The organism is Arsukibacterium sp. UBA3155 (genome assembly GCA_002364615.1).
Lineage (GTDB): Bacteria > Pseudomonadota > Gammaproteobacteria > Enterobacterales > Alteromonadaceae > Alishewanella.
Map to the genome: position 1 here is coordinate 57672 of DEYP01000013.1, position 57671 is coordinate 115342.

The 57671-nt window shown below is 48.2% G+C and carries 54 protein-coding genes (2 of these 54 cut by a window edge); 19 read left to right on the plus strand and 35 right to left on the minus strand.

The genetic code is table 11. From position 1 onward, the window contains the following. The 5 genes from gmtZ to B2X65_RS04285 all read right to left on the minus strand — a co-directional run. Positions 1–541, minus strand: partial view of a gamma-mobile-trio integrase GmtZ gene (gene gmtZ, locus B2X65_RS04265; protein ID WP_290610879.1) — the 5' end (the start) only. It extends 2126 nt beyond the left edge of the window; 541 of the gene's 2667 nt are visible here — the first part of the coding sequence; the start codon lies at positions 539–541; its stop codon lies off the left edge, out of view. Next, a complete protein-coding gene (gene gmtY / locus B2X65_RS04270) occupies positions 541–1998 on the minus strand; it encodes a gamma-mobile-trio recombinase GmtY (protein WP_290610880.1) in 1458 nt (485 codons plus the stop codon). Before gmtY ends, gmtZ begins: the two co-directional genes overlap by 1 nt. Before the next feature lie 140 nt (positions 1999–2138). Further along, entirely contained in the window at positions 2139–3821 is a 1683-nt protein-coding gene (locus B2X65_RS04275; RefSeq protein ID WP_290610881.1) for an FAD-binding oxidoreductase, read from the minus strand. Further along, positions 3818–4684, minus strand: coding sequence for a PEP-CTERM/exosortase system-associated acyltransferase (locus B2X65_RS04280; RefSeq protein ID WP_290610882.1), 867 nt, complete (start codon positions 4682–4684; stop codon positions 3818–3820). Before B2X65_RS04280 ends, B2X65_RS04275 begins: the two co-directional genes overlap by 4 nt. Before the next feature lie 167 nt (positions 4685–4851). Beyond that, positions 4852–5679 carry a patatin-like phospholipase family protein gene (locus B2X65_RS04285; protein WP_290610883.1) on the minus strand — a complete coding sequence of 276 codons (828 nt, stop codon included), beginning with the start codon at positions 5677–5679 and terminating at the stop codon, positions 4852–4854. Between the two features lie 140 nt (positions 5680–5819). Between B2X65_RS04285 and B2X65_RS04290 the strand changes: the two genes are divergently transcribed. Genes B2X65_RS04290 through prsR form a run of 3 tightly spaced genes read left to right on the plus strand, consistent with a single transcriptional unit; the run spans position 5820 to position 10019 of the window. Then, the gene (locus tag B2X65_RS04290) at positions 5820–6572 is read left to right on the plus strand and encodes a S1 family peptidase (RefSeq protein WP_290610884.1); all 753 of its coding nucleotides are present in this window, start codon (positions 5820–5822) and stop codon (positions 6570–6572) included. Positions 6573–6586: 14 nt separating this feature from the next. Continuing rightward, positions 6587–8659: an XrtA/PEP-CTERM system histidine kinase PrsK gene (gene prsK / locus B2X65_RS04295; RefSeq protein ID WP_290610885.1), complete on the plus strand. Its 2073-nt coding sequence runs from the start codon at positions 6587–6589 to the stop codon at positions 8657–8659. A 1-nt stretch (position 8660) separates the two neighbouring features. Continuing rightward, positions 8661–10019: a PEP-CTERM-box response regulator transcription factor gene (gene prsR, locus B2X65_RS04300; protein WP_290610887.1), complete on the plus strand. Its 1359-nt coding sequence runs from the start codon at positions 8661–8663 to the stop codon at positions 10017–10019. Between the two features lie 90 nt (positions 10020–10109). On the opposite strand, the gene B2X65_RS04305 is transcribed toward prsR, so the two are convergent. The 10 genes from B2X65_RS04305 to tkt all read right to left on the minus strand — a co-directional run bounded on the left by B2X65_RS04305 (position 10110) and on the right by tkt (position 20782). After that, positions 10110–11375, minus strand: coding sequence for a tetratricopeptide repeat protein (locus B2X65_RS04305; protein WP_290610888.1), 1266 nt, complete (start codon positions 11373–11375; stop codon positions 10110–10112). A 2-nt stretch (positions 11376–11377) separates the two neighbouring features. Next, positions 11378–11992 (minus strand): energy transducer TonB, encoded by a 615-nt coding sequence (locus B2X65_RS04310; RefSeq protein WP_290610889.1) that lies wholly within the window; start codon positions 11990–11992, stop codon positions 11378–11380. Between the two features lie 2 nt (positions 11993–11994). Continuing rightward, positions 11995–12399 carry an ExbD/TolR family protein gene (locus B2X65_RS04315; protein ID WP_290610890.1) on the minus strand — a complete coding sequence of 135 codons (405 nt, stop codon included), beginning with the start codon at positions 12397–12399 and terminating at the stop codon, positions 11995–11997. An 11-nt stretch (positions 12400–12410) separates the two neighbouring features. Next, positions 12411–12938 (minus strand): MotA/TolQ/ExbB proton channel family protein, encoded by a 528-nt coding sequence (locus B2X65_RS04320; RefSeq protein ID WP_290610891.1) that lies wholly within the window; start codon positions 12936–12938, stop codon positions 12411–12413. Then, a complete protein-coding gene (locus B2X65_RS04325; protein ID WP_290610893.1) occupies positions 12938–14305 on the minus strand; it encodes a MotA/TolQ/ExbB proton channel family protein in 1368 nt (455 codons plus the stop codon). The genes B2X65_RS04320 and B2X65_RS04325 overlap by 1 nt, the downstream gene beginning before the upstream one ends. Positions 14306–14311: 6 nt before the next feature. Further along, positions 14312–15082, minus strand: a complete 771-nt coding sequence (locus B2X65_RS04330; RefSeq protein ID WP_290610894.1) for a DUF3450 domain-containing protein — start codon at positions 15080–15082, stop codon at positions 14312–14314. A gap of 262 nt (positions 15083–15344) precedes the next feature. Then, positions 15345–16409, minus strand: coding sequence for a class II fructose-bisphosphate aldolase (gene fba, locus B2X65_RS04335; RefSeq protein ID WP_290610895.1), 1065 nt, complete (start codon positions 16407–16409; stop codon positions 15345–15347). Positions 16410–16509: 100 nt separating this feature from the next. Continuing rightward, a complete protein-coding gene (locus B2X65_RS04340) occupies positions 16510–17694 on the minus strand; it encodes a phosphoglycerate kinase (protein WP_290610896.1) in 1185 nt (394 codons plus the stop codon). Positions 17695–17710: 16 nt separating this feature from the next. Further along, the gene (gene epd, locus B2X65_RS04345) at positions 17711–18724 is read right to left on the minus strand and encodes an erythrose-4-phosphate dehydrogenase (protein ID WP_290610897.1); all 1014 of its coding nucleotides are present in this window, start codon (positions 18722–18724) and stop codon (positions 17711–17713) included. Between the two features lie 57 nt (positions 18725–18781). Then, positions 18782–20782 (minus strand): transketolase, encoded by a 2001-nt coding sequence (tkt, locus tag B2X65_RS04350; protein WP_290610898.1) that lies wholly within the window; start codon positions 20780–20782, stop codon positions 18782–18784. Positions 20783–21111: 329 nt separating this feature from the next. Between tkt and metK the strand changes: the two genes are divergently transcribed. From metK to B2X65_RS04405, 11 genes are all read left to right on the plus strand, one after another. Next, the gene (gene metK, locus B2X65_RS04355; protein WP_290610899.1) at positions 21112–22260 is read left to right on the plus strand and encodes a methionine adenosyltransferase; all 1149 of its coding nucleotides are present in this window, start codon (positions 21112–21114) and stop codon (positions 22258–22260) included. Between the two features lie 204 nt (positions 22261–22464). After that, positions 22465–24054 (plus strand): AbgT family transporter, encoded by a 1590-nt coding sequence (locus B2X65_RS04360; RefSeq protein ID WP_290610900.1) that lies wholly within the window; start codon positions 22465–22467, stop codon positions 24052–24054. Between the two features lie 111 nt (positions 24055–24165). Next, the gene (gene rsmE, locus B2X65_RS04365) at positions 24166–24894 is read left to right on the plus strand and encodes a 16S rRNA (uracil(1498)-N(3))-methyltransferase (protein ID WP_290610901.1); all 729 of its coding nucleotides are present in this window, start codon (positions 24166–24168) and stop codon (positions 24892–24894) included. Between the two features lie 7 nt (positions 24895–24901). Beyond that, positions 24902–25858: a glutathione synthase gene (gene gshB / locus B2X65_RS04370; protein ID WP_290610903.1), complete on the plus strand. Its 957-nt coding sequence runs from the start codon at positions 24902–24904 to the stop codon at positions 25856–25858. A 42-nt stretch (positions 25859–25900) separates the two neighbouring features. Further along, positions 25901–26458, plus strand: a complete 558-nt coding sequence (locus B2X65_RS04375) for a YqgE/AlgH family protein (RefSeq protein ID WP_290610904.1) — start codon at positions 25901–25903, stop codon at positions 26456–26458. Next, a complete protein-coding gene (gene ruvX / locus B2X65_RS04380; protein WP_290610906.1) occupies positions 26458–26880 on the plus strand; it encodes a Holliday junction resolvase RuvX in 423 nt (140 codons plus the stop codon). The genes B2X65_RS04375 and ruvX overlap by 1 nt, the downstream gene beginning before the upstream one ends. Next, complete coding sequence (locus B2X65_RS04385; protein WP_290610907.1) at positions 26864–27160, plus strand: DUF1653 domain-containing protein; 297 nt, start codon at positions 26864–26866, stop codon at positions 27158–27160. Before ruvX ends, B2X65_RS04385 begins: the two co-directional genes overlap by 17 nt. Positions 27161–27463: 303 nt before the next feature. Beyond that, the gene (locus B2X65_RS04390) at positions 27464–28159 is read left to right on the plus strand and encodes a YIP1 family protein (RefSeq protein WP_290610908.1); all 696 of its coding nucleotides are present in this window, start codon (positions 27464–27466) and stop codon (positions 28157–28159) included. Between the two features lie 22 nt (positions 28160–28181). Beyond that, on the plus strand, positions 28182–29342 hold the full coding sequence (locus B2X65_RS04395) for an efflux RND transporter periplasmic adaptor subunit (RefSeq protein ID WP_290610909.1): 1161 nt from the start codon (positions 28182–28184) through the stop codon (positions 29340–29342). Between the two features lies 1 nt (position 29343). Continuing rightward, the gene (locus B2X65_RS04400) at positions 29344–30054 is read left to right on the plus strand and encodes an ABC transporter ATP-binding protein (protein ID WP_290610910.1); all 711 of its coding nucleotides are present in this window, start codon (positions 29344–29346) and stop codon (positions 30052–30054) included. Then, positions 30047–31285, plus strand: a complete 1239-nt coding sequence (locus B2X65_RS04405; protein ID WP_290610911.1) for an ABC transporter permease — start codon at positions 30047–30049, stop codon at positions 31283–31285. The genes B2X65_RS04400 and B2X65_RS04405 overlap by 8 nt, the downstream gene beginning before the upstream one ends. Before the next feature lie 66 nt (positions 31286–31351). Here B2X65_RS04405 and B2X65_RS04410 read toward each other — a convergent pair whose 3' ends face one another. Continuing rightward, a complete protein-coding gene (locus B2X65_RS04410) occupies positions 31352–32254 on the minus strand; it encodes a tRNA/rRNA methyltransferase (RefSeq protein ID WP_290610912.1) in 903 nt (300 codons plus the stop codon). Between the two features lie 130 nt (positions 32255–32384). Between B2X65_RS04410 and B2X65_RS04415 the strand changes: the two genes are divergently transcribed. Together B2X65_RS04415 and B2X65_RS04420 are read left to right on the plus strand one after the other, a co-directional pair. After that, positions 32385–33266 carry a 23S rRNA (adenine(2030)-N(6))-methyltransferase RlmJ gene (locus tag B2X65_RS04415; RefSeq protein ID WP_290610913.1) on the plus strand — a complete coding sequence of 294 codons (882 nt, stop codon included), beginning with the start codon at positions 32385–32387 and terminating at the stop codon, positions 33264–33266. Between the two features lie 3 nt (positions 33267–33269). Further along, entirely contained in the window at positions 33270–34073 is an 804-nt protein-coding gene (locus B2X65_RS04420) for a S1/P1 nuclease (protein WP_290610915.1), read from the plus strand. A gap of 4 nt (positions 34074–34077) precedes the next feature. Here the strand turns inward: B2X65_RS04420 and B2X65_RS04425 are convergent, their stop codons facing one another. The 5 genes from B2X65_RS04425 to B2X65_RS04445 all read right to left on the minus strand — a co-directional run bounded on the left by B2X65_RS04425 (position 34078) and on the right by B2X65_RS04445 (position 37144). Next, a complete protein-coding gene (locus tag B2X65_RS04425) occupies positions 34078–34623 on the minus strand; it encodes a hydrolase (protein WP_290610916.1) in 546 nt (181 codons plus the stop codon). A gap of 70 nt (positions 34624–34693) precedes the next feature. After that, positions 34694–35401, minus strand: coding sequence for a hypothetical protein (locus tag B2X65_RS04430; protein WP_290610917.1), 708 nt, complete (start codon positions 35399–35401; stop codon positions 34694–34696). Further along, positions 35394–35984: a sigma-70 family RNA polymerase sigma factor gene (locus B2X65_RS04435; protein WP_290610918.1), complete on the minus strand. Its 591-nt coding sequence runs from the start codon at positions 35982–35984 to the stop codon at positions 35394–35396. Before B2X65_RS04435 ends, B2X65_RS04430 begins: the two co-directional genes overlap by 8 nt. A 48-nt stretch (positions 35985–36032) precedes the next feature. Beyond that, the gene (locus B2X65_RS04440) at positions 36033–36659 is read right to left on the minus strand and encodes an energy transducer TonB (RefSeq protein WP_290610919.1); all 627 of its coding nucleotides are present in this window, start codon (positions 36657–36659) and stop codon (positions 36033–36035) included. Positions 36660–36820: 161 nt separating this feature from the next. Further along, positions 36821–37144: a DUF440 family protein gene (locus B2X65_RS04445; RefSeq protein WP_290610920.1), complete on the minus strand. Its 324-nt coding sequence runs from the start codon at positions 37142–37144 to the stop codon at positions 36821–36823. Positions 37145–37264: 120 nt separating this feature from the next. Here B2X65_RS04445 and rlmA point away from each other — a divergent pair, with 120 nt between their 5' ends. Continuing rightward, the gene (gene rlmA / locus B2X65_RS04450) at positions 37265–38074 is read left to right on the plus strand and encodes a 23S rRNA (guanine(745)-N(1))-methyltransferase (protein WP_290610921.1); all 810 of its coding nucleotides are present in this window, start codon (positions 37265–37267) and stop codon (positions 38072–38074) included. Positions 38075–38079: 5 nt separating this feature from the next. Here rlmA and B2X65_RS04455 read toward each other — a convergent pair whose 3' ends face one another. From B2X65_RS04455 to B2X65_RS04465, 3 genes are all read right to left on the minus strand, one after another. After that, entirely contained in the window at positions 38080–39324 is a 1245-nt protein-coding gene (locus tag B2X65_RS04455) for a serine hydrolase domain-containing protein (RefSeq protein WP_290610922.1), read from the minus strand. Positions 39325–39331: 7 nt separating this feature from the next. Further along, the gene (locus tag B2X65_RS04460) at positions 39332–42034 is read right to left on the minus strand and encodes a S8 family peptidase (RefSeq protein WP_290610924.1); all 2703 of its coding nucleotides are present in this window, start codon (positions 42032–42034) and stop codon (positions 39332–39334) included. A gap of 141 nt (positions 42035–42175) precedes the next feature. Continuing rightward, positions 42176–42592: an MAPEG family protein gene (locus tag B2X65_RS04465; protein ID WP_290610925.1), complete on the minus strand. Its 417-nt coding sequence runs from the start codon at positions 42590–42592 to the stop codon at positions 42176–42178. A gap of 168 nt (positions 42593–42760) precedes the next feature. Between B2X65_RS04465 and B2X65_RS04470 the strand changes: the two genes are divergently transcribed. Both B2X65_RS04470 and B2X65_RS04475 read left to right on the plus strand, forming a co-directional pair. Beyond that, the gene (locus B2X65_RS04470) at positions 42761–43345 is read left to right on the plus strand and encodes a thymidine kinase (protein ID WP_290610926.1); all 585 of its coding nucleotides are present in this window, start codon (positions 42761–42763) and stop codon (positions 43343–43345) included. Positions 43346–43417: 72 nt separating this feature from the next. Next, on the plus strand, positions 43418–44956 hold the full coding sequence (locus B2X65_RS04475; RefSeq protein ID WP_290610927.1) for a diguanylate cyclase domain-containing protein: 1539 nt from the start codon (positions 43418–43420) through the stop codon (positions 44954–44956). A 35-nt stretch (positions 44957–44991) separates the two neighbouring features. Here the strand turns inward: B2X65_RS04475 and B2X65_RS04480 are convergent, their stop codons facing one another. The 11 genes from B2X65_RS04480 to cysD form a co-directional block, all read right to left on the minus strand. Continuing rightward, positions 44992–47106: a YjbH domain-containing protein gene (locus B2X65_RS04480; RefSeq protein ID WP_290610928.1), complete on the minus strand. Its 2115-nt coding sequence runs from the start codon at positions 47104–47106 to the stop codon at positions 44992–44994. After that, positions 47103–47891 carry a capsule biosynthesis GfcC family protein gene (locus tag B2X65_RS04485; RefSeq protein ID WP_290610929.1) on the minus strand — a complete coding sequence of 263 codons (789 nt, stop codon included), beginning with the start codon at positions 47889–47891 and terminating at the stop codon, positions 47103–47105. Before B2X65_RS04485 ends, B2X65_RS04480 begins: the two co-directional genes overlap by 4 nt. Continuing rightward, positions 47888–48607, minus strand: a complete 720-nt coding sequence (locus B2X65_RS04490; protein ID WP_290610931.1) for a YjbF family lipoprotein — start codon at positions 48605–48607, stop codon at positions 47888–47890. The genes B2X65_RS04485 and B2X65_RS04490 overlap by 4 nt, the downstream gene beginning before the upstream one ends. Positions 48608–48678: 71 nt before the next feature. Next, positions 48679–49065 (minus strand): hypothetical protein, encoded by a 387-nt coding sequence (locus B2X65_RS04495; protein WP_290610932.1) that lies wholly within the window; start codon positions 49063–49065, stop codon positions 48679–48681. 90 nt (positions 49066–49155) lie between these two features. Continuing rightward, entirely contained in the window at positions 49156–51135 is a 1980-nt protein-coding gene (locus B2X65_RS04500) for a polysaccharide biosynthesis protein (RefSeq protein WP_290610933.1), read from the minus strand. Between the two features lie 175 nt (positions 51136–51310). Further along, complete coding sequence (gene galU / locus B2X65_RS04505) at positions 51311–52210, minus strand: UTP--glucose-1-phosphate uridylyltransferase GalU (RefSeq protein WP_290610934.1); 900 nt, start codon at positions 52208–52210, stop codon at positions 51311–51313. Continuing rightward, a complete protein-coding gene (locus B2X65_RS04510; protein WP_290610935.1) occupies positions 52207–53550 on the minus strand; it encodes a UDP-glucose dehydrogenase family protein in 1344 nt (447 codons plus the stop codon). The genes galU and B2X65_RS04510 overlap by 4 nt, the downstream gene beginning before the upstream one ends. A gap of 128 nt (positions 53551–53678) precedes the next feature. Next, positions 53679–54275 carry an adenylyl-sulfate kinase gene (gene cysC / locus B2X65_RS04515; RefSeq protein ID WP_290610936.1) on the minus strand — a complete coding sequence of 199 codons (597 nt, stop codon included), beginning with the start codon at positions 54273–54275 and terminating at the stop codon, positions 53679–53681. Between the two features lie 96 nt (positions 54276–54371). After that, positions 54372–56099, minus strand: a complete 1728-nt coding sequence (locus B2X65_RS04520; protein WP_290610938.1) for an SLC13 family permease — start codon at positions 56097–56099, stop codon at positions 54372–54374. Beyond that, entirely contained in the window at positions 56096–57517 is a 1422-nt protein-coding gene (gene cysN, locus B2X65_RS04525) for a sulfate adenylyltransferase subunit CysN (protein WP_290610939.1), read from the minus strand. The genes B2X65_RS04520 and cysN overlap by 4 nt, the downstream gene beginning before the upstream one ends. Positions 57518–57531: 14 nt before the next feature. Then, on the minus strand, positions 57532–57671 hold the 3' end of the coding sequence (cysD, locus tag B2X65_RS04530; RefSeq protein ID WP_290610940.1) for a sulfate adenylyltransferase subunit CysD. It continues 793 nt past the right edge of the window; only the last 140 of its 933 coding nucleotides appear in the window; its start codon lies off the right edge, out of view — the gene reads right to left on this strand; it ends in the stop codon at positions 57532–57534.

The window sequence follows — 57671 nt, forward strand, 5'->3', positions numbered from 1 at the left end:
GCTCAATCACCGTCAGTTCCGCTTTATCTGGCAATGGACACAGAATTTGGCGCAGGTCTTGGATGTAACGATACGGAAGTGGGTTACGCACGGTTTCAGTGTGTGAGCCTTGGGTCTTAATTTTGCTCAGCGGATTGCGAACCAGTGGTGTTAAGTTGCCGCTATCATCTTTTTCAGATAGATGATGTTCAATGACGTAATTAATGAAGTTACAGGGGTGGTTGATAGATCTTGTTACTTCTTCGTGGGCGTTAATAGTTTTTCTCATACTAGCTTCTAGCTCTTCAGTGGAGCAGATATGACCATTGTACCCCTTGAAAAACAGACCAATATCAGTTGCATAGGGAGCGTACTCCAACAGGTAGGACTCAAAAAAACTGCCCAACGCTCTACGCTTGTTGTTAACTCCCACATGCTGTGTCGCCATCCACTCAGCGGCTAATTCCTGCCATTGCTCCCACTCAGGGCCAAGGGTGGTGAGCATCCATTTAAACGTTAAGTCCGATGCACGTCCGTCACGTTTCTTGCCTTTTTTTGACATTATTTACCTCGTAATTTCGGATGCTTGCCTGTGAAATAGCCTTGCGGGTCGATGTTGTCAAAGCCATGTTCGACCAATGATTTCCAATCTAGCGATTTTACTTTGGACTCAGGATTTGCCAGTTGTAGCGTGGCCTTGTTGAGTTCATCGGAGATTTCCTGTTGCCCTTCGCCTGTGTAGGGAACTTGAGACTCCAGTGATTTGTGGTGCATACAGCGACGAATGATTAACGGGTTAAGCCCTGAGCGCCTTAATCGTCTGCCGTAGTTATGTCGATGTCCGTGAGGATCTAACCCTTCCGCTTTATTCGGTGCTAACCCAATGCGTTTTAGTCCTGCCGCATAGCCTTGATGAAAAGCGTTGAGCGTGTATGGGCTGCCGAGGGCGCTGTGATGGAATGAAATGAACGCATACGGGTGATGACAATCAATACTGGCTCGGTACTTTTGATAGTCTTTCCATAATGACATGAAGACCATGCCAAACTCCGTGGGGAACCATTGCACTTGGATGTAATTATCACGATGATCTACAACACGATTCTTCCAACCAATCCGCGCTGTACCCTGCATTTTGATCCGTGGTATGCGGGCATACTCTTCTTTAAGATAGGCTGCTCTGGTATGCTTCCCACTTCGACTGCGCCAGCCATCAGGTGCTTTACCATCAACTTCGTTGTATACCCGAACCACAGCATTATCCGGATTGTAAGGGTCTCCAAACACGTCCGTCACCCAAATTAATAATGCTTCACTTTCTCGTAGACCACCGCCATGCATCAGCAGAAGAATAAGCTTATCTCTTAGCACTACCCGTGGGTCTTTTGCGCCACCCATTCCGTCTTTGAAAAATGACTCCCAGTGTTTTTCTGGAAAGGCAATCGCATCATCTTCCGTCTTGGTGAGTGGAGTGCGCCCCTTCATTGTTCTGGCTTTGCGAATAGTTTTATTGATGCTCTTGTCTTCGATATGCCCAAGAAAATCATGCTGGTTTTTACGAAACCATGCCGCATAATTTAAGCGTTGTTCATGCGGAGTCGCATCCCTCAAGGGATTCATTGGCTCAGTACCTTGCTTATTAGCAATCCAGTCAGTAAAAGCTGTCAGCCTATGGATGTGTTTATTGACATGTTCTGTCGAGCTTGGCATCCAATATAAGCCAGACGGATCAAGTCCATCTTCACCGACTGTGCCGCTATACAGGCGTTTAGCAAAGGTTTGGAATAGAATTTTTGGGTCGTTGAACAAGTCCTTGTTTGCCTCCAGATAATCTAAAAGCAAAGAAACGACTTGAATGAATTGATTCATAACGGACGCACTGACACCGTTTGCCTCCATTTTAAGAAGGTAATCCGTTACAACACTCAACTCGCCTTGTTCAGTAAGCAACACTGGTAGTTGGCTTTTTATGCCCGTGTTATCTTCGACAACAGTCGCTTTTACTTTTACTGATGACATGTTCTGAATGTCTATACACATAATACATACAAAGCACTATATACCCACACTTAAAAATGTCAATAAAAAAGGCAGATTTCTCTGCCTTCATACACATTATACATAGTTTAATGTACTATATATAACGCCAGGAGGTTTTTTTATGGCTGCTGATCAGGGAATGGACTCTTTGATCCCCCGGGCTGATAGCGGCCAGGGCTGATAATATTATCCGGATCTAATGCCTGTTTAATTTTGGCACTAATTTTCCAGAATGGCTGCTTGGCGTTAAGTAAACTGGCTTGCTGTGCAAGATTAAGCCGGTATGGCACCCAGCCCTGCTTTAACCCTACGCTGACTAATTCGTCCAGGCAGGCTTGAGCCTGCGCCACCGCATTGCTATCAGCCAGGTTAAACACAATGGGAATAGTACTGTCGACCATGTCGTGCTTTAAACTGGTGAAGGTGATCATCGGTTCAATACCATACTTTGGACAGACCGTCCGAACATGGTCTATAAAACGCCGCATAGCGTCACTTTTCATCGGTACCAGTGGTGCATACCAAAGCAAGCCACAACCGTCAGCAGCCGGGTTTAGCGCTCTGCTTTGCACAGGTGAAGCATGCGGGTTGCGCCAATAGGCTAATGGCAACGCCACCTGATTAGGATAGCCACGCATTATTGCAATGCCACCATCAAGCGATGCCAGCATTTTCCGTTGTTTGACTAGCAAAGTATCTGGCAAAAGCTGCAACAACCACCGGCCAAATTTAATTAACCAGCTATCGGAAAAGATCATTTTACTGCAGTGACCGCCCGCAAAACGTTTTACTTCTTTCCTGGCGGCTTTGACCACGGATTTCTGGCCATACAAGGTACCGGCAATAGTCCAGGCTGGAATATCATAATCTTTGGCCAGGCTGGCAAGCTGTTGATCGGTCATCACCTGATGTGCCGCCGGACCGTTTGGGTTAGGTGCCATCATTGCGGTGACCCTGCGCTGATCCATAATATTAACGGACCCGACCACCCCTTCCAGTTTTTGTAAAATGGTAAACACGATTTGCTGCGCCTGCTCAAACTGTTGCTCGTCAGCAAACTGCAGATAAAAGGCACAGAATGCCTCTGGATCGGCTTTTAAACGCAGGCTTATCTCGGTGACCACTGCCAGATTACTTTGGGTCCATAAGCCATCTAAATAGGGACCAAGCCCATATTTGTAAGTTTTATCGATAAAATCATCACAACTCTGGTCAAGCTCGGCTACTGCAGAGCGAATCTCAGTGCCGTCTGCCAGCAGCCCTCGGATGCTATTGACTGCGGCAAAATGGTCAGTATAGGGCGTAATACCGTAGCCCCGCTCCAGCGCATTACCTAAAATACTGCAACCCGGACCGGCACCGGTAACCGGCACCATATACTTAAGTTGATGTAAATCCAGGTAGTCTCGCAGTTGCTGCTGGGTAACCCCTGGCTCTACGGTAAAAATACCGAGGGTTTTATTGTCGCAGCTAATGGTGTTTAACGCCGATAAATCGAGAATAACCGCATTGCCATCATTCGCTCTGGCCGAGGCATAGCCCCAGTTGCGGCCGGTACTGATGGGATGGACAGAGAACACGACCCCGGTATTTTTATGATCAGATGCCAGGGCAAGTACCTGCACAATGTCCTTTCTATTGCCTATTTTTACTACGCAGCTGGGATGTGCTTCGCTACCTTCACAGTTCTGTTTATAAGCCTCTAACTCGGCATCTGACGATAACACCTGGCTATCTTTACTTAGTTTCTGTTGCAATAAACCAGCAAGTGCAGCTGTAGGTTGATTAGATTTGGCGTTCAATAATTTACCCCGAGTTTTCCAGCGAAATTAATACCAAAACGGTTATCGCCATCGCCCTGATCCTGTTCAAACAAATCCCGCTCAATGGAATGAAGTAACCGGGTAAAGCCAGAAGAAATGCTGGTTCTGAACATATCTGAATTAATATAGTAAGCTGCTCTTTTACCATGGTATTCAATGGGCTTACCAAGTTGCTTAAAATTAATACCAATAAAACTCAGACTACGGGCTAACCGGGGCTCCATCATGACATAGCCATGAAACCGGTTTGAATGAAAGCCCATTGCCGCTGCTGACATATACAGACACACCGCAATATAGGGGAAACACCGCAGCTCGCTTTCTGAATACACTTTTTCATTAAAGGCACCGGTGGCAGCCCCTTTAAAATGATCTATTGCCCGCTTACGAAAGTTTTCAGGCACCGCCAGCCGGGAGATTTCACAGACACTTTCCCGTGGGAAATTCCACGGTGCAAACTCTTCATCTTCAATTGCATGGGCACAGAACTTTTCGATTGGTAACGGCTCATCGTCTTTGGCCGAAGTGATAAGGCGGACAGTACCTGCCAGCGCATCAGAATTAAGGTGTCTGATAAAGCAATGGATCGACCGCTCGTCAAATTCGTCGAACTCTTCATAACCTTCTTTAATATCTTCAAAATGCAGCTCTTCGCAGTACACCTGATGCCGCAGCCGATACACTTCGTGTCGAAGTGCTTCGGTGTTAGCAATTTGCGGCCGTAGATACTTGGAAAAATGCGCCGAAATGGTCTTAGCATCGTTACTGGCCAGGCCGGCCATTGCTTTTTTAACGATACCACCAATAATGGGTTTATCTGCCAGAGATTTAAGCCGTCTCATAGACCCCTCGTAAGCCATTAATCATCATTGTCTGATTGTAGTACTTTAAATAAGTACCTGAAGTGATCATAACCGAATCCTTTCTTCGTAAAGTGTAGATGATCATCTGGAATTATTCTGTTCTCAGAGTAGCACTTAATTACGTTAAACAAGACGCTAGTGTGCTGTTATGTAAATAACTCAGCCAGTTTTACCGGTACAATATCGTTTGCCGTCTGGTAACCGATGTCATAAAGCCACTGCTTTTGCTGCAATGTCATATCAAAATTGACAGATGAAATGACACCGGTATTGACGACTATAGTGTTATGCCAATATTCAGCATGGACATATTCGCGTGAGATTGCGTTCATAAAGGTCTGAATTAACATATAAATATATGACAGCACCGGGAAGTAACGACTGGTGGCGATGGGTTTGTAACTGGCCTCACTTTTTAAACGGAAACAGACAACAGGCAACCCTTGCCCGGACCAGTCCCGGTGTAGCGCATCTTCTGACAGGATCACGCCATCGGTCATCACATGATGTTTAAAGCGCTTAAAAGAAAAAAACAACGGGATAGACATCGAAAAGCGTATCGCCTGTGACACTTTTACGTCTGGAGTCAGTTGGCGGTTAAATATGACTGGCCCGCCGCCCTGAATATCAGTTGCCAGCACGTGTAAATCCAACTGTAAATCGACAAAGCGCCTACCCTCAAGAATTTTATCAAGCCAGGTTTCAAAGGCGTTGCCATCGCTTAACCCACCCAGACGCACCAGCTTAGTAATAGATAAACCGCGAAACTGCTTAAAATCGGTTTTTAGCGCTAACTCATGCATTTGCTGTAAGTTCCAGCCTGCGGCGAACAAGGCTGCCACAATACTACCACCCGATACCCCAACAATATGACGAAACGTCAGCCCCTGTTGCTGCAACGCTTCCAGAATACCGATATAACAAGATAGTCGGGTGCCGCCCCCGGATAAGATGGGTACTATTTCCTTAGGCATCAGCAACCTTAACTTTTTACTATTATTTACTATCTCAGTATGGGTGAATATCGATAAGTTTCCAGCGCTTGCTAGAGCAATTTGTGTACAAATACGCTAGTATGATGAAGTTCACCAAGGAAAGGGAAAGTATTATTGCTATGGTTAAGCCTATTTATTTTTTTATCTTCTGCCTACTGGTTAGTCTACCCTCCCATGCAACTGAACTTGTTGATACCCTGAAAAAAGTTAAACCCGCTGTGGTTGCCATCGGCATCTCAAACCCGACGGGCTCTCCGCGGATCCGGCTGATTGGTAGCGGCTTTGTGGTCAGCCCCGGTAACCGCGTTGTGACAAACTACCACGTTATTGCCAACCCGCTGGATGAGAGCAAACTTGAGCAATACGTTGTATTGTCGGGTCAGGGTACAGTATTAAAGGTACATAAGATAACCGAACAAAGGCATGCGCCAGCCTATGATCTGGCATTGTTGAGCATTAGCGGGCAATTACCGGCATTAACGGTAAGTAAGGCTGCTCTGGTTGCGGAAGGTACACCAGTAGCGTTTACCGGTTTTCCCATTACTCAGGTTCTGGGGTTATATCCGGCGACACACAGCGGTATTATTGCTGCACACACGCCCATCGCTATTCCTGTCGAGAACTCCCGGGATTTAAAGCTGGCAATGCTAAAGCAACTGGACAAGCCCTATCTGGTTTATCAGTTAGATGCGGTTGCTTATCCAGGCAACAGCGGCAGCGCCCTGTACCGCCATGATAATGGCGAAGTTATTGGCATTATAAACCAGGTATATATTAAAACCAGCCGTGAAGCGGTACTAAGCGACCCAAGTGGGATCAGCTATGCCATTCCCAGTCAGCATCTGCTGGACCTTATGCAGCAAGCAAACTAGACGGGCTTTCGCTTATGGATAACATGTTAAGCTTTGGTTTGGATAAAATCGGTTTTGTGCTGGCGGCAGTCGCTTATTTATTTTTTTTCGGTTTATTGCTTACTACTAAAGTAACAAACCTGCCAAAATATCTGTTACTGGCGCTGTCATTTACCAGCTTTTGCTGGGCGGTGTTTTACAGCTGGTCGTCAGCGCTGCCGTTTACTTCGCTTAGCTCGCATGTCATTGAAATTACTAAAAACGGCATGCTATTGTTGTTTCTGTTTGCCGCACTTAGCCAGGCTAGCAATACCTTAAGCCAGTTTATTCGTCAGCCACATGTTTACGGTTTGCTGATTTGTCTTATCAGCTGGGGTGTTATTTCTAGCAGTTCACTGCTCAGTGCCAGCAATATGTTTACCGGTAATCTGGCTATCTGTATTTTACAGCTTGCATTGCTGGAAGCCTTATACCGGCGTTCAGGTGAGGCAAAATGGCAGTATAAACCGCTGGTTCTGGCCCTGACCATTACTACCCTGTACGATTTTGCTCTACTGGCCGAATCCGCTTTGTTTGGCCGGATTGATGATCAAATCTGGTTCGCCCGGGGCTTTGTCTATTCGGCGATGCTGCCGCTGATGATAATAGCGGTGCGGCGCATTAAAGCCTGGGGCATTAACGTTTATATTTCCCGGGATATCGTGCTGCAAAGCTCACTGGTATTAGGTGCCGGTGTTTACCTTTGTCTGTTGGCGATTACCGGCTTCTACATTCGCTACTTCGGTGGCAACTGGTCAAATTTAATTCAGGCAACCTTTATTATTCTGGGTATCGCCATCCTGATTTTTTTAATCTTATCAGGTACTCTTCGAAGGAAACTTAAGGTATTTATCGAGAAGCATTTTTTTGCGAATAAATTTGATTATCGTGAAAAATGGCTGCGACTTACCCGATCTTTGCAGAAAATAGATATAACCGGGCCGGAAGATCATTATAAAAGTTTATTGCAGGCGTGGTTAAACAGCATAAGCTACAGCAGAGGCGCTATTATCCGGTTTAAAGGCAACGACATTGTTACCCTGGCACTGCAGCAACGTCATGAGTTAAACAGCGATGAGCAACAGCTGATAGCCGCCTACCAACAGTTTTTCAGCAGCCGTAACTGGCTGGTAGATTTAACCGATAATACTGATCCTTTTGTGCGAAGCGTCATTGCCGATAAAGTTCTAGATATCCAGCTTATTATTCCCATTCACACCAAAGGAGCCTTGTGGGGTGTTTGCGTAATGAATGCCCCAGCCGTCAATAAACTGAGGTTAAATTGGGAGTTAAGAGACTTTTTAAGCCTGGTGTCTGAGCAAATATCCAGTCAGCTGCTACTGATGCAAGCCAGCCAGACATTAAGCGAAAATGCCCAGTTTATTGCCTTTAGCCGAATGTCAGCGTTTGTTGTTCATGATTTAAAAAACGTCAAAGCGCAAATAGATCTGATTCTAAAAAATGCAACGAAGCACCGGAACAACCCCGAGTTTATCGATGATAGCTTCAGTACCCTTGCAGCAATGCAGCAACGTTTGCAAAACATGCTAAGCCAGCTGACCAACAAAAGAGCTGATCAGCAAACAGATAGCCTGGTGTCTGTGGGCCGCTTGGTACAAGATGTTATCGACAATAGATGCGCAGTAAAAAAACCGGTTCCTTCGCTTGTGATAGAACAAGATTGCACGGTTTTTATCGACAAAGATCGTTTTGGCAGTGTGCTGTATCATCTTATTGATAACGCCCAGCACGCCACCGAGGCAGATGGTGCGGTAGCGGTGACCGTGACCGAATCGCAAGGTCAGTTGCAGCTGCGCATCACTGATACCGGTTGTGGCATGACAGAGTCTTTTATTCAAAACAGGTTATTTAAAGCATTCGATTCAACCAAAGGCAACGCAGGTATGGGCATTGGCGCCCATGACGCCTTACATTTTGTAGAACAACAGGGTGGTCAGCTCTCTGTAAACAGTGTGCCGGGCCAGGGAACTACATTTACGCTGTTACTTCCGCTAAAATCTGCGGTAAGCTTAGCTGCGCAGCAAGAAAAAGTCATACAAGGAACGTGATATGAAAACTGTACTGGTCGTCGAAGACGATATTGGTATCCAGAAGCAACTTAAATGGAGCCTGAGTGACTACGAAATAGTCTTTGCAGACGACAAAGCAAATGCGATGACCCAGCTACGACGCTACGAGCCAGCGGTTGTCACTCTTGATTTAGGGTTACCACCTGATCCGGCCAATGCCTCAGAGGGCCTGGCGTGCCTGGCGGAAATTCTGGCTATTCAACCAGATTGTAAAGTCATAGTGTTAACCGGAAACACCGACAATGAACATGCCCTCAAAGCTGTGGCGTTGGGCGCATACGACTACTACCAGAAACCGGTTGATGCTGATGTATTAAACATCATTATTCAACGTGCCTTTAAGCTGACCGAGCTTGAGCAGGAAAACCGTGCCTTAAAAGCCAGTAGCAGTGCTCAGTTAGACATTATTGGTAATAGTGAGGCGATGATTAAGGCATGCCGCACTGTCGAAAAAATTGCCCCCACTGAGATTACCACGTTACTGCTTGGCGAGAGTGGCACCGGCAAGGAAGTTTTTGCCCGCGCTATTCACAAACAAAGTACCCGGGCCAATAAGCCTTTTGTTGCCATTAACTGTGCTTCTATTCCGGAAAACCTGCTGGAAAGTGAGTTATTTGGCTATGAAAAAGGTGCATTTACCGGGGCCAATAAAACCACCCTGGGTAAAATTGAATGCGCTAATGGTGGCACCTTGTTGTTAGATGAAATTGGTGACATGCCATTAAGTTTACAAGCGAAAATGCTTCGATTCCTGCAAGAGCGGGTTATAGAACGTATTGGCGGGCGACAGGAAATTGAGGCGGATGTCCGGGTCATTTGCGCTACCCATCGTAATCTGGCAGAAATGGTTGCCAGTCAGACTTTCCGCGAAGATTTGTATTACCGGATCAGCGAAATTACCCTGACAATTCCACCACTTCGTGATCGCGGTCACGACATTATTATTATTGCCAAAGCCCTGCTGCACAAATTTAATCTGGAATATCACTCGCAAGTTCATGGCTTTACCGACAATGCTATTCAGGCAATGCTACATCATGGCTGGCCGGGTAATATTCGCGAACTACAAAATAAACTTAAGTCCGCCGTCATTCTTACTGATAATAAGCTAATTGATGCGCCGGACCTTGGCCTTGATACTAACCATAACGATAAGGTCGATACCTTACGAAAGGTCAGAGAGCAAGCTGAAACACAGGCCGTACGCCATGCCTACGCAGTAGCCAATACCAATTTATCTAAAACAGCAGACTTACTGGGGATAACCCGGCCGACGTTATATGCCCTGATTGATAAATACCGATTACACGACTTACGTCACACAGATACAGAGCATTAAGCTGAATTAAGTTTCACTTGTCCCTGACATAACTGATAACCAGATACAAAAAAGCCCGCAACATGCGGGCTTTTTTTAAACGTGCCAGGGTTAAAGGGTGATACCTTTAGTTTTAGCACGATCTTTGATGTAAGAATCCCAGCTACGCACTTGACGTGAAGTTGAAGGATCTTTCTTCGCATCCTGTAATGCAGCATAGGCTTCTTTCAGTTTACCCTGATAGAAATACGCTTCCAGAATGTTCAGATGAATACTGCCAGGACGATCTGCATCTCTGCTTAGCGCCGCATTAAATGCAGTAATCGCATCGGAGTAACGCTGCACAGACATCAATGCCATGCCCTGCCGACGATAAGCATCCGCCTCGTTAGTCAGTTTTGCCAGCTCGCCATAGTACTCAGCTGCTTTGCTAAACTCACGGGCCGCCTGATAATTTGAAGCAATGGCCGTTAACATGGTCTTATCTTTCTTAATCTGACCGCTCTTAACGTACTTCTCATAAATCGAGGCTGCTTTGTATGGAATATTGTTATTCGCATACATCTGACCCAGCGCTTTAAACTCTGACTCTTTTTCCAGAAAACCTTGTGTATGGGCAATCTGAAAAGCGCTTAACGATTTAGTATAGTCTTCAACCAGCGTGTAAAAGTTACCCAGATAAATCCAGTAAGTCTTTTCCTCTGGAAATAACTGCACCATGGTTTCAACTGTAGCCACTGTTTCCGGATAACGTTTCAGCTCGTAATAACCGCCCATTTTCATCAAATAATGATTTTTATTAGGCTCTTTTGAAAAGCGGATCGCATTATCAGCCGCAGGGACAACTTTATCGTATTCGCCCAGTTGAAAATGCGCATTAGCTATACGCAAATATGCATCTGGATCATTTTCACCGGTAAAGCGCATCCAACGACGGTAGCTTTCAATGGCAACCTTAAAACGGCCTTCCTGAATTTGCAGGTCGGCTAATATTTTAAGTGCAGCAGCCTGGTCATTAAAACCCAGTACATCGGGTTTAACGGCTAATTCCAGATACTTTATTGCCTGAGGAATATCTTTAAAGGCATATAAATTACCGAGAAACCGGTTCAAAAATGCCTTATCGAAATCACCGCTTGGGTCAGCATCAACTAATACTGCTATCGCTTCATCAACTTTTTCTTCGTTGTAAAGCTCAAGTGCTTTAGTTATCGTCCGACCTACCCGCTCGCCAGGTAACTGCGTTTTCGCGTTTTTACGCGCTTCAATCCGCTCACGGTCTGCTGCAGTTAAATCCTGAGCTACGACCGGAAGTGAGAAAATACTGAAGCTTGCAGCTAACACTAAACTGGAAGTTAATAACGTTAATTTGTTCATAGTTAACCTCCTGCCATGTCAAGGGTAAAGTCTAACTGTACCTGCTGACCTGGCTGTTGCATTGGTTTACCGTCAACAACTTTGGGACTGTATTTCCAACGGCGCAGGGCTCGAATCGCTTCACGGTCAAACACCCGACGCGGTTCGGCTTCAATAACTTCTACGTTATCAACACTGCCGTCTTCCATAATAGTAAAGCTTAAGCGAACCCAGCCTTGTAAGCCGTCACGGGCTGCTTGTACCGGGTAACGCGGTTCAATCCGCACTATCGGGGTAGCGTCACCATCACGTAACAAAGAACCAGGGTTATTCAAGCCAACGTTTGCACCTAAGTCCATACCTGGCATGTTAAAACCAACCGCACCGGCGGTATTAGTCTGCTCAGGCTCTGGCTGCGGCGTTTTTGGCGGCTCAGCCGGTGGTGGTGGTGGTGGTGGCGGTGGAGGCCGCCGCACCTGTGTATCTGAATCAGGCGGCGTAGTGTTGATTTCAACAACAATACGCTCTTGCTCAGGCGCCCGACGTTTGTCGCTGCTTTGTATCAGCAGCGCCATAATCAGAAACAACAGAAACGTTACCACTGCACCGATAATTAACGATGTTAGGAAACGTATCATAACTATTTTTTCTCCCCGGCAATGGTAATAACAAGCGATTGGTCAGCTGATTTAATCTGATCCATTACTTCCATTACTACACCGTGTTTAGCGCCTACGTCAGCCTGCAGAATAATAGTATCTGTCGGTGATTCAGCTCTTAAACGCTCAATGTTGGCAGAAACCCGCTCAATATCGACCATACGCTTGTCCATCCATACTTCACCATTCTCACGAATAGCGATAAAGATAGTAGCTGTCGGCTTCTGCTGTGCCTGGGTTGCTTCCGGCTTGTTTACATCAATACCGGCTTCTTTGACGAAAGAAGTAGTAACGATGAAGAATATCAACATAATGAAAACGATATCCATCATCGGCGTGATGTCGATTGCCGCTTCCTCGTCTTCACGAATACGTTTACGTGCCATAAATTTCTCTCTTAATGATGCGGTAAGCTGTCAACGAGATCTGCTTTTTCCCGTTTCACTTTCACTTCCAGCCGCGAACTGAAAAACAAACCTGATAATGCAGCAACCATACCCGCCATTGTCGGAATTGTTGCCATCGAAATGCCGGCTGCCATGGTACGGGGGTTACCAGTACCTTGCGTCGCCATAATGTCGAATACCGCTATCATGCCGGTTACTGTGCCAAGTAAACCAACCAATGGACACATTGCAACCAAAGTTTTAATCAGTAACATCCGCTGATCAAGGTCATTTGTCGCCTCAGAAATCCAGGTATCACGGATTTTATGGGCATACCAGGACGTGGTATCTGCTCTGGCATCCCACCGGGTAATAATATCCTTTTTAATCTTAGGAAATATTGCCGATACGTACCAGTAGCGCTCTAACATCAAAAACCACATGACGAAGAGCACCACGGCAACAACGTATAACACGTTGCCACCGGTATGAATAAAATCCTGTACCGATTCCCACAGCCCTACTAGCTGGGTCATCATTAGGCGTTCTCCTTCTCCGCATGAGCAGCAACAATACCTGCGCTTTGCTCATCTAACACGTGTAAAATAGATTTCGCTTTAGCTTGTACAATGCTGTGTACAAACAGTAATGGTAAAGCAGCAATCAGACCCAAAGCGGTGGTAACCAACGCTAAGGAGATTGAGCCTGCCATCAGTTTCGGATCACCGGTTCCGTACAGAGTAATTTGCTGGAACGTCAGGATCATACCGATAACGGTACCTAACAGACCCATCAGCGGTGCTACCGCAGCAAATAACTTGATTAAACCAATACCGCGGTCGATGCTTGGCGTCTCACGCAGGATAGCTTCATCTAATTTAAGCTCAAGGTTTTCAACATCAGCTGAACGGTTCTGATGATACACATTCAGAATACGGCCCAGTGGATTGCTGTCTGAAGGGTTAGCCAGGTTTTTCAGCTGTGAACGCATTTTGCCGCCTACCACGGTTAATACCAGGAAGCGCTCAAGTGCAATCAGTAAACCGATAAACAGTAACACAGTGATCAGGTAACCAACGGTGCCACCCTGGTGGTAGTATTCCATCAGTGTGCTACGTTGCTGGTTTAAGCGCAGTAAGCTGTTGCCTTTAGTCGGGTCAACATATAAACCTGCTAACTCACCCTTAGCCGTGTTGTGGTATTCAGCAACAGAGTTATGAATTTTTGACTGTGGCTGACGACCCAGTGGCTGAATTTGGTCAGTATCAACGTTACGGATCAGATATTCGGTATCTGTGGTCAGGTGGAAAGAACCAAACCGGGTTACCCGCTCAGTTGAACTGCCGCCATCTAACATAACCACTTCAGCGTCAAACTGCGACGTTTTAGCTGATTCAGTCATTTCAGTCAGCATGGCAACCCACAGGTCTTCCATCTGGCTCAGAGTTGGTAGTTCAGTTGCTGCAGCGATAGCGCGCAGTGGCTCTTCACGACCTGGATACTGAGCGCTGATCAGAGAACTGGTGATAACACCGATTGTCTGGTTAGCTGCCTGACGAACCACACCAAATACTTCGCCCATAGTACCCTGAGCACTTTCCAGCTCCTGGATTTTCTGCGCGATTAAGATGTCATTGTCAGAGTATGCTTTAGCCAGACGCTTACCACGGGCTTCTTCATCAGCAAACTGCTTTTTAGCGGTGTTCAATAACGCTTGCTTATCAGCACGTTCGGCCAGGAAAGCACGCTCACGTTCCTGATTCATCCGGCCTTCAACAGCACGTTCTTTTTTAATTTGCTCTAAAAGCTGGTCAAGCTGAGCAGTGTTTGCTGCAGCGTTAAATGCTACAGATGCCGATAACGTCACGGCAGCAGCAACAACTAAAGTTTTAATAGCCTTTCTCATTTATTCTTACTCCGCTGCGAAAAGTGGTACACGGTCCATATCAGGGGTCGCTTCACGACGCGACATCTTGATAAGGTTGGTGATTGAATTCATGTATGAATCAGGTAGCTTTTCCCAGCTTTTTGTTTCTTTGTTGTAAGCCCAGGCTGCTTTGCCGTCCAGAGACTGCGCGGCCAAAGCAAGGCGGCCAACACTTAAATAATCAACGGTAATTTCCTGGCCTTCAAAATTCAGGGTGCCCTGGAAAGCAGCCATTTCAGAGCCGTAGCCCATTTCAATGCTGTAAGCTTCCAGAATTTGACGGTACTGTTCTGAACGCTGTACATCAGAACGTTCCATCAATTCACGTAGCTTCTCTACGCGCTCAAGACGACGCTCGGTGCGCAGTGGAATATCGGCGTTTACAAACTGCTCTAACGCGTCAATCATCCGGAACATCAGCGGCACGGTGCCTTTGTTGGTATTTTCAAGATCATCCATCTGACGTTGCAGAGAGTTAATCTGGCGCTGTTGGTCGTTAACCAGCGTTTGCAAAAAATCGTTGTACACTTTTAAGTTTTCGGTTTGCACCACAACAACACGGTACTCACCCAACAATTCCTGAGTTTGCTCGTATATGGTGTTTATTTTTTCCTGAGACTGCAAAGCCGCACGTTGGATCTGGCTATTCGCCTGGTGAAGATCTTTTAAGTCTGTTGCAGCGGCTGAGCCGGCAAAAGCTAAGCTGCCAGCCAGTGCTGAGGCAACAAGACTCTTTTGAATTTTTTTGTTAAACATAGTTCCCAACCAATTATTGCTGATTAACGTAACCTGATTAGTGTAAGAGCTTATGCTGAAATTCAGATACAAAATTCAGATACAATAAGCCCTCGGTTAGAGGGTAAACCGTCCGCATCATTGCAGTTAAAACGCAGGTTGTCAACAGCATGCAGCTGCCTGAACCTAAGGTTTACCACGATGATCCGGCCGGTTTATCACCCATTTTATGCGCCATTAAATCGGTCTTTCTGAAAATTTAATGAAACATTAAATTTATTGCTTATTTTATATTCGGTGTCAATTTACCTGCCGCATAAAGTTCAACCATAGCATCAAGTGACAATGCTTTAATTTTACTACCATTTCCGGCACAACCGAAGGCTTCATAGCGCGCAATGCAGATATCTGCCATGGCTTTTACCGACGCCTGCAAATATTTTCGCGGGTCGAACTCTGCCGGATGCTGCGCCAGATAGCGGCGAATGGCACCAGTAGATGCCAACCTTAAGTCGGTATCGATGTTAATTTTACGCACACCAAACTTAATGCCCTGTTGTATTTGAGCCACCGGCACACCATAAGTTTCCGGGATTTTTCCACCGTACTCATTTATCACTTCCAGCCAGTCTTGCGGCACGGAAGAAGAACCATGCATAACCAGATGGGTATCCGGGATCCGTTGATGAATTGCTTTAATCCGGTCAATGGCCAGAATATCATCCGTTGGTGGCCGGCTGAATTTATACGCACCATGCGATGTGCCACAGGCAATAGCCAGCGCATCGACTTGTGTTTCGCGTACAAACTGGGCCGCTTCTTCCGGATCGGTCAGCATCTGGTCATGAGTCAGCACGCAATCTGCACCAATACCGTCTTCCTCACCGGCTTCTCCGGTTTCCAGTGACCCAAGGCAACCTAACTCACCCTCAACCGATACGCCACACGCGTGCGCTATTTCAACAACCTTGCGCGTTACATTTACATTGTAAGCGTAGTCCATTGGTGTTTTACCATCTTCACCCAATGAACCATCCATCATTACCGATGAGAACCCAAGCTGGATGGAACGCTGGCACACTGCCAGTGATGTGCCATGATCCTGATGCATGACCACCGGCACATGCGGAAACTCTTCCACGGCGGCTAAAATAAGGTGCCGTAAAAACGGGGCTCCCGCATATTTGCGCGCGCCAGCTGAAGCTTGCACTATCACCGGGCTGTCCGTTTTATCAGCGGCCAGCATAATGGCTCGCATTTGTTCCAGATTGTTTACGTTAAATGCCGGAATGCCGTAGCCTACTTCGGCGGCGTGATCGAGCATTTGCCGTAATGATATCAGTGCCATGAAAGCCTCTCTTTTATACTAAGGTACAGTTTGTATTTAATAATCGTAGTGTAGGTAAAACATTGTGCTTATTTTATTATGAATTTTAAATGACATTGCTTTAATGCTTTTCGCTAGCGCGTTGCTCCAATATCGCTACCGCCGGTAAGGTTTTGCCTTCCAGAAACTCTAAAAACGCACCACCGCCAGTCGAAATATACGAAACATCATCAGCAATACCATATTTATCAATAGCCGCCAGCGTATCACCGCCACCCGCAATTGAAAATGCGTCACTTTGCGCAATGGCTTCTGCCAACGCTTTGGTACCGGCCGCAAACTGCTCGAATTCAAACACCCCTACCGGGCCATTCCAGACAATAGTGCCGGCTTTTTTTATAATCTCGGTAAGTTTACCTATGGTTGCCGGACCAATATCAAAAATCATTTCTGTACTGGCAACATCCGCTGCCATCGTTAATCGGGCCGGGGTTTGTTCGCTGAATTCCTGCCCGACAACAACGTCGGTAGGTACGGGTATAATAGCCCCCCGGGCTTTGGCTTGTTCAATCAGTCGCTTTGCTTCAGGAATTAAATCTGGCTCGTACAAAGACTTACCTACGTTATTACCTTCTGCGGCAATAAAAGTGTTGGCAATACCGCCGCCAACAATAAGCTGATCAACAAGGCCCGATAAAGATTCAAGAACTGTTAGTTTAGTAGAAACTTTTGAGCCACCAACAATGGCGACCAGTGGTCGTTTCGGATTTTTAAGCGCCGCGGCTAAGGCATCAAGCTCTGCCACCAGTAGAGGGCCGGCGCAGGCAACGGGTGCAAACTTCGCTACACCATGAGTAGAAGCTTGTGCCCGGTGAGCAGTACCAAAGGCGTCCATCACAAACACATCACATAATGCGGCCAGCTTTCTGGCCAGCTGGTCGTCGTTTTTGCCTTCGCCAGGGTTAAAACGGACATTTTCAAACACCACCACTTCGCCGCTGTTTGCTTCAACTCCCTGCAAATAGTCACTGGCTAATTTTACCGGCACCTGTAATGCCTCTGCCAGATAATCCACGACGGGCTGCAACGACGCATCTTTAGTGAACACGCCCTCTTCCGGGCGGCCCAGGTGCGACATCACCATTACGCGGGCGCCTTGATCAAGGGCAAGTTTTAAAGTAGGGATTGCGGCTTTCAGGCGGGCGTCAGAGGTAACTTTACCGTCTTTTACCGGTACATTTAAGTCTTCCCGAATTAACACCCGCTTTCCTGCTAAATCCAGATCGCTCATCCGAATAACGCTCATATTTCGCTCCTTGTCTTTAAATTTGTTGCAGCATAGCCCGTGCTGTATCGAGCATCCTGTTGGCAAAACCCCACTCGTTATCACACCACACCAGGCATTTCACCAGGCGCTTATGACTTACCCGGGTCTGGGAGCCATCGACAATGCAGGAATGCGGATTATGATTAAAGTCGACTGACACTAAAGGCTCTTCAGTATAATCGAGAATACCCATTAAGCTGGACTGACCGGCCTGTTGCAATGCTTCATTTATCCGGCTAATGCTAACATCCTGATGTAAGGTAACACTTAAGTCCATTGCGGTAACGTTAACCGTTGGCACTCTAACGGCTATCGCTTCGAACCGGCCTGCAAATTTTGGCAAAATGCGCTCTATGCCCAGGGCAAGCTTCGTATCAACCGGAATAATCGATTGGCTGGCCGCCCGGGTGCGGCGTAAATCAGGATGATAGGCATCGATAACCTGCTGATCATGCATAGAAGCATGAATGGTGGTAATAGTGCCGCTTTCTACCCCGAAATGCTGGTCCAGCACCTGGATCACCGGCACAATGCAATTGGTGGTACAAGAACCCGCAGAAATAACGGTCATTTCAGTGCTAAGCAAATGCTGATTAATGCCATATATTATCGTTGCATCAATATCAGCATCTGCCGGATGAGAAAACAGTACCTTTTTAGCACCGGCGGTTAAATGCCAGCTTGCATGCTCCCGGCTATGAAACACCCCGGTGCATTCCAGTACAATATCAACATCCAGTTCCGCCCAGGGTAATTCCAGCGGATCGGCTTCGCTGTATAAATTTATCTCATCGCCCGCGACCCGGATCCCGCCGGCGAATGATTCTACTTTACTGCCAAAGCGGCCATGCGAGGTATCGTACTTTAACAGGTGAGCGACGCCCTTAGCATCGGCCAGCTCGTTAATAGCAACAACTTGTAGCTGCTGTTGCCAACCATTTTCATAAATAGCCCGCAAAATATTGCGACCAATGCGGCCGAAGCCATTAATTGCCAGTTTAATTGCCATATCACCACATAGAAGTGGGACCGCAATGCGGCCCCGGAATTGGATTAATGCTAACGGTTAACCGTTAAGCTGTTTGGTTGCAGCCTGAGTAATCGCGTCGACGGTAATGCCAAAATGCTGAAACAGCTCATCGGCTGGTGCCGACTCACCAAAGCTGGTCATGCCGATGACATCACCCGCTAAGCCGACATATTTATACCAGCTGTCGACAATCCCTGCTTCTACCGCAATACGTTTGGTTACTGCAGCTGGCAATACGGCCTCGCGATACGCTGCATCCTGAGCGTCAAACACATCGGTAGATGGCATGGATACCACCCGCACCTGCTTGCCCTGCTCAGTCAGGTTTTTGGCAGCTTGTACCGCCAGTTCAACCTCTGAGCCGGTAGCGATAATAATCAGTTCCGGGCTTTGTTTGCTATCCAGTAGTACATAACCACCGCGTCTGATATTGCTTACCGCTGCAGCATCGCGTGCTTGCTGCACCAGATTTTGCCGGCTGAAAATTAAGGTGGTTGGACCGTCGGTCCGTTCAATGGCTGCCTGCCAGGCTACCGCCGACTCTACCTGGTCACAAGGGCGCCAGTTCATCAGGTTTGGTGTCGCCCGCAAGCTGATAAGTTGCTCTACCGGCTGGTGCGTTGGGCCATCTTCACCCAGACCAATTGAGTCGTGGGTATAAACGAAGATCACCCGCTGCTTCATCAACGCAGCCATTCGCACCGCATTGCGGGCATATTCCATAAACATTAAGAAGGTAGCGCCATAAGGCACAAAACCACCGTGCAGGGCTATACCGTTCATCATGGCTGACATGCCAAATTCACGTACCCCATAATAAATATAGTTGCCGCTGGCATCAGCTGCAGTAAGCGGTTTAGAACCGGACCAAATGGTTAAATTAGAACCTGCCAAATCAGCTGAACCACCCATCATTTCCGGTAGCAACGGACCAAACGCATTTAAGGCGTTTTGCGATGCTTTACGACTGGCAATGGTGGCAGGGTTGGCTTGTAATTTTTCAATATAGGCCTGTGATTGCTCTGCCCAGTTGGCGGGCAGTTCACCGGCAGTGCGCCGGCTAAACTCGGCAGCCAGCTGCGGATGTTCCTGCTGATAAGCAGCAAACAAGGTATTCCACTGCTGTTCTGCTTCAGCACCTTTGGCATGGGCATCCCACTGCGCATAAATATCAGCAGGGATCTCAAACGGCGCATGTGGCCATTGCAAATAATCACGCGAGGCTGCTATTTCAGCATCGCCCAACGGTGCACCATGACAGTCATGACTGCCGCCTTTATTCGGTGAGCCATAACCGATAACGGTTTTACAGCAGATCAGGGTTGGTTTATCACTTTGAGCCTGGGCCTGGGCAATGGCTGCACTAACTGCCTCACTATTGTGGCCATCTACATTTGCAATAACATGCCAGCCATAAGCAGCAAACCGGGCCGGCGTATCGTCGGTAAACCATCCTTCAACATGCCCATCAATTGAAATGCCGTTGTCATCCCAAAAGGCAATAAGTTTATTCAGGCCTAAGGTACCGGCAATGGAGCAGGCTTCGTGAGATATACCTTCCATTAAGCAACCGTCACCTAAAAATACGTAGGTATGGTGATCAACCACTGCAAACTCAGGTTGGTTAAACTGGGCGGCCAAGGCTTTTTCAGCCAGCGCCATTCCCACCGCATTTGTCAGCCCCTGGCCCAGCGGGCCGGTGGTGGTTTCAACACCCGGCGCATAGCCATATTCCGGGTGGCCCGGGGTTCTGGAATGCAACTGCCGGAATTGCTTCAAATCATCAATGGATAAATCATAGCCGCTAAGATGCAACAATGAGTAAAGCAGCATAGAGCCATGGCCATTGGATAATATAAAACGGTCACGGTCGGCCCATGCCGGGTTAGCCGGGTTATGCTTCAGGTAATCCCGCCAGAGCACCTCAGCAATATCTGCCATGCCCATGGGGGCACCAGGGTGGCCTGATTTTGCTTTTTGAACCGCGTCCATACTTAAGGCACGGATGGCATTGGCGAGTTGTTTACGAGATGGCATTGTAGCTCCTGCTAGTGGCTTTATTGGGGAAGGCATAAAACTTGGGCCTTATTTTCACTTACTGTTGTCCAGATGGCAAATGTTAATCCGTGACAACCAATATTTTCCTGTTGCAAGTGATCGGTCTGTTAACTTTACCGTAAACTTTGGCATTAAAGACGTCTGGGCGTCAAATATTACTAGCCAAGGCCAGCCTGTTTTACTAAAATAAGCGGCTATTTTTCTGGTGGTGATAATAAGCCTTATTTTTTGGCTTATCTGACAGGGCTGAGAACACAGTACTGCTACCCCAGCGTGATGAATTAACCAACTTTGGTGGAACACAACAGATGGCACAACATATTTTTACTTCTGAGTCGGTATCTGAAGGACATCCGGACAAAATCGCCGATCAAATCTCCGATGCAGTATTAGATGCAATTTTAGAACAAGACCCGAAAGCCCGTGTCGCCTGTGAAACCTTTGTTAAAACCGGCATGGTTCTGGTTGGTGGTGAAATTACTACCACGGCTTGGGTGGATATTGAAGAGCTTACCCGTAAAACAGTTCGTGAAATTGGCTACACCCATTCCGACATGGGTTTTGATGCAGACTCATGTGCGGTACTTAACGCCATTGGTAAACAATCGCCAGACATTAATCAGGGTGTAGACAAAACCGACCCGCGGGAACAAGGCGCAGGCGATCAGGGTTTAATGTTTGGTTATGCCAGCAACGAGACTGACGTATTAATGCCGGCTCCGGTGACTTATGCTCACCGTTTAGTGCAGCGACAGGCTCAGGTACGTAAAGACGGTACTCTGCCGTGGTTGCGACCGGATGCCAAATCACAGTTAAGTTTTATATACGAAGACGGCAAACCGGTAGGTATTGACGCGGTGGTGTTATCTACGCAGCACTGCGACACCATCAGCACTGAAAATTTGCGTGAAGCGGTAATGGAAACCATTATTAAGCCGGTACTACCCGCAGAATGGTTGACCAAAAGCACCAAGTATTTTATTAACCCGACTGGCCGTTTTGTGATTGGCGGCCCAATGGGCGACTGTGGTTTAACCGGTCGTAAAATTATCGTCGATACCTACGGCGGTATGGCGCGTCACGGTGGTGGTGCATTTTCGGGTAAAGACCCGTCAAAAGTTGACCGCTCAGCTGCATACGCCGCGCGCTATGTGGCCAAAAACATTGTCGCTGCAGGCCTGGCTGATCGCTGTGAACTGCAGGTATCTTACGCAATTGGCATCGCCGAGCCGACGTCTATCAGTCTGGAGACGTTTGGTACCAGTAAATTGTCGGAAGAGCAGTTAATTAAACTGGTACGCGAGCATTTTGACCTTCGCCCCTATGGCCTGATTGAAATGCTGGACCTGGAGCGGCCAATTTACGGCGCTACTGCCGCCTACGGTCACTTTGGCCGCAGCGAGTTCCCGTGGGAGCAAACTGATAAAGCTGATTTACTGCGGCAATACGCTAAATAAGCCTGCTTTAAACAGTTACAACCTTAAAAAAGGAGAGCCAAGGCTCTCCTTTTCTGTTTTTCTTGGTTATTCAGCTTATTTTAGCCTTACCAATACCCCTGTTTTGTGTATGATAAAGGCGTTTTACCTTCCAGGGTTAAATTGCCAGCATTGGCAACTAACAAATAGAAAGATAAGAAAGATAATAAGGTCAAAGGAAATATTATGTCTGAGCAAACTGCTGCCGTAAAAACCGGTTGGCTAAACCGTGCGCTAAACGGTATTGAAGTTGTCGGCAATAAATTGCCCGATCCGGCGGTGTTATTCGCAATATTGATGGTTGTGGTATGGGTGGCCTCGTGGCTGCTGTCTGGCGTGACATTTAACGAAGTGGATCCCCGTACCGGCGAAGCTATTTTAGTGAATAATCTGCTGCAAGCTGATTCTCTTGCCACGTTTATGGCAAAAATGGTTAATACCTTCGTGACTTTCCCGCCGCTTGGGGTGGTACTGGTTGCCATGCTTGGTCTGGGGGTTGCAGAATACACCGGTTTTATTAATGCCGGCCTGCGTTCTATTCTCAGTGTCACGCCTAAAATGTTGTTAACACCGGTGTTGGTATTTGTTGGTGTGGTCAGCCATATGGCGGTAGACGCAGGTTATGTGCTGGTTATACCGCTGGGTGCAGTAATTTTTTATGCTGCAGGCCGCCATCCGCTCGCAGGTATTGCAGCTGCGTTTGTTGGGGTGTCAGGTGGCTTCTCGGCAACGGTTCTGCCATCGAGCCTGGATCCATTACTGTCAGGTCTTACTCAGGTTTCAGCGCGTTTATCCGCTGATCCCGCAGCCGCAGAAATGTTTATCAGTCCGATGAACAATTACTATTTCACCACGGCTTCTACCGTGTTAGTCGTGCTGATTGGCTGGGTATTAACGGACAAATTTATTGAGCCCAGACTAAAGTCAACGCCAGTTGATGGTGATCCGGCTGACATGCCGAAAATGGACGATCTGAAACCAAACGAGCGTAAAGGTTTACGCTGGGCCAGTTTATCTATGCTGTTAAGCATTGTATTGCTCGTGCTGTCTACCCTACCTGAAACCTCGGCTTGGCGTGCCCCGCCGGGTACCGTGCTGGCAGAAGGTCAGAACAACCTGTTGGTGTTCGCTGCACCGTTAATGCAATCTATCGTCAGTATTATTTTTATCTTCTTCCTTATTCCGGGCATCGTATATGGCTATGTTTCCGGCTCGGCCAATAATCACCGCGAAATCATCAAAGGCATGAGCAAAGCGATGAGCGGCATGGGCTATTACATCGTTATGGCATTTTTCTGTGCTCAGTTTATTTATGCGTTTGGCCAGTCCAACCTTGGCGCATTGTTAGCCATTAAAGGTGCAAACTGGTTGCAGGAAATGGCGTTCCCAATGGGCTTTACCCTGGTTGGTATTGTATTTCTATCAGGCTTTGTCAATTTAGTTGTGGGCTCCGCCTCGGCAAAATGGGCATTAATTGGTGCGGTGATGGTACCAATGCTAATGGAGCTTGGGGTGTCACCCGATTTAACTCAGGCGGCTTACCGCGTAGGTGATTCCTCTACCAATATCATTACCCCACTGTTGCCTTACTTTCCATTGGTCGTGGTGTTTTGCCAAAAGTATGTTAAATCTACGGGTATTGGCACCCTGATTGCGCTGATGCTGCCTTACTCTGTTGCAATGTTAATTATGTGGACCTGTTTCCTTCTGGGTTTCTGGGCGCTGGATATACCACTGGGTATTGGCTCCAGCTACACCTTCCCTGCTGCAGGTTAGTTCTTACTGCATTAACATTTAAACTGAAACCGCTGCTTTTGCAGCGGTTTTTTATTCTGAAAACAGATTATCCCTGCTACCATTAACCACTTTACCCGCGGAAAATTAAGTATGCGTATTCCACGTATTTATACGCCACAGGCTTTGGCGGTCAACAAGCCGTTGCAACTGGAGGATGACGCTGCCAACCATGTTGGCAGAGTATTACGAATGCAGGCAGGTCAGGCGTTGCAACTGTTTAATGGCGATGGCAATAACTACGGCGCAACGATTTTTGACGTCAGTAAAAAGCAGCTAACGGTCACCATTAGCCAGGTTGAGCCGAACCCGGTTGAGTCCCCTCTGCGTATTCATTTGGGCCAGGCTATTTCGCGTGGCGATCGGATGGATTTTGCTATTCAAAAAGCGGTAGAACTGGGCGTGACTGAAATTACCCCGCTGTTTACCGAACGATGCGGCGTAAAACTTGACGGCGAACGGCTGACAAAACGCAATGAGCAATGGCAAAAAATTGCGATAAGCGCCTGTGAGCAAAGCGGTCGTAGCGTGGTGCCGCAGGTTCATCCTGCCATTTCATTAGACCTGTGGCTGGCCCAGCACACAAATTCATTGCGCCTGACCTTGGATCCTTGGGCCAGCGCCACCATTAAAACGTTAAGTGCCAGTCAGGATATCCGGTTGGTCATAGGTCCCGAAGGCGGCTTTACCGACAATGAAGTTACTGCGACCAGCCAGGCCGGCTTTACCGGCATTCAGCTTGGACCTAGAGTATTACGCACGGAAACAGCGGCACTGACAGCAATTAGTGCTTTACAACTGCAATTTGGCGATCTCGCCTGAGGCATCTATGACAGCAATTAAATTGGGGGTTGTAATGGACCCCATCAGCCAGATCAATATTAAAAAAGATTCCAGCTTTGCTATGCTGCTTGAAGCACAGCACCGTGGCTATGAAATTCATTATATGGAAATGGCCGATTTATACTTGCTGGAAGGTGAAGCACGCGCCACAACCAAAACGCTGACCTTGCGTGAAGACACTCATAGCTGGTATCAGTTTAATAAACAGCAGGATATTGCCCTGGCAGATTTAAACGTTATTTTGATGCGCAAAGATCCGCCATTCGATACCGAATACATTTACGCCACTTATATATTAGAGCGGGCAGAGCAAGCGGGCAGTTTAATCGTCAATAAGCCACAAAGCCTGCGCGATGCCAATGAAAAACTGTATACCGCCTGGTTCAGCCAGTTTACGCCTAAAACCCTGGTTAGCCGTGATGCCGCCCGGTTAAAAGCGTTTTATCAGGCCGAGCAGGATGTCATTCTTAAGCCATTGGACGGCATGGGCGGCGCGTCCATTTTTCGCTTAAAACCCGGTGATGCCAATGTCAGCGTGATAATTGAAACCCTGACCGAGCATGGCAGCCGCTATGCAATGGCACAGCAATATATCGCCAAGATAACAGAAGGTGATAAACGGATATTAGTGATTGATGGCGAGCCGGTACCTTACTGTCTGGCCCGAATTCCGGCCAGTGGCGAAACCCGGGGTAACCTGGCGGCAGGCGGCAGAGGCGAAGCCCGGCCGCTTAGCGACTCAGACTGGGCGATTGCCCGGGCGCTTGGGCCGGTATTAAAAGAAAAAGGACTCATTTTTGTGGGGTTAGACGTAATAGGTGATAAGCTTACAGAGATCAATGTCACCAGCCCCACCTGTATTCGCGAAATCGAGGCGGCTTATCCGGTAAGTATTACCGGTATGTTATTCGATGCCATCGAACAACGCCTGGCCGTCACCTGAATGTTGTAACCATAATAATGTAACTTTAAAAGTGAGGTTGTTATGCAAGATTTCCAGAATCATTTTCTTATTGCTATGCCTGCACTGGACGATCCGATGTTTAAGCGCAGTGTCACCTATATTTGTGAACATTCTGCAGAGGGCGCCATGGGAATTGTTATTAACCATCCGCTAAACGTTACCGTGGCTGAATTACTTGAACAGTTAGAAATAGAGTTTGACGGTAACAGTGCAGTTGCCCGCAGCGCAGTATGCGCCGGTGGCCCGGTGCAAAGTGACCGCGGCTTTGTGTTACACAGCCCAAAAGGCGGTTACCACAGCAGCCTGGAACTGAACAATGGCCTGATGGTCACCACCTCGAAAGACATTTTAATGGACCTGACCACCAAGGAAGCACCAGAGAAATTTTTGCTGGCCCTGGGTTATGCCGGTTGGACCGCCGGTCAGCTTGAGCAGGAAATCAGCGACAATAGCTGGCTGGTGATCCCGGCTGATAACACCATTATTTTTGATTTAAGCCACGCTGAAAAATGGCAATCTGCCACGGCGAAGATGGGCATTAAAACCTGGCAACTTACCGCAGAGGCCGGCCACGCATAATGAGCAGCAGCAGAACCGTACTCAGTTTTGATTACGGCACCAAGAGCATCGGCGTGGCGGTAGGCAATGAGCTTACCGGCAGCGCCACCTTACTTACCGCGCTTAAGGCGCAAGACGGTATTCCTGATTGGGAGCAGATAGCAAAACTAATTAGCGACTGGCAACCACAATTATTGCTGGTGGGCCTGCCGCTTAACATGGACGGCAGCGAACAGGACTTTACCATTCGTACCCGCAAATTTGCTAATCGGCTGCATGGCAGGTTTGGGTTAGCCGTAGAATTTCATGACGAACGGCTTTCAACAGCCGATGCCCGTAGCCGGTTATTTGCACAAGGCGGCTATCGAAAACTGGCGAAAGACAAAGTAGATAGTGTGTCGGCGCAAATTATTTTTGAAGGTTGGTATGAGCAACAGCCCTGAGCGAGATAACAGCCTTGAGCGAGATAACAGCCCTGAGCGGACTAACAGCCCTGAGCCAGATATAGCCCGGGGTTATTATCAGCATTACAAAGGCGCTTATTATCAGGTTATTGATCTGGCCCGGCATAGCGAAACTGAAGAATGGCTGGTCATTTACCGGCCACTTTATGGCGACAGTGGTTTATGGGCGCGTCCGGCCACTATGTTCGCTGAAAATGTCACCATCGCCGGCGAAGAGCTGGCCCGCTTTGCATTTATTGGCAGCCAACCACCTGCCTGAGCCGTTCATCCCTCTACGTTATATATCGCATCTTGCCGAAAATCACCGCAATTAACCGCTTATCATATTTTTAACCTGCCTGACGTTAATTCACTTTAGTATTCTCACCGTTAGCTAAACCTTAGCAAAATGTCGTTACATTTAATTTATTAATGAATACGCAGGAGCATGATATGTTTGAATCGTTAGAGTGGTTTCACCTGTACGAATAGCACAATCCCTGATTTAGTCTGATAGGTGTGGCATGCAGTGGCAAACTACTGACAAAAAAATGAATTATAACAAAGACAATGGAGAGCACTCATGAGTAAGAATGTTGGTCAGGCACTGGTCGATATTTATGTCGCACCCAAGCAAGTATTCAATGTGCTACCCGAGAAAAAAGGCTGGAGCTGGTTGCCTTTATTAATCATTCTCGCGGTTAACACTATCGGTATCTGGTACTTTTATTCCGGTATGAGCCCAGAGTGGATTGTTGAGCAGCAAATTGCCCAGACTGCCCACAACATGACCCCGGCAGAAATAGAGCAAAGCCGCGCTGTCATGGGCCAGATGGCCGACAAAACCGGTATTATTTCGGTTGGTGCGCTGCTGGTTATGACGCCCATCATGCTGGCTATTATGGCGTTATATTTAATGCTGGTGGGCAACCCTGGTCAAAAACGCCCCTTCGGTGACTGGTTCGCTATGGCCATCTGGAGCAACATGCCTGGGGTCATTAATATGCTTGGATTAATTGTGCTGGTACTACTTAGCAGTGATCCTAACTTACCGCTTACTACTGCTAATTATTTATCGATAAATCAATTAGTTCTGGGGCTGGAACCGGGTCAGGCCTGGTATGCCTGGGCTGAGAATTTCAACTTAATCTTTCTGTGGATCAGTGGTTTATTTGCGGTAGGTTTGAATAGCTGGAGTGGTTACAGTGCAGCAAAAAGTACCCTACTCGGTTTTCTGCCGCTAGTGGTTATCTATGGTCTGTGGGCCGTGTTTATCTGAATCGAATAAACGGAATTTACCGATGAAAAAAGTGCTGATACTGCTGGTCATCGTAGTGGCGCTGGCAGGCTTAATTGGCCTGAGCCAATACCGTAAACAACAGCAAACCACCAGTGTTACAACGGCACTGGTTACTGAGGGCGCGCTGGCCGACAGTATTCTGGCATCGGGCAATCTGGAATTTAATACCCAAATTCAGATCCGCTCAGAAGTTACCGGCCGGGTACTGGAAGTGTTAGTGGCAGAAGGTGATGTGGTCGAAAAAGGTCAGGTGCTGATGCGCCTGGATGACACCGCGTTTGCTGCTGACGTTAACCGTACCCGGGCCATGGTGCAAAGCCAGCAAATCGATATTGCCCGGGCCAAAGCCCAGTTGGCTGATTTGCAACGACAGTTCAGTCGCCAGCAGCAACTTTATAGCAATGGCCTTATTCAGCAGGAAACCATAGACAGCCTGCAAAGCCAGCTGGATATCGCCAACATTAACGTGCGCGCTACCCAGGCTGCGTTACAGCAAGGCCAGGCAACCCTGGCGATGGCAGAAGATAACTTAAGTAAAACCGTATACCGGGCACCCATTGCCGGCCTGTTGTCCACGGTTGATATTAAGCCAGGCGAGACCGTAATCGCTGGCAGCACCAATATTATTGGCAGCCCGCTAATGACTCTGGCCGATCCCAGTGCCATTCTGGCCGAACTGCGGGTAGATGAAGCCGATATTGCCAATGTGCACCTGGGACAACAAGCTGAAATTTATGCCGCCGCTTACCCGCATCAGGCCATTAACGGTGAGGTTATCCAAATTGCCACATCGGCACGGTACATGAATCAAAGCCAGAGCTTGTCCTTCCGGGTTAAGGTATTACTGCAACCTGAAGATATTGCGCTATACCCCGGGATGAGTTGCCGTGCTGAAATTATTTTATCGCAAAAGCAACACAGCCTGCAGGTACCTATTGCCGCTATTCAGCAAAATGCCCAAACAGGTGATGATTACTTTGTCTGGAAAGTTGCCGATGGTCTGGCGACAAAACAAATGGTCACCCTGGGCATGGCAACAGATATTGCACAGGAAATTGTTAGCGGCCTGCAGATAGATGATGAAGTTATCGTTGGCCCCGCCCGCACCATGCTGGGGTTAACCGAAGGGCGACGGCTGGACACAGAGCGGCAGGAAAACTGAGATGAGCGATGCTGTTATCCAGCTTAAGCAAGTCAGTAAAAGTTATCAGATGGCTGATGAGACATTTTACGCGTTAAAACAGGTTGATTTAGCCATTGTTGAAAATGACTATGTCGCTATTATAGGGCCTTCAGGTTCCGGTAAATCAACCTTAATGAATATTCTCGGTTGCTTAGATTCGCCAAGTGCCGGCCATTACCAGTTGGCTGGCCGCGATGTCTCAACCATGAATGAAACGGAACTGGCCGAGCTTCGCAACGAAGCTGTGGGGTTTATTTTTCAAAGTTTTAATCTGCTGCCCCGTGCCACCGTGCTGGCCAATGTCATGCAGCCGCTTATTTACCGGTTAATGGCCAATAGTGAGCGTAAAACGCTGGCATTAGAGGCATTACGCCGGGTTGGACTTAGCGATAAAACCGGACATTTACCTAACCAGTTGTCCGGCGGGCAACGTCAGCGTGTCGCTATTGCCAGGGCACTGGTGACCAAGCCACGCATTTTGCTGGGCGATGAACCCACCGGTAACCTGGACAGCAAAACTACCAAAGACATTATGAAATTATTTGACCAGCTGCATCAGGAAGGCCATACCATTATTCTGGTGACCCACGAGCAGGACATTGCTGATCACTGCCAGCGGGTTATCCGGCTGGTTGACGGCGAAGTTGAACAGGATTTTCGAAACCCACAGGAAGTAACCGCTGATGCTTAAATTACTCCATGCCGGTTTCGAGGGAACCAAAGCGGCCTTTGCCTCCATTCGCGCTCATGGCTTGCGCAGCGCTTTGACCACGCTGGGAATTATTATCGGGGTGGCCGCGGTCATCACCGTGGTTGCCATTATGCAGGGGCTTAGTCACAGTATTACCAGTCAGCTGGATGACTTAGGCAGCGATATGATAACGCTTCGTGCCTACACCCCAACAAACCAGCAAATGCTCGGCCTGCAGAACCGGCTGCATTACGATGATTTTCTGCTGTTAAAAAGCCGGATAAGCAATGTTGAAGATATGACCGCCAGTATGCAGGCATTTAGCATGGGCTCTCAGGTGCAATATGGCCGCAACACCGCGCAATCTCAGATCATCGGAACCGACAGCAGTTATCAGAATGTGGTGCGGGTATATCCGGAATCAGGCCGGTTTTTATCTGGCAGTGATGATGATCGGCGCCGCCGCGTGGCCTTTATTGGTTCGTCGTTAATTAAACAGCTTGATTTACCCGCTAACCCGGTTGGTGAGTTTATTAATTTATCCGGTGACTGGTTTCGGATCATTGGCGTGGCTGAAACCCGCGGCAGTATGTTTGGTTTTGATCAGGATAATTATATTATTGCACCCTTCAGTACCATTCGCTCGCTAAGTGGAGAACGCGCTGCCCGCAATATTGATGTGATGTTTCGCCCGGCGCCCGGCGCCGATGCTAAACAAATACAGCAACAAATGCGCGCTGTACTGCGCCAACACTATAAACTAGCAGCGGATGAGCCCGATCCGTTTGAATTTGTCAGTGCTGAGCGCATGATAGAGCAGTTCAATACCATTACCAGCACCATTACCCTGGTCGCCGGCGGCGTGGTCAGCATCAGCTTGCTGGTTGGCGGCATTGGCGTAATGAATATTATGCTGGTATCCGTTACCGAGCGTACCCGGGAAATTGGTATTGTTAAAGCCCTGGGCGCTACGCCGCAGTTTATTCTGATCCAGTTTCTGGTCGAGGCACTGGTGCTATCCTTATTTGGCGGCATTATTGGCCTGGCACTGGGCGCTGGTGTTGCCAGCTTTATTGGCCTGATGATGCCAGCCATGCCCGAAGCCCTGGTGCCGTTGTGGGCCGTGTTACTGGCCATTGGCTTTACCACGTTAATTGGCGTGGTATTTGGTCTGGCGCCGGCTATTAAAGCGTCACGCTTAAACCCGATAGACGCTCTGCGCTATGAGTAATGCTCCAGCACCACAAGCGCCGGCAATTGAGCCAGCTTTTCGACCGCTTTTAAGCCAGAAGCATTATTATCCGCCATGTTGGCGGTACCACTCACCCACCATTAAACTGGCCGCAACACTGACGTTCAAAGACTCGACCTTGCCACTGCCGGGTATTTGCAATGCCATATCAGCGCTATTGGCCACAGCCTTAGATACCCCAAACATTTCTTCGCCAAATACAATCACCACTTTTTGCGGCAATGCCGTCTTATAAAGTGACTGGCCGCCATGGCTTGACGTTGTTACCAGGCTGTAGCCCGCATCCTTGCATAACTTTAACGCCAGCGGCATATCATCACAGCTAAGCGGCGCAATAAACTCGCCGCCACCCTCAGCAGTGCGCAGCGCTGCGCCGGATTGCAGTAGCTGCGGCTCACGCATAATAATGCCGGTAACACCAAAATGAGCACAGGTACGGGCAATGGCGCCTAAATTGTGCGGGTTACCCACGCCATCCAGTGCCAGTAAGCAATCCCGCCTGGCGTTATTGTTACTAAGATAATTGGCAATGCTGATAAAAGGCTTACGCTTTACCAGCAACACGATGCCGCCGTGGTGCTGGCTGGCAGCAACTTTTTCCAGCTCGGTATCGTCTACAATATGGTAGGCCTTCTTTTCACTGGCCAGATATTTCATCACATCAGCAAATTTGGGAGCCATTTGCTGGGATATGTACAGGCGGATAATAGCCTGTGGCCTCTGGCTAAACAGCACCCGGCAGGCGTTGTCGCCATACACTTTGTTCTCTGCAGCAAGCTCTGGGCTACGTGCCGGTTTGCTATGCGCTTTATTACTATGAGTCGCCGCTTTGTTCTGGCTTGTTTTTTTTAACCAGGGCTTATTTAAGGCGTTTTGCTGGCCATCGATACTGCCCGGTTTTGCCTGGCGCTGCGGGTTACGTCCAGCGCGTTTTGGTTTGTCAGCCATCATAAATCCTGTGTTACACGATATGGCGCCAATTTTAGCATCGCTATCGTGCTATTACTTGTATTTTTCCGCTACCGCAGTATCCTTGGCGGCTCTATCTTAGCTGTTAACAAATCAGGACCAGTGCAGTATGCTTAGTTACCGCCACAGTTATCATGCCGGCAACCATGCCGATGTCTTAAAACATCTGGTACAGGTAACGATTCTGGATTATCTGCTGCAAAAAGATAAACCGCTGTGCTACCACGACACTCACGCTGGTGCCGGGTTATATAGCCTTAACAGTGAACACTCGCAAAAAACCGCCGAATACCAGCAAGGCATTGCTCTACTGTGGCAGTATCAGGCAACATCGGCGCCGTTGGCCCGTTATTTACAGCTGATTAGCGACCTGAACCCTGAAGGTGAACTGGCGTTTTACCCCGGCTCACCAAAAATTGCGGCTTTAATGCTACGGCCACAAGACACCATTCAGGCAACCGAGCTGCACCCTACTGATTTCCCTATGCTGCAAAGTCAGTTTGCCAGACGTCGTTATACCCGTATTGAGAATATCGATGCTTATGCCGGCTTTAAAGCCATGCTGCCACCACTGGCCAAACGCGGTCTGGTGCTAATAGACCCGCCGTACGAGCTGAAAACGGAATATACCGATCTGGTAGCCGGCCTGAATGAAGCTTACCGGCGTTTTCCTCAGGCCACTTATGCTATCTGGTATCCGGTTATTGAACGCGACGCCGTGGAAGCGTTTATTAAAGCTATTGTTGGTACCGGTATTAAAAACCAGCTTCGTATCGAGTTTTGTCCGCTGCCTGATAAAGCCGGTTTCGGCATGAGTGGCAGCGGCATGCTGGTGATTAACCCGCCTTATACCCTGGCCCAGCAAATGCGCGATGCGCTAACAGAGTTGGCACCGCTGCTTTGCCACACCCAGGATAATAATAAACAACCTGGTAGTCATGAACACAGCGCCGGAAACCTATGGCAAGTCAGCCAGTTGGTGGGGGAATAAGCCATGACATTAACCGCTACCCTTAGCCGCTTTTGCCTATGCGCCGTCAGCGGCCTGTTATTGTTGCTATATTCAGCCAACAGCACGGCGTTTGGCCGCACCGGCCATACTATAATTTGTGATATGAGCTATCAGCTGGTGCAACCGGCCACCCGGGCTAAACTGGACCAGCTGATTAAAGCGACCCCATATCAGAGCTTTGGCCCGGCCTGCGTCTGGCCGGATGACGTTCGCTCAGAGGATGAGTTCAGCTGGACCAAACCCCACCACTATATTAATTTGCAGCGCGGTGAAACGATAGTGACCCGCAGCCACTGCCCGGCAGAAGGTTGCGTGGTATCGGCCATTGAAGATATGCAGCAACGGCTGCAAAAAAATCAGGATGACTGGCAGGCACTGTTGTTTTTAAGTCATTACATCAGCGACCTGCACCAGCCTTTGCATGTCAGCTTTGCCGATGATTTAGGCGGTAACCGCACGGCAGTCTATTTTTTTGGGGAGCCCGCTAATTTGCATGGCCTATGGGATACCAATATGCTGAACAAGCTAGGCTATACCGAACCGGCAAAACAACAACTCCTGTTCGCCAGCCTGACACCAGAGCAACAGCATCAGTGGCGCAATAGCACATTAATGGACTGGACCAATGAATCGGCCACCATTACCATTGGCTTGTATCAGGACTATCGTCCCGGCATGCTGATTGACGATATTTACCTGACGAAATATCAGGCGTTGCTGGAACAGCGCCTGCTTAAGGCTGCGGTGCGACTGGCCGCTACCCTGGAAACCGTGCTGGCACCCTAGCCTGTCAGCGGATCCAGCCTTTGCTGATCTGACGGAAACTGTCATGATCAGCGCGCTCAAGCCATTCAAATGCCAGCATTTCTTTGCTAATGATCTGACAGCCTGCCTGCTGCATTCTGCTTAGCGCCAGCTGCTTATTTTCAAGCGTTCTTGAGCCAACCGCCTCGCTTACCACAAAAACCTGATAATCCGCCGCCAGTAAATCGAAAACGGTTTGCAAGACACAGACATGGCTTTCTGTACCAATAACCACCACTTGCTGCCGGTCCAGCGCCTTTAGCCGTTGTACGACAGCCGGTTCACGATAAGCGCTAAAGTGAATTTTCTGCAATACGGCATCGTCTGGCAATAACTCACGTAAACTGGGCACAGTATGACCAAGGCCCTGCGGATACTGTTCGGTCGCGACCAGTGGAATATCCAGTTGCAGCGCCACCTGCAACACCCAGGCCGCAGCCTGCTCTACTTGCTTGGCATCTGCAATTGCCGGTGCCAGCTTTTGCTGAACATCAATTAACAGCACCATACTGTGGGTTGCCTGTAATAACATGAGTTGCAAGGTTCCTTGTGCATAATGAGAACATGACGGTGTTTATTGCTGTGTTTATTGCGTTAGCGCTTTACACCGCAGGGCACTGTTGCAAAGCATTTGCTTTCGGCAAGGCAGCAATTGCCAGGATATGTCCGGTCGGCGCAAACTGTAACTCAACCCATTGCGGTTGCAACGCCGGCTCAATCTGCAGCATAGTGTTAAGCTCCTGCACCAGTTCCATAGCTACATTCAACTGCATTTTATCGCACATGGCAATTTGCCAGGAGTCTTTATGCTGCGTCAGTAAGCCTATCTGGCGGGACATGGCAATATTAAGCTCACCGGCACGCTGCAATTGACGCTGCTGTGCTTTGAGGGTTTGCAAACGCAACGTTTGCAGCTGCTGCTGTGCACCTGGCAAGTCAGTTGGCGCTGCCGACGCAGTTAAATGGTGCCATTGCACCGTAGCCGAATCGCGGTTGCTTGCTGGCGCACTGCTTAACGTTTCAATCTGATAATAGCCCTGATACACATCAGGCAGCGTAGCAGGATTAACCCAGCTAAGCACTAAGACTAAAGCCGCAACACCAAGCGCCATTTGTGAAAAATATCCCCATGAACGCCAGTTTCGCTGGCTATGGGAGCGCTTTGCCTGCTGTAAAATGCGTTGCTTCAATTCCTCAGGCATAGGTTGTTCTGCTTTAAGCGCGGCATAAACGTTTCGTAGTGCACTATCGTCGCTCACGTTATCTGTCACCTTTTTGTCAGAACCCGGGCTTACATCTGGCTTAGACATTATCCTCTCCCATAAGCTGCGCTAAGCGTTCGCGCGCATAACGTAACCGGCTTTTAATGGTTTCTGGCAGCTCCCGGGTTATCTGGGCAATATCGTCCAGGCTAAACTCCTCCAGCTGCAATAATATGGCCTCACGCTGCAGCACTGGCAAGGAGGCCAGCGCAACCGCCAGACGCTCTTTTTGCTGTAGCCGCGCCAGTTGCTCAGCAATACATTGCGGAGCCTGGCATAACCCCTCGGTGTTACCCTCGACATCCTTGCACTCAGTAAACTGCCAGCGCTGTTGCTTGCGTAGCTCATCTACCAGGGCATTTCTGGCCAGGGTAAATAACCAGGTCTTAAAACGGCTTTCTGAGCGGTAACTATGGCGGTTCTCTAATACTTTTAACCAGCACTGCTGACAAATATCTGCCGCCAGCTGAGCATCGGCTTGCCGTAATAAAAAATGATATAAATCATCGCCGCATTGCATTATCAGCTTTTCCAGCCACTGCAGCTGACCACTTTGCTGAAATTGTTGCATCAGCTCATCGGCACAACTGCTGCGGTTAAACCAGCCCGGAAGTATTACAGACCATGCCATAAGCCAACTCCTTCTGTTGGGTATACTGCTCTTATGCCTAATCAGAGCTTAGCCAGCATCGACATTAAAATCGAGTACAACCTGCAAATTTGTCTGGCGAATCGCTTTACCGTCAATAACTTGCGGTTGATACTTCCAGCGGCGCAATGCTCTTACTGCCTCGCGGTCAAACACCCCTCGGGGCTCGGCTTGCAGCACCTGCACGTCGGTTACGGCACCACTCTCATCAATACTGAAACTCAGTTTTACCCAGCCGCTAATGCCATCGCGCAGCGCTGCCACCGGAAATCGGGGTTCAACCCTTACCACCGGTGTTGCCGAGGTATCTCTGCCCATACCCATATCAGTGGGGCCAATTACTGGCGGTGCCACGGTCAATTCCGGCCCCGGCAGGGTCAGCTTGGTTACCGTTGTTGGTGTGCGCGGCGCCTGCTCCGGCGGCACCACAGGCGGTGGCGGTGGCGGCAGTTGCTTAACCACTACCGGCGGATCATCCGGGGTTATAAAGAGTTCTACCACCGGCAAGATTTTCAGCGGTGGTCGCTCAGCCAGCGGCGGTTTTATCAACAGATACATAATGGCAAACAGGCTGAAAGTAACTAACCCGGCCAGAAGCATGCTGCTGATCATCCGGTTAAGGGTGCTAACAGGGCTTGAATAACGTAGTGTTTGCATAGGGTGTCCTCCGTGTTTAACTATTAGACGACGGAGGACGGACCACGGGGTTAATGTTTTTTAATTATTTTCTGGCTTCGCCGACTACTTGTTAACGGATCAATGGCTTCGCCGACTACTCGTTAACGGATCAATGGCTTCGCCGACTACTTGTTAACGGTTCAATGGCTTCGCCATTGGGCATGACACAGTGCATCATGTTTTTCACGGCTTAGTAAAATGCGGGCCAACACTTTATCAGGGTTGCCGTCCAAACCACTTATGCCTATTTGCGCTTCATAATGCAGCTCAGGCTCCAGATCCTGCATGGTCAGCTCTACCCATTCCGGCCCGGGTATTACCAAATCGACATAGCCACGCTGCTCATATTGCTGCTGATATTCGTTATAGTCTTCTGCACTGAGGTTTTCTGGCGCTAACTCTTCAAAAATATCAAACGCGTGGTCGCACAGCTCATCTAACGACCACATTTCTAAATCCTGCATCAAGTCATCCTGTAACAACGTTAATATTGCAATAGTAAGTGTGCTGGCAGTATAGCAAGCCTTTGCCCTGAAAGCTGCCAAGCTGTTACACTGCAGCCGTTTATCATAGCGGATGTCAGTATGTATATTTGTCCACTTTGTCACCAGACATTACAGTTAACAGGTCGTCAGTTTCAGTGTGCCAGCAGGCATAGTTTCGACCTGGCTAAAGAAGGCTATGTCAATTTGTTGCCGGTACAACATAAAAACTCGAAAGATCCCGGCGACAATAAACAAATGATTAGTGCACGGCGGGAATTCTTGCAAAGTGGTGCCTACCAACCGTTATCGGATGCCCTTAACGCACAAGTAGCCGGTGCTGCCGCTACCAGTTCCAGCAGTATCCTGGATTTAGGCTGTGGCGAAGGCTATTACAGCGGTCGTTTACAACAGGCGCTAACGCCAGGCGCCGATCTGTATGGCATTGATATCTCTAAAGCGGCGGTAAAATACGCCGCCCGTCAGTACCCGGCTATGCGTTTTGCGGTAGCCAGCGCCTATCAGCTGCCTTTTGCCGATAACAGCTTCGATTGGGTAATACGGGTTTATGCGCCATCAGATAGCGCCGAGTTGCAGCGGGTTATTAAACCACAGGGCAGACTGCTTAGCGTTAACCCCGGGCCAAACCATTTAATTGAAATGAAGCAAGCCGTGTACTCTGAGGTAAAACTGCACAGTGATGTCATAAAAGAGCAGCCAGGGCTCAGGCATGTTCAGCGCCAGCACCTCAGTTATCCGTTAGCCGTTACCGACACTACCCAGTTAGATAACTTATTACAAATGGTGCCGCTGGCCTGGAAGTTTAACAGTGAAAACCGCCAGACGTTTGTCAACGCCACCCGCAGCATCAGTATCGACTTTCTGCTTGATGTATATCAGCTAAACGACTGAGCGCCTTAACACTGGGGCTCGCCAGCGCTATTTAGCTTACAATTGGCCAGCGTGGCTTTGTCATGCTGCTGCAACACCCCAAACATTGCAGCCCAAAAGGTTGGCGTTAACTCGTTCACCACATTCGACTCGGCATTTAGTAAAATGACCAGGCCGAGCTCCCGCTCGCGTGAATAGGCCAGCTCGGCCCGAAAGCCCTGCACCCAGCCACCATGATAAATAAGTTGCTCTGCACCAAACTGATACACCCGCCAGCCGAGGGCATAGTGGGCATCTGTCAGATAATTACGCCACTGACTGCGGCGCAAATCTCGGGGCGTTTTCACCCGTTTTTCAATAATTTTATCTAATACGTTCTGCGGCATCACCTGCGGATAATAACCCAGCTGCGCAATCAGCCAGTGGCTTAAATCAATCACACTGGCATTAACCCCTGCAGCGGGAGCAAACCGATAATAGCTTTGATTAACATTGCGTGAGTGCCAGCGCCCTCTGGCCCGGATATGCGGGCTGGCACGGTTTTCATTTAGTAAGTAGGCTTCTAACCCTACTGAGGCCGTTGGCAGCTGCAGCGGCTCAAAAATATTTTTCTTCAGCAGGCTGGCATAGTCGCTACTGGTAGTCTGGCTGATAATAGGTTCAATTAAACTGAACAACACATTTTGATAGCCATAACACTGGCCCGGGTTACATAAAGGGTCAATTTTCTGAAACTGTGGCAATATCCGCTCGGGTACAATATTGGCTTCAATCAGGTTATCGTAAGCATTGGGCATTACCCCACTGCTTTGCGACAGTAAGTGTTCTATTTTCAACTGTGGGTTATAGGCGGCATTTTTAAACGAAAACTCCGGAATATACTGCACCACCGATTCATCCCATCGAAAATGCCCCCGCTCTTCCAACAAACTGGCCAGCCCGGCAGCAAAGGTTTTTGAGACAGAGGCAATCCGGAATACCGTAAAAGGGTCAACCGGCGCATCACCGTCAATATCCCGAACACCAAAACCCTTGGCACTGATAATTTTATTCTGATAGACCACCGCATAGGCGGCCCCCGGTATGCCGTGTTCCACCATTTGCTGATTAAAATACTGCTCAAAACTGGCCAGCTCTGTCGCCAGCAGCTCTGGCACGGTTGGCTCAGCTAAAGGCTCAACTAAGGACGCAGCAACAGGCTGTGTAGCAGGCGCTGCTGCCGCAACTGAAGCAGAAAGAAAAATAGCAACGGCTAATAATACTCTAACCAAAATAACCTCAAATGTGTTTACGCTGGCCGGTCAGACCCTGTCTGCGCCAGGCTACCAATGCCGCAAGCAATAGCATACCAAAACTTAAGGCGCCACCGCTGCTATTATCAGGGTTAACCGCTGCGCCCCCCGCCGGGTTTATTTGCACCGTGGTATTACTGCTATTCTGGCTAATGCCATCATCTGCGGTAAAACTAAACACCAGACTGGTACTGCTGGTCACTACCGGCGCAGTAAAACTGGCATCCAGGCTGGTGGCACTGCTTAGTGTTACGGTTGGCCCGGAAAGTTGCAGCCAGCGATAACGTAAAAAATCATTATCACTGTCCGTTACTGTGGCACGCAACTGAACCATAGCACCCGCTAGCGCAGTTACCGTCGCCGGAGTGCTTACCTGCGGGCTACTGTTAGCGCACTGGCTATTGCGCTCCAGCGTAGCAATACCTGCCAGCCAGCTGGAGAACGCCAGATTTTGTGGCGGGCACAGGCTGGTATTCTGATAACTAAAGGCACTTAAACCGGTCAGCTCAATAAAATTCTGCGGCAAGGTACCACTAAAATTATTATCCGCCAACCATAGTATCTGTAAATCAGTCAGCGCTGCCAATGCCGACGGTAAGGCACCAGACAACTGATTTGACTCCACAAACACGCGTTGCAAGCTGGACAACTGGCCAAGACTGGCGGGCAAAGCGCCACTGAAGTTATTAAAAGATAAATCGAGTTGGCTAAGCGCGCGCAGCTCACTGATTGCAGCCGGAATGGCACCTGTAAACCCGTTTTGCCATAAGCTTAACTGCTGCAAGCTGCGCAATTGCAGTAATACAGCCGGAAAATCGCCAGTCAGACTGTTAAAGCTTAAATCGAGTTCTGTTAATGCCGTTAAGCCAGCAAGCGCTGCCGGCAGCTCGCCGGTCAGGTTATTATTACTAAGATCCAGTGCCCTAACCTGGCCATTACTGCAGCTTACGCCTGCCCAGCTGCATACCGCCACCTCAGGTTCAAGCCAGCCCTGATTATTCAGCCAGCTCTGACCTACGGTCTCGTAATACAGCTGTACCAGCGCGTTACACTGGTTAAGCGGCACCATCAGGTTAGTCAGCCCGGTGCAATAATCGTCATTACGCGGCAACACGCTTACCACAGAGTCAGCAAAAATAAGCTCTGTGGCATCACCACTAAACTGCCACTGTCCGGTAAAAATGCCATCTTCGACGTTATCACGCTCAGTAAGTAAAATGCTCTGAGCGCTATTTTCGGCAGTAACCTGTGGCTGAATAGCGTTACCATTACAATCGATACTCAGTACCCTGATATCCAGCATGCTACCCGCCGGCAAATATACGATAGCCGTGGCGGGTGAAATGCGCCGCGCTGGCTGGCTCTGGCACTGCAGCACTCCGGTATCGGCTGGCAGCCCCCTGCCGACACTGCTGGCCAACAGCAATTTACCACTACTGGTATAATCCCGGATAAGAGGATCGGTGCTGACTTTACCGGTTAACAGTAACCTGGCCCGCAATGCCTGCCAGCCAAGCGCAGGCTCGGCAGCTTTAAGTAAGGCGACCACCCCACTGACTACCGGTGCGGCCATTGAGGTACCGGACACGCTGGTATAGCCATCGTCCAGATCCGTGGTAACAATGGCTGCTCCCGGGGCAGTAACATCTACCCACTCACGACCATAATTGCTGAAAGTTGCCTTATCCTGTGCCTGATCATGTGCCGCGACACTGATAATATTGGCTAAATCGTATGCCGCCGGATACAACAGGCTTTGGCTACCGCTATTGCCGGCACTGGCAATAAATAATATACCGGCTTGCTGATGACGGGCTATCGCTTCATACAAGGCCTGCGACTGACCAGCACCACCCCAGGAGTTATTACTGGCAACAATATTAATGTTATGGCGCTGTTTTAAGTCCAGCAGATAATCCAGACAGGCGATGGCATCACTCACAAAGCCAGTGCCCGTTTCATCTAAAAATTTGCAATGTAATACCTGCAGTTGCCAGTTTACTCCGGCAACCCCCAGCGTATTATTAGTTGTCGCAGCAATAATGCCGCCTATCTGGCTACCATGACCATCTTCATCGGCCGGATCACTGGTATTATTTGCGGTATCAATGCCATAAATGTCATCAATATAGCCATTACCATCATCATCAACACCGTTAATCGTCTCTACCGGATTACGCCAGAGATTTGCCTGTAAATCAGGGTGCAGATATGCCACGCCGGTATCAACCACAGCCACCACCAGCTGTTGCTCACCCGTGCTCTGTTGCCAGAAAGCCGGCGCGTTAATACCCTGAACCTGGCCTAGGTGCCACTGCAGGTTAAATTGGGGATCATTTGGAATGTGTTGTTTTTTAAGAATGTAATCAGGTTCGACAAAGCGAACCCCAGGCAACTGCCGGTAATAGTTGACGGCCTGCTGCAACTCAATACCCTTGGCCAGCTCTACCCGCAATAAGCCTGAGCCCCCGCCCTTTCGAAGCGCACCGCCCAGCGGTTCCACCCTGCTCGCGTAGTGGCTTAAAAATTGCGCCGCAGCATTATCGGCATGTTGCAAGCTTACGCTGCTATATTCCGTATTGGTAGCAACAATAAGCCGGAGCGGTTCAGCTGTCACTGGTAGTATTAATATTGCAATCAGCAACAACCCGGCTTTTATCGAACCAGCTGTTATCGAAATAGTCAGCATAACGCTTACCCCGCTATTCGTTTATTACCTTAATAATAAGCTATACGCCCAAACACATCTATCCGATGCAATAAACGGCTTAGCAGGGTTAATTACGCTACTGCAGGGTATGACTGGCTCGATAACACCAGCGTTGTAAAATTAAATAAACGCCAGTACCAGTAACCGGATCCAAATCAGCCACAGCGCCAGGCACCCCAGCAGAAATACTCTGAACCGCAGCCGCACATTATTACTGCCAATATGAATAACCGTATGCCAGTAACGAAGAGCCACAAATACGATGCCCATTACCAGAAACGTTAAATCGGCCAGACCAAATTGCAGGCAGAACAGCACACTGAACAGATATAACATCGGCATCTGAAACTGATTATCAAAATTGCGACTGGTTGCAATAACCTGTTCGTTAGCCCCGGTTAAATCCATGGTTCTGAAAGCTGTCATGCTTATTTCTTTACTCTTTGCCGCTTTAATCCTGCGCCGCCCCATAAAAATCATCACTACGCTGGTTAGCAATACCTGGGCAAACGCCGGCAATAACATCAACTTTTCCATCAGTTTTTCCTGTAAGGTTGTTAAATATCACTATTTTCGTGGCAAAGTATGCCTGTTACCGGTGTTAAAGCCAATGCCCGGCATTATCAATAATCCTGGCGTTTACAGCCCAGGCTGCTTTGGGTATTCTTAGCCGCTAATTTTCAGGGTTATTTCAGGAGCGAGGCAATGGCCCAACTTTATTTCTACTACTCGGCAATGAATGCCGGTAAATCGACCTCGCTGTTGCAAAGTGCTTATAACTACCAGGAGAGAGGCATGACCGTGGCCATTTACACCGCTGCGCTTGATCATCGCTTTGGTCTTGGCAAAGTCAGCTCGCGTATTGGTCTGGCGATGGATGCGCACATTTTTAGTGCGGAATTTAATTTTCTGGCGCATGCTCAGCAACTTAAAATGTCCGGTCGTTTAGACTGCATTCTGATAGACGAAGCGCAGTTTCTCAGTAAAGCTCAGGTGCGCCAGCTTACCGATATCGTCGATGAATTACGGATCCCCGTGCTGGCATTTGGCTTACGCACAGACTTTCTCGGCGAAACCTTTGCTGGCAGCGAAGCCTTACTGGCTTGGGCCGACAAGCTAATTGAGCTGAAAACTATTTGTCACTGCGGTCGCAAAGCCAATTTTGTCGTGCGACTCGATGCAGATGGAAATGCCGCTACCGCCGGCAGTCAGGTGCAAATAGGCGGTAACGAAAGTTACGTGTCGATGTGTCGTCAGCATTTCAAACAATTAGTCTGGCAGCAAACTTAACCCGCTGGAAACGGTTCAGAATTTGCCATCAGCGCTCAATCCGTTATAGTAATTAAAAAACTATCGTGATTTATGGTTGCAAACTCAGACGCTTATCCCCATTTTTGGGCCATCCTTGACCGACTGCCATTAGCGCTGCTCTACAAAGAGAGTGCCAGAGCAGAAATTTTTGCCAATGCGGCGGCCCGCAGCCTGCTGGGCGAAACGCTGCCAGATAAACCCCTTAGTCTGCCACAATTGTCTGAAATCAGAATTCTGGATCAGCACCGCAATAAAGTCAGTCTGCTAAGTAATCCATTACTCATGGCCTTAGGTGGCACCAAGCTGCGCCAGCAGATTTTACTCGAAACAAAGGACACCGCAGCACCGTATATGCTGCAAAGCGAGCTGGTCAAATTGCAGTTTAGCCTGGGCAATACTATTGTTGTTACCTTGTCGCCACTGCATAACCCTCAAGAACCCAGTGCAATACTTTCCCTAATTCAGCCGCTGACAGCGCAGCCAACACATGATATTGCAGAACTGGAAGAGGCACTGGCCTTCGATAAACTGATGTCACTGATTTCTACTGAGCTTATCAATGTCAGTAGTAACGCGCTTGATCAACATATTGAAGATGCGCTGGCAGCCCTCGGCGAGTTTTGCCACGCGGATCGCAGCTATATCTTTCAGTTTAACAACGACCTAAGTGAAATGAGTAACACCCATGAATGGGTCCGTGATGGCGTCACTGCCTATAAAGAGAACTTGCAACAAATACCGGAGCAGGCGCTGCCTTATTTCTTTGAGAAAATTCAACGAGACCATATTTTTGCCGTATCGGATGTCGGCAAGCTACCAGCCGAGGCTGCGAGCGAGCAGCAAGAATTTGAACGCGAAGATATTCGCTCCGTATTATGTATTGCCATGCTGGCCGGCCAAAAACTGATTGGCTTTGTCGGTTGCGATATGGTGGCCCGGCAACGCAACTGGACCAGCAATGATCTGCGACGGATAAAATTAGTCGGAGAAATGATTGCCAACAGTATTCAAAACGTAAATTACCGGGTGTCTTTACAACAAATTCAACAAGAATTATTAAGTGCCAACCGGGAGTTGCAAAAACAGGCTAATCAGGATGGCTTAACCGGCCTGGCGAATCGACGCAACTTTGATGAGAAATTACTGGAAGAGCTGCAGCGCAGCGCACGAAGCAAGCTGCCGCTGGGGCTGATTTTACTGGATATTGACTTATTTAAGCCCTACAACGACCATTATGGCCACCAAGCAGGTGATGCAGCGCTGCAACAAGTAGCGACGGCGCTTAAAAAAGAAGCGCGCCGCCAGGGTGAAGTTGCGGCCCGATATGGCGGCGAAGAGTTCGCCCTTATTCTGCCTGACAGTGACCCTAAGGCGTGCCTGGAGGTCGCCAGGCGGGTGCAACAACATATAAAAGCGCTGCAAATAAGCCATTGCCAATCCGAAGTCGCCGACTACCTTACGGTCAGCATTGGCTGCTACAGTGTCATTGCCGATAAAAATACCAAGCCAGAACACCTGTTACAACATGCCGATAAAGCCTTGTATCAGGCCAAAGCCGCCGGCCGTAATACTATCGTCACAGATGAATAATATTACAACCGGTCAATGCTGAGCTCGCCACTCTTTTAATTATAAAAATCAGAACGCGCTTCGGTCATATCAATTAACTTAACTGGTCGGTTTAGCGGCTGACCGCCATCACGGGCAATCGGTACCCAGGGTAAACGGCCGCGGCCTTTGGCAGGCTTAACCGCAAACAAGTCAAATGGCAGCGACAAGTAAAAGCCTTTGGTAAAACTACCTTCCCCATACTCGTCTGACGATACATTGGTAATTGCCGCATAAGCGCCAATAACAATGCCACTGTCAAAGCGCTTGGCAAAATCAACATTCACCCCTTTGTCTTGTGCCAGAAACTGGCCAATATTAAAAGTTAAGCGAGTATCAGGTAAAAATTCTGGCTGCCAATACAGGTTTATATGACCGGTAAAGGTATTATAATCAAAAAAGTCTAAATCATTTTCAAAAGAGCGCTGGCGCACATAATTTAAGTCAAAACCAACGGCAAAATTACTGTCAACGGGCCGGTACAGCACTTCAGTACCCACCCCACCAAACATAGTCTCCAGATAGCCGCCATAAGCCTGAGCAAACCAGTTATCGCCTAGCTGCTTCTGCCAGTGGCCATAAGCATTTTCCATTGTTAATTTGCTACGGGTAACATACTCTCTGGCAAACGTGCGTACCCGCGGCAAGGGGGTATCCAGCGCATCAACTTTAAAGTTAAACTGATCAAAGTTTTCCAGCAAGGTTAATTTTGCCGCGCCATTAAAACTGAAGTTTTCAGTAAAGCGGTAACCGGCTCCCAGAAATAAACCGCCCTGATACATATAAAAACTTTCCGGATTACCAAAGCTCTGGATCCAGAAAATTTCCGCTCCTGTATAAAAACCGGTGTCATAGGGTACGTCGGCCAGCGCCATAATGCTTTTATCCGGGGTCTGCCTTATATAAGTCGACCTGATATCAGGCTGCAGCTCGTCGTAAGCAGCCGCTTTAGCAAAAGCCTCTACATCAATTACTTTTTCCACCAGTGGTAAATTACCACTAAATTCAATTACCCTAATTCGCTTAATATGTGACGGTAATTGGGTCAGTACTACCCGGGCCAGGCGCTCCGTTGCTTCTTCATCGTCCCTATAAAACAACTGATGACCATACAAAATAAACTCATCATCGGTCATTTTTGAAGTTTTTAAATAAAACCCGGCATTAGACAACAACTGGTTTAAAATTAAGTTGAGATTAGCAAAATCATCCCGCTGTGCGCGCGGCGATGCCACAGGTCGCATTGCTGGTTTTATTTTCGGCTGATCGTTACTGTTTAAATCAAGCTGATAATGCACGCCAAATCCCAGAGTATTGCCACGCTGATAATTTAAATCAAAAGTAACATCACGCCACTGATATACTGCTCCAATATTCCAGCGGCTATCCTGAGTTAGTTCTCCAGCTCTATCTCGCGAATAGTCATTGCCCTCGTATTCCAGCTTTAACCTTAAAGGGTGCCAGGGGGTCTGGTATTCAACTCCGGCAAACAGGGAGGCCGGGCCTTTAAAAAACTTCGTATAACTAATTTTACCGCCTTGTCCCAAGGTCTCGCCAGGTCGGGTACAAAAGCTCTCGCGAATCTCACATAACGGGTTTAGGGTATTGCCCGCCGCACCCAAATAGCCCCAGCCCATGCCCAGATGAAAATCAATATTTCCCCATGCTTTGCTTAACGCAATAAATTCACTTTCAAATAAACCGGTGCCACCAAAATCGTTAAAACCCACGGCCAGTTGCGGCAAATAACGGCTCTCTTGAAGTAACCGAAACTTAACATCAATACCTTTGTCTTTTAGAGTCTGATCGCCGCTAAAACCAGGAAACTCGCTGTAGTTGACCGTTCGAACATCGGTGTAACGGGCGGTGGTTTCCAGCCAATCAAACAACTGAATACTGACTGACCAGAAACGATACTCTTCGTTGTCAGTGTAATTTGCCGTCATCGTACCGGCAGATGACATTCTAGCCGTTGGGGTCTGGATTAAACCAACACCACCGCGCACCATTTGCGAAGGTTTATTTGCATTAAACTGCCAACCTAAGTCTTCATTGTCGCTGGCAAATGCTGCACTACCTGATATAAGCAACACTAAAAAACTTGCGCCGAAATTAAAACCTTTATAATTCATTGTACTACCCGATGTAAAACTAGTGCCAGCAAATTCTGGTTGAGTTGCTCCAGCTCTGAACTAAACCATTCTGATTCAAAAGGAACAAATACCAGCGCGCCCGGCATCGCTTCAATATGCTGACGGTTCCAGTTAGCGACACCCACTTTAATTACGGTGCCATCTGGCTGGATAACATATACCACCGAAGCATCTGCGTAAGCAGTACGCTCAATCGCCGTCAAATACTCAGAGATGGAAGTTGCGCCATTATGAGGAACAACAACATCTTTTTCGATCGCTCCCCAAAACTGAACGGTTTCAGGTCGCACCATTAGTTGCAGCTTGTAAACACCGGTGTCAAATTTGGGATTGAAAGGCGCCTGAGCTCTGGCCAGATCATAATCGATCGGTATTAATATCCGTTGTGCCAGTTGCCAGTTTGCAACCTGAAACTTAAGCGCATTAAGCTCTGTTTGCAACTCAGGCTTAGCAGACGCTGCAAGCGTCTCCAATTGCTGCAATACGGTCGAGCGCAGATGCTCCGGGCTGTTGCTCGCTAGCAATGAGCTGTTTAGCCTTGTACTATTTAATTTGGTATTGTCCAAACGATATAGTTTCGAAGCTGGCCAGTACCAGTTTTGCTCCAGGCCTTTTTTAGCTAATACCTCGGACAGCCGGGGCTCCACTTCAAAATTGTAAGCGCTATTATTAATATCAACGATTACCGCAGGACTCTGTGCAAATACAGGAATCAGGTAGCTCGCTACAACCAAAACAACGTTAATGAAACTTGCAGTTTTCATATCGCATCCGCCGCAACATCTTTGCCAGAACGCTGTAGCTGCCTGACTACTTCACTGATAAAGGTCAACTCAAAAGGCTCGGCCCCCGGGGCCAGCAATTGGACACTTTTTAATACTGCACCATTTTTTGCATCCAACCAGAAAAGGTTTTGCCACTTATCATCAAACCGGACAAAATTGGACTCTGCTATATAATGGACATTTTCAATTAACGGCACGACCTCCAGCTGCACACCGAAAAAACTCATCGATTGTATCGGGCCGAACTGAAAAGTAGATGTTGTCGGATAGCCATATTCGCTATGCTGCCAATCCGCTAACCGGGTCCAGTTAGCGGTGGAAGACAATTTTAATTGCTTTTTTAGCGGATCACTGCTGCTATTAGTAAGGTGCACTAAATCGTTAGTTAAGCCGATAGTACGGACAATTCGGCCTTGCTCGGTTACCAGCACTACGCGATCGGCCGACACCCATTTAAATTGGCCTCGCTCAATAAACATCAGCGCCATTGCGACCTGCGCCTGCTCACCGTGCTTTACGTATAAATAATCATGAGATGCGCTAGAAAGAAAAGAATAAGGTAATTTTACATCCGGCGTTTCGGTAAATGCCAATTTTAGCATGTCGGCATAGGAGCGGTAGGTGCCAGAGCAAGACATAAGTGACAGTGAAGATAAACAACACGCAAGCAGCAACAGCTTTTTAGCAGCCATCATTTTTTAAAACCCATAAAATTTCCGATATAAACAAAAAAGCCGCCAAAAGGCGGCTTTTTAAAACTTACTGTTTAACCTACTGGTTGTACGATCGCTGGGTAAGTTACCGTTACTGGCACCACAGTGATGGTGTTAGTGTTGGTAACGGTACCAGAAACGCTTGCCGTTGCAGTAGCCGTGGCAGTAGTGGTAGAAGAGTTGGTGCAAACACCAGCGACTGGTGCGCCGTCACCTTCGTTACACACTAGCTCAAACTCCTGCTCATCAGGAAGAGTAACACCGGAATTATTGGAAATAATAGCAGCAGCTACTGCAGCTGAAACACCCAACGCAGTCAGGCTGGCTATAGTTAAACCACCAATACCGGCAACACCAGTACCACCGGCAGCAGCTTCCTGCTGAGCATTAACACCGGAGCTTAATGCCAGTGCCATAGCGGCAATAATTAATTTTTTCATCGTTTGTCCCTCATATCACAAATTAAAATTCCAGTTGCACGCAGCTTAAACCAAACGCGACATAAGCTCAACCAGAATAACCAAAAATTTTTACGCTATTTGCTTGGTTTTAAACCCTGTACCTAACCGGTCCTGCTTTGCATTATTGACCAAACCCATCGCCGCAATCTGGCTCCCACTAGTCACATCACAGGCGGCCCTGACAACCAAATCACTGGTGGCACAACTATAATTAAATTCAGTGGGTGCACTACGAATGAGCTCAATAATTTGCTCAACTGCAAATGCTTCACACGCTTGGTCCAGTCGTTGCAACAAGTGCGACATTTCCGGCCAGCTAAGTTTTGCTTCATCGGCAGCCATTATCCGGCTATGCTCGGTCTGGCGCACATTTTCGCCGATTAGCAGCTCTTCATACAATTTTTCACCGGGGCGCAAGCCACTGTACTGAATTTCAATATCGCCATTAGGGTGAATGTCGTCTTTTACTTCCAGCCCCATTAAGTGAATCATTCGTCTGGCTAAATCCGCTATTTTTACCGGCTCGCCCATATCCAGCACAAATACATCGCCGCCCTTGCCCATCGCGCCCGCCTGGATCACCAACTGCGCCGCTTCCGGTATGGTCATAAAGTAGCGGATAATGTCTTTGTGGGTTACGGTTAACGGCCCGCCTTTACGAATTTGTTCACGAAATAACGGCACTACCGAACCACTGGAGCCCAGCACGTTACCAAAGCGCACCATACAAAAGCGGGTGCTACTCTGGTGCTCTGCCAAGGCCTGTAATACCAATTCGGCCAACCGCTTTGAAGCCCCCATTACATTGGTCGGCCGCACGGCTTTATCAGTAGAAATAAGCACAAAGGTAGCGACACCGGCTTTTATCGCAGCTTCGGCGGTATACCAGGTGCCAAACACATTGTTTCGCACGCCTTCTACCACATTATACTCGACCAAAGGTACATGCTTATAAGCTGCCGCATGGTATACCGTGTTAACCGCGAAGGTACGCATTACCGTTTCCAACCGGCTCTGCCGCTGCACAGTCCCCATTACAGGAATAAGCTCTACCTCAAGCTTTTCCCGCTGTATAATTGCAGCCAATTCCTGCTCAATGCTATACAAGCCAAATTCCGATAATTCAAACAGCACCAGCATTTTCGGCTCGTAGCGAATTATTTGCCGGCATAACTCTGAGCCAATTGAGCCACCGGCGCCTGTCACCATCACTACCTTGCCTTTAATATCGGCGTTCATTAATTTACTTTTCGGTTCAACGGCATCGCGGCCCAGTAAATCTTCAATTTTCACATCCTGCAGCTCATCAATTCGCATAGAGCCATCTACCAGATCACTCATGCCAGGGATAGACTGCACCGGAATAGGCAACTCATCCAGCGCATCCAGTACTTCACGTCTGCGGGCCCGGCTGGCCGAAGGTAACGCTAACAGCACCCGGCTGATATTTTTGCTTTTAATCAACGAGCTTATCTGTGAAGGCGACCCTACGGTAATACCTAAAATCGTTGAACGCTGCAAGGTGGTATCATCATCAATAAACATAACCGGATGATATTGTTCACCATTAAGTAAAGCATGAGCTAACTGCCGGCCAGACGAACCGGCACCATAAATTAATACCCGCTCTTTATGGCCGTTATTACGCTGCACTAAAAACATCCGGGCCAGTAAACGCACACCACCAGAGGTCACCAGTGCCAACATCGCATAAACGAAGATAAGATTGCCTTTATCACTTACTTCTAAAAAGGCAAATAGCAGCGCCAGAATTACCGCACTACTGACAATACCGCTTAACACTGCACCCAGTGCATGCTGACCAATATAGCGAATAACCGCCCGGTATAAGCCAAGCTTGGTAAAGATAAACAAGGTAACTGGCAAGGTAATAGTAAAAGCCAGGGCGATTTGCGGCACAAAATTGGGCTCACCGTGCTGAGTTAACAAATATGCCGCCACAATCGATGTAATTAAAAAACAGATATCAATAATCACTGATACCAGCCTTTTTATTGAACGCGGCAACGCCAGCAACCATCCAAACATTTATGTCTCCATCATTCTTTCTGTTCCCCGAATACCACTTTTTTCCAAATCGATCAGGTAAATCAGTTACAAAACAACTCAGCCCCGTTTTTTTTACAGCGCTAAAGCAAAAATTGCTTATTATAGCATTAGCGCCGAATTACAGACAGATTAAAAACAACACAATACAAAATTGTTACTGTTTCAGAGACTTTAACCCGCCTAGCCATTGTCTAAATTCAGTGCCGAGCTGCAGGTCCCGGATACCATATTCAACAAACGCTTTGATATAACCCAGTTTATTACCACAGTCGTGGCTGCGGCCATTGATATGATAAGCATTTACCTGCGCAGCTTCCATCAACATGGCGATGGCATCGGTGAGTTGAACTTCATCTCCGGCACCAACCGGGGTCTTTTTAAGACATCCCCATATTTTAGCATCAAATACATATCGCCCCACCACTGCGAGATTAGACGGCGCCTTATCCCGGGCTGGTTTTTCTACAATCGCTAGCATCTGTTGCGAGTCGCCAGCGCTCAGTTGCTGCTCAGAGACATCAACCACACCATAGTTGCTGACTTGCTCTATAGCGACAGGCTCAACCATTACCTGGCTGACACCGGTTTGCTCGTATAGCTGCAGCATTTTTGCCAGGTTGTCTGTTGCCAGATTACTGTCGAAGCAATCAATAATCACATCGGGTAGCACTACTGCAAATGGCTCATTGCCAACTAAGGGCAACGCACAAAGCACTGCATGCCCCAGGCCTTTCGCTTCTCCCTGGCGAACATGCATAATGGTTACATCTTTAGGACAAATGGCTTTTACTTCTGCCAACAACTGCCGCTTAACACGCTTCTCAAGGATGGATTCCAGCTCAAAACTTTTATCGAAATGGTTTTCGACAGAATTCTTGGATGAATGAGTTACCAGTACGATTTCTTTAATGCCGGCAGCAATGCACTCATTAACCACATACTGAATAAGCGGTTTATCCACTATAGGCAGCATTTCTTTTGGTATCGCCTTAGTGGCTGGCAACATTCGGGTTCCCAGGCCGGCAACCGGTATCACCACTTTTTTAATTTTCATGTAAAGTCCCTAACATTTTCGCCCCGGCCAATGGCGAAATATTTAAAGCCTTTGCGTTTCATCCGTTCTGGCTCATATAAATTACGACCATCAAAAATTACCGGGCTGTTTAACTGGGTTTTTATCAAGTCAAAATCAGGCGCTTTAAACTGTTGCCAGTCGGTGCAAATCAATAGGGCATCGGCCCCTTTTAGCGCCGCTTCCTTAGTGCCAACCAGGGTTAAATCATCCCTGACACCATACAATTGTTGAATGTCTTCCATCGCCTGCGGATCATAAGCTTTAATTTCAGCTCCGGCTTGCCATAATAAGTCCATCAACACCCGGCTTGGTGCCTCCCGGATATCATTAGTTTTTGGTTTAAAGCTCAGGCCCCACAAGGCAAAAACCTTGCCTTGTAAATTGTCACCAAAATAACTGGTGACCAGTCTGAATAACCGGGTTTTCTGGGTGTCATTGACTTTAGCCACAGCCTTTAATAACGAGACGTCGTGGCCAGCCTTGTCAGCGGCGCGAATTAGCGCGGTAACGTCTTTGGGAAAGCAAGAGCCGCCATAACCACAACCCGGATAGATAAAATGATAGCCAATTCGTGGATCTGACCCTATACCGCGACGTACTGCTTCAATATCAGCACCTACCAGTTCAGCAACATTGGCCATTTCATTCATAAACGAGATTTTGGTCGCCAGCATGCAGTTCGCTGCATATTTAGTCAGTTCAGCAGAGCGAACATCCATAAACATCATTTTATCCTGGATCCGGTTAAACGGCTCATACAACTCGCGCAGAACATCTTTGGGCCGGTCACAGTAAGTACCAACGATAATCCGATCAGGGCGCATACAATCGGCAACCGCAACCCCTTCTTTCAGAAATTCTGGGTTTGAAACCACATCAAATGGCAACGCCAGTTCCCGCTTTGCTAAAACCTCGGCAATTCTGGCCTTTACTTTATCGGCGGTACCAACCGGCACGGTCGATTTATCAATAATAATTTTGGCTGCATCCATATACCGGCCTATGGTGTCTGCCACGGCCAGTACATATTGTAAATCAGCAGAGCCATCTTCTTCCGGCGGGGTGCCTACCGCAATATACTGTACTTCTCCATGTTCTACCCCGGCTTTTGCATCGGTAGTAAAGTGCATTCGTCCAGCCTGATAATTACTGATGACCAGCTGTTCCAGCCCTGCTTCATGTATCGGCATGATGCCATTGGTCAGGTCAGTTATCCGCTGTTGATTCACATCAACACAATAAACGTTGTGTCCTACTTCAGCCAGAACGGCGGCCTGAACCAAACCCACATAACCAATTCCAAAAACCGTTACTTTCATCAGACTTCCTTATTGGTACCCAGCCAGATTTGTACCTGACTAGAAACAAGATTAAATGCAGACAATAATTAAACTCAAACACGTTAACAAGTGTCAGTTTGAACAGCGTGTCATGAATGTTAGCTTAATTATCGGGGAATGATCAGTTGTTGTTGCAAAAACGCCACCACCTGGCGCGCCGCCTGCTCAATACTTAATTCGGCCGTTTTTAAATGGATATCGGGCGCTGCCGGCGCCTGATAAGGCGAGCTAATACCGGTAAAATGGGCAATTTCTCCGGCGCGGGCTTTCTTGTATAAGCCTTTGGGGTCGCGCTGCTCACACACGGCCAATGGCGTATCGACAAACACTTCAATAAAAGCATCACCGGCCAGCGCTTTAGCCTGGGCACGATCGCTGATAAAAGGCGAAATAAACGCCGTGCCGACAATTAAACCGGCATCCAGCATTAAACGGCTGACTTCGGTAATGCGCCGGATGTTCTCAACCCTTGAGGCATCATCAAAGCCTAAATCGCGGTTCAGGCCGTGGCGCACATTGTCCCCATCCAATAAGTAGGTATGGCAACCAAGGTCAAATAGCATCCTGTCGACCGCATTAGCAATAGTCGACTTACCGGAACCAGACAGGCCGGTGTACCAAAGCAAACAGGGTTTATGGCCATTGCGCGCTTGCCGCTCTGCAAGGCTTAGCGCGGCATTATGCCAAACGATATTGTTGTTCATAGCTGAATCCATCTCGTTATCGGGTGCCTAAAAAACAAATAGTACTAACAAAGGGAATAATCTTAAAATGGAAGTTCTCTTAAAATGAAAGCACTCTTAAAATGGAAAAACCAGAGGGATCAACAACACACTAAGTACAACATAAGTCAGTGCCACCGGCCCCCCTACCAGCACAAAATGCTTTAACTTATAGCTGCTGGCGTTAAACACCATTAAATTGGTCTGGTAACCATACGGCGTAACAAAGCTGGCCGACGCGGCAAACGCCACGCCCATCACCATCGGCATAACATCAACGCCCATGCCTTTGGCCAGGCTGTAGGCCACCGGAAACATCAGCGCCGCAGCGGCATTATTGGTAATAATTTCAGTGAGCAGATAGGTTAATAAAAAGATCCCAATAAACGTTACCATCGGGGCCTGTCCGGCTAAGGCGCTGCCAGCAAAGTCACTGATATTCTGGGCCAGGCCAGTGTTGCTCATGGCACTGGCGATACAGAGCGCGCTGGTGACGATAAGCCAAATTTCTACCGGAAAGCGACGTTTTATCTCATTGATGGTTAAGCAGCCACTAAATAACAGCGCCGCCAGCAAATATATAGCGGCAAGCAATAACGAGGTTCCGCTAAATACCGTACCGGCAATCATGGCCACGAAACCCCACCAGGTTAAACGCTCGCGCCAACCACTTAGCATATGTTCCGGCTCTATACCGGACAACAGGTAAAAGTTCTTACTGATATTATGACGGCTGGCAAAATCGGGACCGGTGGCCAGCAATAAAAAATCGCCGGCTTTTAATTCAATTTCGCCCAGCTTGCCATTTACCCGCTCGCCTTCGCGCCTTACGGCCACCACAGCGGCATCAAACCTGGCCCGAAAACCGCTGTTTTTCAGGGTTTTCCCTGTTAATACCGACTCTTCTTTAATAATAACTTCAGTCAGGCTCTGGGTCTCCAGGCCATTTTCGTCGGCGAATAAACTAATTCCGGCAAACTGCTTTAATACGTTTACCTTATGCACATTACCGGTAAAAATCAGTTTGTCACCCGCTTTTAAAATGTCGTAGCGCGCTACCGGTCGGATCACTTCGCTATCGCGCACAATCTCCGTTAAAAACAGCTCGTCTAAATGGCGCAGACCTGCCTGCTCCACGCTCTGACCAACCAGCGGAGAATCACTATTGAGCTTAGCTTCGAGCAGGTATTCAGTGATCACCACATCCCGGGTTTTCTCATCCGGCAGCAAATAGCTCATAATAAATAATACCAGGCTGCCCCCGGCTAATACGCCCAGGCCAACTAAGGTAAAGTCAAAAAAGGCAAAACCAGGCTCACCGGTTTCAACCAGCATAGAGTTAACAATAAGGTTGGTCGAGGTACCAATTAAGGTCAGGGTGCCCCCCATAATAGCGGCATAAGATAATGGAATAAGTAACTTGGTCGGCGCCACTTTTTTGTTAGCCCTAACCGCGTTCAGCATCGCGGCCACCACGGCGGTATTATTAAGCACCGAAGAGGCCAGCGCGGTAAAACCAATAGTTCGCAGCACCGAGCCGGCTACCGAGCGGGTAAACAAAAAGCGCGACAGGCGCCTAAGCAAACTGGTTTTTTCAAGAGAAAAGGATATTAACACCAGCAACACCAGCGTAGCTAGCCCGGGGTTGGCCGCATTTCTTAGCAGCATGCTGCTGTCAATAAAACCAAATGCCAGCATAGCCAGCAACATGGCGGCGAAAATACCAGCCGAATGAGCAGAATAGCGGATAAGTGCTGCTACCAGCAGCACTAACATCCCTACCAGCGCCATGGCTGGCAGACTCATTTACGGCCTTTTTGCGACAATTCAGGGAAGTGCTTGCGCAGTAGCTGAATAAGCTCCAGTTCAAACGAACTCAGGCCACTGATTTCCTGCTCTGGTTGCGGTTCGGCTTGTGCCACCAGCGCCGCATCTACCATACCCGCCGCAACGGTAAGGTTAGTTAAGCGGTCAATGACGATAAAAGCGCCGGTTTGCTTATTTTTTAAATAGGCATCAAAGGCAACCGCTTCGGTCAGGTTAATATCGACCAGTCCAATTTCGTTCAAGCCCAGGTTTTGCGCATCGCGCTCTTCCAGGGTATTCACATCAATCCGATGATGCAGCTTGGCCACTTCTCCGCTAACCAGCTTGCAGGCAAATTTAAAGTAGTAATCCCGCTCGGTTTTCAGCGGTTGCTCGTGCATCCAAATCATCTTGGCGCGCAAACGTGATGACACATGCGCCAGCACATCTTTTTTCACCAGCATATTACCGCGGCTAATGTCTATTTCGTCATTTAAGGTCAGTGTCACAGCCTGTGGTGCATGGGCTTCCTGTAACTCACCGTCAAAGGTAACGATAGATTTAACGGTAGATATAGTACCGGCAGGTAACACCCGGATGGTATCACCTACTGCCACGCTACCAGCGGCAATGGTGCCGGCAAAACCACGAAAATCAGAATTGGGCCGGCTAACCAGTTGCACCGGGAAACGAAACTCAGGGCTGTCAGCTGAGGCACTGATCTCCATCGTTTCCAGATACTGCATCAGGGTTGAACCCCGGAACCAGCTTAGCTTTTCGCTGGGGTTAACCACATTATCGCCTTCCAGCGCAGATATCGGCACAAAGCGAATATCCGGAATATCCAGTGAGCCCGCCAGGGTTAAATACTCTTCCTGAATTTCTTTGTAGCGCGCCTGCGAGTAGTCCACTAAATCCATTTTATTAATGGCCACAATCACATGCTTAATGCCCAACAAACTGCAGATAAAGCTGTGACGCCGGGTCTGGGTTTGCACGCCTTTGCGCGCATCCACCAGAATAATCGCCACATCACAGGTAGAGGCACCGGTTGCCATATTGCGGGTGTATTGCTCGTGGCCCGGGGTATCGGCAATAATAAATTTACGTTTATCCGTCGAGAAGTAGCGATACGCCACGTCAATGGTAATGCCCTGCTCGCGCTCTGACTGCAAGCCATCGACCAATAAGGCTAAATCGACTTTATTACCCTGAGTACCCGACTTTTTACTGTCTTCGGTTATGGCGGCCAACTGATCTTCAAAAATCATTTTGCTGTCGTGCAACAAGCGGCCAATTAAGGTGCTTTTACCATCATCGACACTGCCGCAGGTAATAAAGCGCAGCAGTTGTTTATTCTCGTGTTGGTTTAAATACGCTAAAATGTCTTGTTCAATTAAGGCTGATGCATGGCTCATGTTGTTCTCCGGTACTAAAAGTACCCCTCCATCTTTTTCTTTTCCATCGAGCCACTGCTGTCGTGGTCAATCACCCGGCCCTGGCGCTCTGAGGTTTTGGTCAACAGCATTTCCTGAATAATTTCAGGCAAGGTCGCCGCCGTCGATTCCACCG

Bases quoted from the DNA above. Each gene is read 5' to 3' on its own strand.
- gmtY (WP_290610880.1), bottom strand. From the start codon at position 1,998: ATGTCATCAGTAAAAGTAAAAGCGACTGTTGTCGAAGATAACACGGGC.
- B2X65_RS04280 (WP_290610882.1), bottom strand. From the start codon at position 4,684: ATGAGACGGCTTAAATCTCTGGCAGATAAACCCATTATTGGTGGTATC.
- B2X65_RS04285 (WP_290610883.1), bottom strand. From the start codon at position 5,679: ATGCCTAAGGAAATAGTACCCATCTTATCCGGGGGCGGCACCCGACTA.
- B2X65_RS04290 (WP_290610884.1), top strand. From the start codon at position 5,820: ATGGTTAAGCCTATTTATTTTTTTATCTTCTGCCTACTGGTTAGTCTA.
- prsK (WP_290610885.1), top strand. From the start codon at position 6,587: ATGGATAACATGTTAAGCTTTGGTTTGGATAAAATCGGTTTTGTGCTG.
- prsR (WP_290610887.1), top strand. From the start codon at position 8,661: ATGAAAACTGTACTGGTCGTCGAAGACGATATTGGTATCCAGAAGCAA.
- B2X65_RS04305 (WP_290610888.1), bottom strand. From the start codon at position 11,375: ATGAACAAATTAACGTTATTAACTTCCAGTTTAGTGTTAGCTGCAAGC.
- B2X65_RS04310 (WP_290610889.1), bottom strand. From the start codon at position 11,992: ATGATACGTTTCCTAACATCGTTAATTATCGGTGCAGTGGTAACGTTT.
- B2X65_RS04315 (WP_290610890.1), bottom strand. From the start codon at position 12,399: ATGGCACGTAAACGTATTCGTGAAGACGAGGAAGCGGCAATCGACATC.
- B2X65_RS04320 (WP_290610891.1), bottom strand. From the start codon at position 12,938: ATGATGACCCAGCTAGTAGGGCTGTGGGAATCGGTACAGGATTTTATT.
- B2X65_RS04325 (WP_290610893.1), bottom strand. From the start codon at position 14,305: ATGAGAAAGGCTATTAAAACTTTAGTTGTTGCTGCTGCCGTGACGTTA.
- B2X65_RS04330 (WP_290610894.1), bottom strand. From the start codon at position 15,082: ATGTTTAACAAAAAAATTCAAAAGAGTCTTGTTGCCTCAGCACTGGCT.
- fba (WP_290610895.1), bottom strand. From the start codon at position 16,409: ATGGCACTGATATCATTACGGCAAATGCTCGATCACGCCGCCGAAGTA.
- B2X65_RS04340 (WP_290610896.1), bottom strand. From the start codon at position 17,694: ATGAGCGTTATTCGGATGAGCGATCTGGATTTAGCAGGAAAGCGGGTG.
- epd (WP_290610897.1), bottom strand. From the start codon at position 18,724: ATGGCAATTAAACTGGCAATTAATGGCTTCGGCCGCATTGGTCGCAAT.
- tkt (WP_290610898.1), bottom strand. From the start codon at position 20,782: ATGCCATCTCGTAAACAACTCGCCAATGCCATCCGTGCCTTAAGTATG.
- metK (WP_290610899.1), top strand. From the start codon at position 21,112: ATGGCACAACATATTTTTACTTCTGAGTCGGTATCTGAAGGACATCCG.
- B2X65_RS04360 (WP_290610900.1), top strand. From the start codon at position 22,465: ATGTCTGAGCAAACTGCTGCCGTAAAAACCGGTTGGCTAAACCGTGCG.
- rsmE (WP_290610901.1), top strand. From the start codon at position 24,166: ATGCGTATTCCACGTATTTATACGCCACAGGCTTTGGCGGTCAACAAG.
- gshB (WP_290610903.1), top strand. From the start codon at position 24,902: ATGACAGCAATTAAATTGGGGGTTGTAATGGACCCCATCAGCCAGATC.
- B2X65_RS04375 (WP_290610904.1), top strand. From the start codon at position 25,901: ATGCAAGATTTCCAGAATCATTTTCTTATTGCTATGCCTGCACTGGAC.
- ruvX (WP_290610906.1), top strand. From the start codon at position 26,458: ATGAGCAGCAGCAGAACCGTACTCAGTTTTGATTACGGCACCAAGAGC.
- B2X65_RS04385 (WP_290610907.1), top strand. From the start codon at position 26,864: ATGAGCAACAGCCCTGAGCGAGATAACAGCCTTGAGCGAGATAACAGC.
- B2X65_RS04390 (WP_290610908.1), top strand. From the start codon at position 27,464: ATGAGTAAGAATGTTGGTCAGGCACTGGTCGATATTTATGTCGCACCC.
- B2X65_RS04395 (WP_290610909.1), top strand. From the start codon at position 28,182: ATGAAAAAAGTGCTGATACTGCTGGTCATCGTAGTGGCGCTGGCAGGC.
- B2X65_RS04400 (WP_290610910.1), top strand. From the start codon at position 29,344: ATGAGCGATGCTGTTATCCAGCTTAAGCAAGTCAGTAAAAGTTATCAG.
- B2X65_RS04405 (WP_290610911.1), top strand. From the start codon at position 30,047: ATGCTTAAATTACTCCATGCCGGTTTCGAGGGAACCAAAGCGGCCTTT.
- B2X65_RS04410 (WP_290610912.1), bottom strand. From the start codon at position 32,254: ATGGCTGACAAACCAAAACGCGCTGGACGTAACCCGCAGCGCCAGGCA.
- B2X65_RS04415 (WP_290610913.1), top strand. From the start codon at position 32,385: ATGCTTAGTTACCGCCACAGTTATCATGCCGGCAACCATGCCGATGTC.
- B2X65_RS04420 (WP_290610915.1), top strand. From the start codon at position 33,270: ATGACATTAACCGCTACCCTTAGCCGCTTTTGCCTATGCGCCGTCAGC.
- B2X65_RS04425 (WP_290610916.1), bottom strand. From the start codon at position 34,623: ATGTTATTACAGGCAACCCACAGTATGGTGCTGTTAATTGATGTTCAG.
- B2X65_RS04430 (WP_290610917.1), bottom strand. From the start codon at position 35,401: ATGTCTAAGCCAGATGTAAGCCCGGGTTCTGACAAAAAGGTGACAGAT.
- B2X65_RS04435 (WP_290610918.1), bottom strand. From the start codon at position 35,984: ATGGCATGGTCTGTAATACTTCCGGGCTGGTTTAACCGCAGCAGTTGT.
- B2X65_RS04440 (WP_290610919.1), bottom strand. From the start codon at position 36,659: ATGCAAACACTACGTTATTCAAGCCCTGTTAGCACCCTTAACCGGATG.
- B2X65_RS04445 (WP_290610920.1), bottom strand. From the start codon at position 37,144: ATGCAGGATTTAGAAATGTGGTCGTTAGATGAGCTGTGCGACCACGCG.
- rlmA (WP_290610921.1), top strand. From the start codon at position 37,265: ATGTATATTTGTCCACTTTGTCACCAGACATTACAGTTAACAGGTCGT.
- B2X65_RS04460 (WP_290610924.1), bottom strand. From the start codon at position 42,034: ATGCTGACTATTTCGATAACAGCTGGTTCGATAAAAGCCGGGTTGTTG.
- B2X65_RS04465 (WP_290610925.1), bottom strand. From the start codon at position 42,592: ATGGAAAAGTTGATGTTATTGCCGGCGTTTGCCCAGGTATTGCTAACC.
- B2X65_RS04470 (WP_290610926.1), top strand. From the start codon at position 42,761: ATGGCCCAACTTTATTTCTACTACTCGGCAATGAATGCCGGTAAATCG.
- B2X65_RS04475 (WP_290610927.1), top strand. From the start codon at position 43,418: ATGGTTGCAAACTCAGACGCTTATCCCCATTTTTGGGCCATCCTTGAC.
- B2X65_RS04480 (WP_290610928.1), bottom strand. From the start codon at position 47,106: ATGAATTATAAAGGTTTTAATTTCGGCGCAAGTTTTTTAGTGTTGCTT.
- B2X65_RS04485 (WP_290610929.1), bottom strand. From the start codon at position 47,891: ATGAAAACTGCAAGTTTCATTAACGTTGTTTTGGTTGTAGCGAGCTAC.
- B2X65_RS04490 (WP_290610931.1), bottom strand. From the start codon at position 48,607: ATGATGGCTGCTAAAAAGCTGTTGCTGCTTGCGTGTTGTTTATCTTCA.
- B2X65_RS04495 (WP_290610932.1), bottom strand. From the start codon at position 49,065: ATGAAAAAATTAATTATTGCCGCTATGGCACTGGCATTAAGCTCCGGT.
- B2X65_RS04500 (WP_290610933.1), bottom strand. From the start codon at position 51,135: ATGTTTGGATGGTTGCTGGCGTTGCCGCGTTCAATAAAAAGGCTGGTA.
- galU (WP_290610934.1), bottom strand. From the start codon at position 52,210: ATGAAAATTAAAAAAGTGGTGATACCGGTTGCCGGCCTGGGAACCCGA.
- B2X65_RS04510 (WP_290610935.1), bottom strand. From the start codon at position 53,550: ATGAAAGTAACGGTTTTTGGAATTGGTTATGTGGGTTTGGTTCAGGCC.
- cysC (WP_290610936.1), bottom strand. From the start codon at position 54,275: ATGAACAACAATATCGTTTGGCATAATGCCGCGCTAAGCCTTGCAGAG.
- B2X65_RS04520 (WP_290610938.1), bottom strand. From the start codon at position 56,099: ATGAGTCTGCCAGCCATGGCGCTGGTAGGGATGTTAGTGCTGCTGGTA.
- cysN (WP_290610939.1), bottom strand. From the start codon at position 57,517: ATGAGCCATGCATCAGCCTTAATTGAACAAGACATTTTAGCGTATTTA.